57 protein-coding genes are annotated in these 56,532 nt (G+C 60.3%); 26 read left to right on the forward strand and 31 right to left on the reverse strand.

Annotation, left to right across the window (positions count from 1 at the left end):
- Positions 1–231 precede the first annotated feature (231 nt).
- The 14 genes from GV827_RS19205 to GV827_RS19270 all read right to left on the reverse strand — a co-directional run bounded on the left by GV827_RS19205 (position 232) and on the right by GV827_RS19270 (position 12,082).
- Complete coding sequence (locus tag GV827_RS19205; protein ID WP_164355436.1) at positions 232–936, reverse strand: ABC transporter ATP-binding protein; 705 nt, start codon at positions 934–936, stop codon at positions 232–234.
- Positions 936–1,664, reverse strand: coding sequence for an ABC transporter ATP-binding protein (locus GV827_RS19210; RefSeq protein WP_164355437.1), 729 nt, complete (start codon positions 1,662–1,664; stop codon positions 936–938). Before GV827_RS19210 ends, GV827_RS19205 begins: the two co-directional genes overlap by 1 nt.
- Positions 1,661–2,605: a branched-chain amino acid ABC transporter permease gene (locus GV827_RS19215; protein WP_164355438.1), complete on the reverse strand. Its 945-nt coding sequence runs from the start codon at positions 2,603–2,605 to the stop codon at positions 1,661–1,663. Before GV827_RS19215 ends, GV827_RS19210 begins: the two co-directional genes overlap by 4 nt.
- A 61-nt stretch (positions 2,606–2,666) precedes the next feature.
- Positions 2,667–3,518 carry a branched-chain amino acid ABC transporter permease gene (locus GV827_RS19220; RefSeq protein WP_164355439.1) on the reverse strand — a complete coding sequence of 284 codons (852 nt, stop codon included), beginning with the start codon at positions 3,516–3,518 and terminating at the stop codon, positions 2,667–2,669.
- Positions 3,519–3,575: 57 nt separating this feature from the next.
- On the reverse strand, positions 3,576–4,856 hold the full coding sequence (locus GV827_RS19225; protein ID WP_164355440.1) for an ABC transporter substrate-binding protein: 1,281 nt from the start codon (positions 4,854–4,856) through the stop codon (positions 3,576–3,578).
- 128 nt (positions 4,857–4,984) lie between these two features.
- Positions 4,985–5,347, reverse strand: a complete 363-nt coding sequence (locus GV827_RS19230) for a hypothetical protein (RefSeq protein WP_164355441.1) — start codon at positions 5,345–5,347, stop codon at positions 4,985–4,987.
- A 44-nt stretch (positions 5,348–5,391) separates the two neighbouring features.
- Entirely contained in the window at positions 5,392–5,802 is a 411-nt protein-coding gene (locus tag GV827_RS19235; protein WP_164355442.1) for a Rid family hydrolase, read from the reverse strand.
- A complete protein-coding gene (locus GV827_RS19240; protein WP_164355443.1) occupies positions 5,799–6,980 on the reverse strand; it encodes a malate dehydrogenase in 1,182 nt (393 codons plus the stop codon). The genes GV827_RS19235 and GV827_RS19240 overlap by 4 nt, the downstream gene beginning before the upstream one ends.
- Positions 6,977–7,600 carry a BMC domain-containing protein gene (locus GV827_RS19245; protein ID WP_164355444.1) on the reverse strand — a complete coding sequence of 208 codons (624 nt, stop codon included), beginning with the start codon at positions 7,598–7,600 and terminating at the stop codon, positions 6,977–6,979. Before GV827_RS19245 ends, GV827_RS19240 begins: the two co-directional genes overlap by 4 nt.
- Positions 7,597–8,976 carry an aldehyde dehydrogenase family protein gene (locus GV827_RS19250; RefSeq protein WP_164355445.1) on the reverse strand — a complete coding sequence of 460 codons (1,380 nt, stop codon included), beginning with the start codon at positions 8,974–8,976 and terminating at the stop codon, positions 7,597–7,599. Before GV827_RS19250 ends, GV827_RS19245 begins: the two co-directional genes overlap by 4 nt.
- The gene (locus GV827_RS19255) at positions 8,976–10,160 is read right to left on the reverse strand and encodes a hypothetical protein (RefSeq protein ID WP_164355446.1); all 1,185 of its coding nucleotides are present in this window, start codon (positions 10,158–10,160) and stop codon (positions 8,976–8,978) included. The genes GV827_RS19250 and GV827_RS19255 overlap by 1 nt, the downstream gene beginning before the upstream one ends.
- Positions 10,161–10,181: 21 nt before the next feature.
- Positions 10,182–10,481, reverse strand: a complete 300-nt coding sequence (locus GV827_RS19260; protein WP_164355447.1) for a BMC domain-containing protein — start codon at positions 10,479–10,481, stop codon at positions 10,182–10,184.
- 41 nt (positions 10,482–10,522) lie between these two features.
- Positions 10,523–10,786 (reverse strand): EutN/CcmL family microcompartment protein, encoded by a 264-nt coding sequence (locus tag GV827_RS19265; RefSeq protein ID WP_164355448.1) that lies wholly within the window; start codon positions 10,784–10,786, stop codon positions 10,523–10,525.
- Positions 10,787–10,789: 3 nt separating this feature from the next.
- Positions 10,790–12,082, reverse strand: coding sequence for a glutamine synthetase family protein (locus tag GV827_RS19270; protein WP_164355449.1), 1,293 nt, complete (start codon positions 12,080–12,082; stop codon positions 10,790–10,792).
- 95 nt (positions 12,083–12,177) lie between these two features.
- Here GV827_RS19270 and GV827_RS19275 point away from each other — a divergent pair, with 95 nt between their 5' ends.
- Positions 12,178–13,320, forward strand: a complete 1,143-nt coding sequence (locus tag GV827_RS19275; protein WP_164355450.1) for an FAD-dependent oxidoreductase — start codon at positions 12,178–12,180, stop codon at positions 13,318–13,320.
- Here the strand turns inward: GV827_RS19275 and GV827_RS19280 are convergent.
- From GV827_RS19280 to GV827_RS19310, 7 genes are all read right to left on the reverse strand, one after another.
- Positions 13,309–13,644, reverse strand: coding sequence for a hypothetical protein (locus tag GV827_RS19280; RefSeq protein ID WP_164355451.1), 336 nt, complete (start codon positions 13,642–13,644; stop codon positions 13,309–13,311). The genes GV827_RS19275 and GV827_RS19280 overlap by 12 nt on opposite strands.
- Positions 13,645–13,723: 79 nt before the next feature.
- Positions 13,724–14,095, reverse strand: coding sequence for a type II toxin-antitoxin system VapC family toxin (locus tag GV827_RS19285; protein WP_164355452.1), 372 nt, complete (start codon positions 14,093–14,095; stop codon positions 13,724–13,726).
- Positions 14,095–14,283: a type II toxin-antitoxin system VapB family antitoxin gene (locus GV827_RS19290; RefSeq protein ID WP_164355453.1), complete on the reverse strand. Its 189-nt coding sequence runs from the start codon at positions 14,281–14,283 to the stop codon at positions 14,095–14,097. The genes GV827_RS19285 and GV827_RS19290 overlap by 1 nt, the downstream gene beginning before the upstream one ends.
- A gap of 51 nt (positions 14,284–14,334) precedes the next feature.
- Entirely contained in the window at positions 14,335–15,033 is a 699-nt protein-coding gene (locus tag GV827_RS19295; RefSeq protein WP_164355454.1) for a type 1 glutamine amidotransferase, read from the reverse strand.
- Positions 15,030–16,511, reverse strand: a complete 1,482-nt coding sequence (locus tag GV827_RS19300) for an FMN-binding glutamate synthase family protein (protein WP_235930452.1) — start codon at positions 16,509–16,511, stop codon at positions 15,030–15,032. The genes GV827_RS19295 and GV827_RS19300 overlap by 4 nt, the downstream gene beginning before the upstream one ends.
- Before the next feature lie 145 nt (positions 16,512–16,656).
- Positions 16,657–17,349 carry a GltB/FmdC/FwdC-like GXGXG domain-containing protein gene (locus GV827_RS19305; protein WP_164355455.1) on the reverse strand — a complete coding sequence of 231 codons (693 nt, stop codon included), beginning with the start codon at positions 17,347–17,349 and terminating at the stop codon, positions 16,657–16,659.
- A complete protein-coding gene (locus tag GV827_RS19310; protein WP_164355456.1) occupies positions 17,346–18,290 on the reverse strand; it encodes a class II glutamine amidotransferase domain-containing protein in 945 nt (314 codons plus the stop codon). Before GV827_RS19310 ends, GV827_RS19305 begins: the two co-directional genes overlap by 4 nt.
- Positions 18,291–18,418: 128 nt before the next feature.
- On the opposite strand from GV827_RS19310, the gene GV827_RS19315 reads away from it, so the two are divergent.
- The 9 genes from GV827_RS19315 (at position 18,419) to GV827_RS19355 (ending at position 26,919) form a co-directional block, all read left to right on the forward strand.
- Positions 18,419–19,084, forward strand: a complete 666-nt coding sequence (locus GV827_RS19315) for a GntR family transcriptional regulator (protein ID WP_164355457.1) — start codon at positions 18,419–18,421, stop codon at positions 19,082–19,084.
- 228 nt (positions 19,085–19,312) lie between these two features.
- Positions 19,313–21,019 (forward strand): class I adenylate-forming enzyme family protein, encoded by a 1,707-nt coding sequence (locus GV827_RS19320; RefSeq protein ID WP_164355458.1) that lies wholly within the window; start codon positions 19,313–19,315, stop codon positions 21,017–21,019.
- Complete coding sequence (locus GV827_RS19325) at positions 21,016–22,308, forward strand: 3-hydroxyacyl-CoA dehydrogenase (protein WP_164355459.1); 1,293 nt, start codon at positions 21,016–21,018, stop codon at positions 22,306–22,308. Before GV827_RS19320 ends, GV827_RS19325 begins: the two co-directional genes overlap by 4 nt.
- Entirely contained in the window at positions 22,305–23,084 is a 780-nt protein-coding gene (locus tag GV827_RS19330; protein ID WP_164355460.1) for an enoyl-CoA hydratase-related protein, read from the forward strand. Before GV827_RS19325 ends, GV827_RS19330 begins: the two co-directional genes overlap by 4 nt.
- Before the next feature lie 42 nt (positions 23,085–23,126).
- Positions 23,127–24,443 carry an acyl-CoA dehydrogenase family protein gene (locus GV827_RS19335; RefSeq protein ID WP_235930453.1) on the forward strand — a complete coding sequence of 439 codons (1,317 nt, stop codon included), beginning with the start codon at positions 23,127–23,129 and terminating at the stop codon, positions 24,441–24,443.
- Positions 24,440–25,210, forward strand: coding sequence for an SDR family NAD(P)-dependent oxidoreductase (locus GV827_RS19340; protein ID WP_164355461.1), 771 nt, complete (start codon positions 24,440–24,442; stop codon positions 25,208–25,210). Before GV827_RS19335 ends, GV827_RS19340 begins: the two co-directional genes overlap by 4 nt.
- 4 nt (positions 25,211–25,214) lie before the next feature.
- Positions 25,215–25,988 carry an SDR family oxidoreductase gene (locus tag GV827_RS19345; protein ID WP_164355462.1) on the forward strand — a complete coding sequence of 258 codons (774 nt, stop codon included), beginning with the start codon at positions 25,215–25,217 and terminating at the stop codon, positions 25,986–25,988.
- An 18-nt stretch (positions 25,989–26,006) separates the two neighbouring features.
- A complete protein-coding gene (locus tag GV827_RS19350; protein ID WP_164355463.1) occupies positions 26,007–26,378 on the forward strand; it encodes a VOC family protein in 372 nt (123 codons plus the stop codon).
- A gap of 4 nt (positions 26,379–26,382) precedes the next feature.
- Positions 26,383–26,919 (forward strand): gamma carbonic anhydrase family protein, encoded by a 537-nt coding sequence (locus GV827_RS19355; RefSeq protein WP_164355464.1) that lies wholly within the window; start codon positions 26,383–26,385, stop codon positions 26,917–26,919.
- A gap of 530 nt (positions 26,920–27,449) precedes the next feature.
- Here the strand turns inward: GV827_RS19355 and GV827_RS19360 are convergent.
- Both GV827_RS19360 and GV827_RS19365 read right to left on the reverse strand, forming a co-directional pair.
- Positions 27,450–28,316 (reverse strand): acyl-CoA thioesterase, encoded by an 867-nt coding sequence (locus GV827_RS19360; RefSeq protein ID WP_164355465.1) that lies wholly within the window; start codon positions 28,314–28,316, stop codon positions 27,450–27,452.
- Between the two features lie 337 nt (positions 28,317–28,653).
- A complete protein-coding gene (locus GV827_RS19365) occupies positions 28,654–30,516 on the reverse strand; it encodes an adenylate/guanylate cyclase domain-containing protein (RefSeq protein WP_164355466.1) in 1,863 nt (620 codons plus the stop codon).
- A 484-nt stretch (positions 30,517–31,000) separates the two neighbouring features.
- Between GV827_RS19365 and GV827_RS19370 the strand changes: the two genes are divergently transcribed.
- Together GV827_RS19370 and GV827_RS19375 are read left to right on the forward strand one after the other, a co-directional pair.
- On the forward strand, positions 31,001–31,843 hold the full coding sequence (locus GV827_RS19370; RefSeq protein WP_164355467.1) for a cytochrome c family protein: 843 nt from the start codon (positions 31,001–31,003) through the stop codon (positions 31,841–31,843).
- Positions 31,844–32,837: 994 nt separating this feature from the next.
- The gene (locus GV827_RS19375; protein WP_235930473.1) at positions 32,838–33,290 is read left to right on the forward strand and encodes a DUF2267 domain-containing protein; all 453 of its coding nucleotides are present in this window, start codon (positions 32,838–32,840) and stop codon (positions 33,288–33,290) included.
- Positions 33,291–33,409: 119 nt separating this feature from the next.
- On the opposite strand, the gene GV827_RS19380 is transcribed toward GV827_RS19375, so the two are convergent.
- The gene (locus GV827_RS19380; RefSeq protein WP_164355469.1) at positions 33,410–34,087 is read right to left on the reverse strand and encodes a nitroreductase; all 678 of its coding nucleotides are present in this window, start codon (positions 34,085–34,087) and stop codon (positions 33,410–33,412) included.
- Between the two features lie 347 nt (positions 34,088–34,434).
- Here GV827_RS19380 and GV827_RS19385 point away from each other — a divergent pair, with 347 nt between their 5' ends.
- On the forward strand, positions 34,435–35,904 hold the full coding sequence (locus GV827_RS19385; protein WP_164355470.1) for a tetratricopeptide repeat-containing sulfotransferase family protein: 1,470 nt from the start codon (positions 34,435–34,437) through the stop codon (positions 35,902–35,904).
- A 55-nt stretch (positions 35,905–35,959) separates the two neighbouring features.
- Here GV827_RS19385 and GV827_RS19390 read toward each other — a convergent pair whose 3' ends face one another.
- Both GV827_RS19390 and GV827_RS19395 read right to left on the reverse strand, forming a co-directional pair.
- Positions 35,960–37,045, reverse strand: a complete 1,086-nt coding sequence (locus tag GV827_RS19390) for a ParB/RepB/Spo0J family partition protein (RefSeq protein WP_164355471.1) — start codon at positions 37,043–37,045, stop codon at positions 35,960–35,962.
- Positions 37,029–38,432, reverse strand: a complete 1,404-nt coding sequence (locus GV827_RS19395; RefSeq protein ID WP_164355472.1) for an AAA family ATPase — start codon at positions 38,430–38,432, stop codon at positions 37,029–37,031. Before GV827_RS19395 ends, GV827_RS19390 begins: the two co-directional genes overlap by 17 nt.
- Before the next feature lie 520 nt (positions 38,433–38,952).
- Here GV827_RS19395 and GV827_RS19400 point away from each other — a divergent pair.
- Positions 38,953–40,146, forward strand: a complete 1,194-nt coding sequence (locus tag GV827_RS19400) for a replication initiation protein (protein ID WP_164355473.1) — start codon at positions 38,953–38,955, stop codon at positions 40,144–40,146.
- Here GV827_RS19400 and GV827_RS19405 read toward each other — a convergent pair.
- Entirely contained in the window at positions 40,143–40,496 is a 354-nt protein-coding gene (locus tag GV827_RS19405) for a YciI family protein (RefSeq protein ID WP_164355474.1), read from the reverse strand. The genes GV827_RS19400 and GV827_RS19405 overlap by 4 nt on opposite strands.
- A 175-nt stretch (positions 40,497–40,671) precedes the next feature.
- Here GV827_RS19405 and GV827_RS19410 point away from each other — a divergent pair, with 175 nt between their 5' ends.
- Positions 40,672–41,715, forward strand: coding sequence for a Hint domain-containing protein (locus tag GV827_RS19410; protein WP_164355475.1), 1,044 nt, complete (start codon positions 40,672–40,674; stop codon positions 41,713–41,715).
- Between the two features lie 91 nt (positions 41,716–41,806).
- Positions 41,807–42,541 (forward strand): glutamine amidotransferase, encoded by a 735-nt coding sequence (locus GV827_RS19415; protein WP_164355476.1) that lies wholly within the window; start codon positions 41,807–41,809, stop codon positions 42,539–42,541.
- Here the strand turns inward: GV827_RS19415 and GV827_RS19420 are convergent, their stop codons facing one another.
- Genes GV827_RS19420 through GV827_RS19430 form a run of 3 tightly spaced genes read right to left on the reverse strand, consistent with a single transcriptional unit; the run spans position 42,542 to position 45,486 of the window.
- Positions 42,542–43,936: an NAD(P)/FAD-dependent oxidoreductase gene (locus tag GV827_RS19420; protein WP_164355477.1), complete on the reverse strand. Its 1,395-nt coding sequence runs from the start codon at positions 43,934–43,936 to the stop codon at positions 42,542–42,544.
- 32 nt (positions 43,937–43,968) lie between these two features.
- Positions 43,969–44,439: a MaoC family dehydratase gene (locus GV827_RS19425; RefSeq protein ID WP_164355478.1), complete on the reverse strand. Its 471-nt coding sequence runs from the start codon at positions 44,437–44,439 to the stop codon at positions 43,969–43,971.
- Between the two features lie 42 nt (positions 44,440–44,481).
- Complete coding sequence (locus tag GV827_RS19430; RefSeq protein WP_164355479.1) at positions 44,482–45,486, reverse strand: NADP-dependent oxidoreductase; 1,005 nt, start codon at positions 45,484–45,486, stop codon at positions 44,482–44,484.
- Between the two features lie 41 nt (positions 45,487–45,527).
- Here GV827_RS19430 and GV827_RS19435 point away from each other — a divergent pair, with 41 nt between their 5' ends.
- The gene (locus GV827_RS19435) at positions 45,528–46,178 is read left to right on the forward strand and encodes a histidine phosphatase family protein (RefSeq protein ID WP_164355480.1); all 651 of its coding nucleotides are present in this window, start codon (positions 45,528–45,530) and stop codon (positions 46,176–46,178) included.
- A gap of 82 nt (positions 46,179–46,260) precedes the next feature.
- Here GV827_RS19435 and GV827_RS19440 read toward each other — a convergent pair whose 3' ends face one another.
- On the reverse strand, positions 46,261–47,259 hold the full coding sequence (locus GV827_RS19440; RefSeq protein WP_164355481.1) for an NADPH:quinone oxidoreductase family protein: 999 nt from the start codon (positions 47,257–47,259) through the stop codon (positions 46,261–46,263).
- Positions 47,260–47,396: 137 nt separating this feature from the next.
- Here GV827_RS19440 and GV827_RS19445 point away from each other — a divergent pair, with 137 nt between their 5' ends.
- From GV827_RS19445 to GV827_RS19485, 9 genes are all read left to right on the forward strand, one after another.
- The gene (locus tag GV827_RS19445) at positions 47,397–48,563 is read left to right on the forward strand and encodes an acyl-CoA dehydrogenase family protein (RefSeq protein ID WP_204325982.1); all 1,167 of its coding nucleotides are present in this window, start codon (positions 47,397–47,399) and stop codon (positions 48,561–48,563) included.
- Between the two features lie 5 nt (positions 48,564–48,568).
- Positions 48,569–49,684 (forward strand): acyl-CoA dehydrogenase family protein, encoded by a 1,116-nt coding sequence (locus tag GV827_RS19450; RefSeq protein ID WP_204325983.1) that lies wholly within the window; start codon positions 48,569–48,571, stop codon positions 49,682–49,684.
- Positions 49,685–50,506, forward strand: coding sequence for an SDR family NAD(P)-dependent oxidoreductase (locus GV827_RS19455; RefSeq protein WP_164355482.1), 822 nt, complete (start codon positions 49,685–49,687; stop codon positions 50,504–50,506).
- Entirely contained in the window at positions 50,506–51,432 is a 927-nt protein-coding gene (locus GV827_RS19460) for an SDR family NAD(P)-dependent oxidoreductase (protein ID WP_164355483.1), read from the forward strand. Before GV827_RS19455 ends, GV827_RS19460 begins: the two co-directional genes overlap by 1 nt.
- Positions 51,433–51,455: 23 nt before the next feature.
- A complete protein-coding gene (locus GV827_RS19465; RefSeq protein ID WP_164355484.1) occupies positions 51,456–52,652 on the forward strand; it encodes an acetyl-CoA C-acyltransferase in 1,197 nt (398 codons plus the stop codon).
- Positions 52,653–52,726: 74 nt separating this feature from the next.
- Entirely contained in the window at positions 52,727–53,719 is a 993-nt protein-coding gene (locus GV827_RS19470) for an NAD(P)H-dependent flavin oxidoreductase (protein WP_164355485.1), read from the forward strand.
- Positions 53,720–54,370, forward strand: coding sequence for a histidine phosphatase family protein (locus GV827_RS19475; protein WP_164355486.1), 651 nt, complete (start codon positions 53,720–53,722; stop codon positions 54,368–54,370).
- 9 nt (positions 54,371–54,379) lie between these two features.
- Positions 54,380–55,411, forward strand: a complete 1,032-nt coding sequence (locus GV827_RS19480; protein ID WP_164355487.1) for a phosphotransferase family protein — start codon at positions 54,380–54,382, stop codon at positions 55,409–55,411.
- Positions 55,412–55,418: 7 nt separating this feature from the next.
- A complete protein-coding gene (locus GV827_RS19485; RefSeq protein ID WP_164355488.1) occupies positions 55,419–56,210 on the forward strand; it encodes an IclR family transcriptional regulator in 792 nt (263 codons plus the stop codon).
- Positions 56,211–56,532: the final 322 nt, after the last annotated feature.

A 56,532-nucleotide genomic window follows, 5' to 3' on the forward strand; every position in this document is an offset into this window, starting at 1 on the left:
CTTTGATGAATTCCCATTCCAGATCGCTCATGTCTGATCGCGCCACTTGCATCCTCCCGCCCGTTGTTTGGGCGAAATGAATCACAAACCTATGCCGCTAAACAAGAATTAATGGGTGTGCTGCCTAGAGATTTCTCAGTCGGATAATATGGGGGAACCACCCCAGTTTTCGTCAGAAGACCCAAATAATAAAATACGGGCAATAATTACATAATCCGTATTACCGCCCCATCACGCCCCGAAATAACTCTTCGCCAGCTGATCGTCCTGCGCCAGTTCTTCCGCCGTGCCCTCCGCAGTCACATGGCCGCCTTCCAGAACGTACAAACGGCTTGCCAGCGACAGGGCAAAATTCGCGTTCTGTTCGGTGACGATCACCGTCAGGCCCAGTTCGGCGGACAGCCGCTTGAGCACTTCGGCGATCTCGGCGCAGACCTTGGGGGCGAGGCCGATGGTGGGTTCGTCCACCAGCAGGACGGAGGGCGAGGTCATCAGGGCGCGGCCCAGGGAGACCATCTGGCGTTCGCCGCCCGATTGGGTCGAGGTTTCCTGCCATTCGCGTTCGGCCAGACGGGGAAAGAGGCGGTGGACGGCGGCCATGTTTTCCTCGATGTCGTCGCGGGCGGTGTAGGCGCCGACAAGCAGGTTGTCGCGGACGGTCATGTGGGGAAAGAGGTTGAAGCGTTCGGGGGCGTAGCCGATGCCGCGTTTGACCATGTCGGCGGGTTTGAGGCCGGTGACGTCCTCGCCGTTCAGGCGGATGGTGCCGGTGGTTTTCACAAGGCCCATGATGCAGTCGAGAAGCGTGGATTTGCCGGCGCCATTGGCACCGACGATGGCGATGGTTTCGCCCGGCTTGACGGTGAGAGAGACGTTACTGAGGGCCTGGGCCTTGCCGTAGAAGGCGCAGAGATTGTCGATTTCGATCACGTGCATCAGGTGTCCCCCAGATACGAGGCGCGGACCTCGGCGTTGGCGAGCACGTCCTTGAAGCTGCCGTCGGCAAGCAGTGTGCCACGTTCGATGGCGATGGCGCGGTCGATCAGTGGTTCCATCGCGGGCAGATCGTGCGAGACCATGAGGAAGGTAAAGCCGCGCTGGCGCAGGTCCTGAATGAGATCAGCGATCATGGCGATTTCGCCGCTGGTGAGGCCTGCGAAAACCTCGTCTAGCAACAGCACCGTGGCGCCGGTCGCAAGGGTGCGGGCGAATTCAAGTTTGCGCAGGTCGCCCATGGCAAGCTCGGAAGCGGGGCGATCAAGGTCGGACAGGGTGAAGCCGACGGATTGCGCGATGTCGGCCTCGCGCTGGTGATCAACGGTGCCAAAGATCATGGCGCGCAAGCTGTCTGGCATCAGGCCCACGCGGATGTTTTCGCGCACGGAAAGGTCCGTAAAGGGGCGCGGCACCTGATAGGTCCGGCTGATGCCACGGGCGATGCGGTCGGGCGTGGAGAGTGAGGAAATTTCCTGCCCCATGAAAGTGATCGTGCCGGAGGTTTGTCTGAGTTCGCCCATGATCTGGCTGAACACCGTCGTTTTGCCCGCGCCGTTGGGGCCGATAAGGCCGAGGCTTTCGCCCTGCGCTAGATCGAAGCTGAGGTCGTTGGTTGCGGTCAGGCCGCCGAAGCGTTTCACGAGGTTGCGGATTTCGAGGGCGTTCATGTGCGTGCCCCCCTCGCCCAAGCGATGCCGCTGTCGATGATCGCCATGATCCCTTTGGGTTGGTACATGTAGATCAGCAGCGCGATGGCGCCGTAGACGAAAAACCGTTCCTGCCCCGGCAGGAAGGGGCGCAGCCATTCCAAGAGGAAGACCATGAAGAAGGCGCCGATGATAGGGCCGAGAATGGTGCCCGCCCCGCCGATCAGCACGGCAACGATGATCTGGAACAGCACGTTGATGTCAAAGAACGCGCGCGGTGTGATGGTGCCAAGGTAATGAGCGTAGAACGCGCAGCCGAGGCCAGCGACGGCTGCCGAGACGAGGAAGGCGAAGCTTTTCAGTCGGGTGGTGGAGAGGCCGGAGCCGCGTACGGATTCCTCGTTCATGCCGATGGCCCAGAGGGCAGTGCCGAGGCGCGTGCGCATCAAAAGCCATGCCATAAGGGCAATGACAAGCATGAGACCCACGGCGAGATAATAGCCGTTTTCGGCCCCGCGCGTGAGGGCTGGCAGGCGCGAGATACCGCGCGTTCCGCCTGTCAGGTCAGGGCGGACGACGGGGACGAGCTGGTACATCAGTTCCATCACGGCGAGGGTGACGAGGGCGAAATAGCTGCCCTTGATGCGGAGGGCTGGCAGGAGGACGATGAGACCGCCCACCATCGTAACGAGGACGGCGATGGGGATCGACGCCTCAACCGGGAAGCCGTAGCGGCGGGTGAGGATGGCGGTGGTGTAGGCACCGATGCCGACAAGGAAGGGGTGGCCGAACGAAATGTAGCCGGTACGGCCCGAGAGGATATCCCAGGAGATGGCGAAGATCGCGAGGTAGCAGGCAAAGATCATCGTGCGCAGGGTCCCGTTGCCGACGAACTGCGGCATAAGGAACATCAGCGCGACAAAGGCGGCCCAGAGGATGAAGTGGTGGAGGCGGAGGTTCATCCCTGCCACCTTTGCTGCGCAGACGCGCCGGTTGCGTTTGAGGGGAACGTTGTGTGCATCACTAGTGCTCCTCCCGTCCGAACAGCCCTTGCGGGCGCATAATCAGAACGGCGATGATCAGCAGCATGGTGAAGACCCCGCGCAGTTCCGGCGCCCAGACGGCGACGACGATGATCTCAAGAAAGCCGATGATATGGGCCACGATCAGCGTGCCGATGATCGACCCGATCCCGCCGACGATGACGATCGCGACGGAGATGATCACGGGGGCGACCCACATCGATGGGGAAAGCTGCGTGTAGCTGGCAAAAAAGACACCACCCGCAGCACCCAACCCCCCGGAAATCGCCCAGGTGATCATGTTGATGCGGTCGGGGTCCACGCCTGAAATGGCAGCACCCTTCTGGTCCATGGATACGGCCTGCATGGCGCGGCCCGTGTGGGTTCCCCGAATGAAGGCGTAAAGCGCGAGGATGATGACCCAGCTCATCACCGTTGCGGCGAGGATGTTGTAGGTCACCTGCGCGCCGGAAATCGTAACAACGCCGGGGATGATCGGCAGCAGGATTTTCGAGGCGTCGCCAAACAGCAGGACGACCGCCGATTGCATGATCACGGCCAAGATAAGGGTTGAGATTTCGACCGCGACCGGATCGCCCTTGAGCGGCTTGACGATCAGGCGGTGTTTCAGCAGGCCCATGACCGCACCAATCCCGACCGCACCAAGGAAACCGACCGCCTTGGGCATGCCCAGCACCTGCGACAGCCAGAAATAGATATAGCCGCCGATCATGATGTAGGCGCCATAGGCGAGGTTCAGGGTCCGACCGATGGAAAAGATCAGCATGAAGCCCATCGCAATCAATGCGTAAAGGCCGCTGAGCAACAGCCCCTGAATGATGATCTGCAACATGTGCTTGCCTGTATGGAGGGGTTTGAGGCGGACGCGATGCGCCCGCCTCAGAGCGTGTTACTTGACCCAGCTGGGGACTTCGAATTCGGTATTGGCATATTCGAAGGGGTAGACCACACCGACGCTGCCGTCCTCTTTCCACTGGATCACCACCATGGAAGGCTGTGCATCCTCGTAGGGGGCGGTCAGATCAAAGCGGGCGTTCTGGGGGTAGGTCCGCTGGGTCACTTCCTCGACCTCATCTGGACCCCAGAAGGCGTAGCGCAGCCACAGCTTGCCGTCCTTCATCAGTTTGAGGTCCTGCTTGAGCATCTCAGCGTTCCACGCCTTGACGTCATTGAAACCGCCCGCTGCTTCGGCCGCTGCCATCGCCTGTTTCACACCGTGGTAGGCGTTGAAGCCGTTGAAGTGAGGCATCTTTGGGCGCGTGTCGTATTTGGCCTGATAGTCCGCGACGAACTGTGCGCTGACCGGATCCAGATCGAAGCCCACGGAGGGGATTGGCGAAAGGGTCGAGATGCCGCCGCCTGCGCCACCGGTGTCTTCCCAATATTCAAGACCAAGGGCCGAGACGTTCACGCCGGTCATCGCCATCGGCACCTGCAATTTCACGTACTGCGATGAAATCACTTGGGAATTCACGGATGAAACCTGATAGATGAAATCCGCGCCAGAGGCCTGTGCCTTGGAGAAGATCGGCGCGAAATCGACCGTGCCGATGTCGTAGGTGATGATCTCTTTGACCTCGATGCCCGCAACGGGGCCTAGGGCGTCTGTCACCAGACCGGTGATCGCCTCGCCGAACGCGGTGTCCTCGGCCAGGATCACGACTGAGTCCCAGCCCATCTTGGCCTTGAGGACGTCCGCGCCGAAGTTGATGTAGAGCGTCGCGAGGGCTTCATCGCTCGCGATGTTCATGAAATAGGGTGCCATGGTGTCGGGGTCTTCGACCACCATGTCGATGATGCCGATGTAGGATGTCCAGGTGTCCAGTGTCGGGATCTGGAATTCCTGCATGCGCGGCAGCCAGCCCAAAGACACATCGTCGATGGAGCCGGAAATGACGAAATCGACCTCTTCGGTCTCTGCCAGGTATTCGTAGGCTTTCACGCCTTCGGTGACGTCTTCACCGGTGTCGGCGGTGACCAGCGTGATCTGTTCGCCCATCACGCCGCCCGCTGCGTTCAGCTCTTCAATCGCCATTTCCGCGCCGCGCAGGGTGGACAGGCCGGTGTCCGAAGAGAGCGAGCCAATGAAGCCCACTTTGATTTCTGCCATGGCGGTTGAGGCCATGAGGGTCGCGGCCAATGAGGCGGCGATGCCGTATTTGAATGTCATGGAAGTCTCCCTTGTTGGTGGCTTGGCCCGTTGGCGGGCTCTAACTGTATTCTGTATACAGTACACAACTTTGCGACTCGATCAACGATTATGACTCGTCCCGGCCCTGCATCGGACCCACCTGCCCGCTATTCGGGCGTCGACAGGTGGTCGATTGAGCGGCAACACTGGACGTCGAGGATGAAGACCTGCTTGGGGTCGAGCATCTGGGGAGCGTTATCGAGATACCAACAGGCGGCATCTGCATTCTGAAGCGACAGAAGGCCAAGGAGGTCACGCGCTTGGGCGGGATAGCCATGTTTTTCGACGATCAGGGGTTTGCCCTGGGCGACCGCCCGCAGGAGCGACAGAATGCTCGTTCCGGAACCTGCTGCACGGGTCTGAACGGAAATCGGCGCGGCCTGCAGCGCCTGGAACCGGACACCGATCCAGGCATCGCGCACCCATTGGGGCGAGGTGCCATCGGGGGCGGAGATGATTTCGAAAAGCATGGGCGAGCCTAGCGCGCCGACCAGTGCGGGCGCAACGGCGGGGTTCAGTTTTCCGGGATTGAACCATCCGGCGTGTGAATGACGGCATCCACGTCGATTTCGACAACAAGGCCCGGTTGCGTCAGTCCGGCTGTGACGGCGGTCAGCACCGGATCGATATCTTTGAATACCTCGCCATGGGCTTTGATAAAGCCCGCCGCATGGGACATGTCAGTCAGGTAGACGCGGACGCGAGCCACGTGGCGCAATTCTGCGCCGACTTCGTTAAGGAACGCTTCTGTGCGGGAGAAGATATATTTCGTCTGCGCGTAGGCATCGTAAGGCGCGTGGATTTTACCCGTTGGCTCGATCGCTGTGGTGCCTGCGGTATAGGCGAAGGGGCCGATCCGCTTGGCCCGGGCATAGCTGCCGATCTCTTCAAACCGGCCGCCTGCCTTGTGGATCTCGACGCTCATAGACCCAGACGGCCGCGAATGGCCTCGGCTGCGGCGTGAAGGGCTGTGTTTTCGGCTTCGGTCAGGCGCAGTTCCTCGACTTTGACGAGACCCCCCTGCCCCAGATGTGCGGGTACGCCGAGCACGACGCCGTCGATGCCGTATTCGCCCTGCAGCATCACAGAGACCGGGACGTGGCCGGTACGCGCGCCGCGCATGTGGTTGATGAGTTCGATGGAAGCGTGCGCTGGCGCGATGGTGGCTGAGCCGGATTTCTTAAGCGCCACGACCTGCCCACCGCCGGTGATGGCGTCCTTGACGCAGGCCTCGATCTGCGCGTCGGAGAGGAAGACCGACAGCGGTCGCCCCTTGATCGTCGCGCGGGAAGAGATCGGGGCCATTTCGTCGCCGTGGGAGCCTAGCGTGATGGCGTCCACATCGGCGGGGCTGACGCCTGCGGCCTGTGCCAGCGCGTTGCGGAACCGGCTGGAATCGAGCGTGCCGGCCATGCCGAGGACACGCTCGCGCGGGAAGCCAGTGGCGCGGAGCATCTCGACGGTCATCTCATCCAGCGGATTGGTAACGACGATGACGACAGCGTTGGGGGCCTCTGACCGGATCGCTTCGGCGGCTTGCCGGATCACGCGGGCGTTGACGTCAATCAGATCGGCGCGGGTCATGCCGGGGCTGCGCGCACGGCCTGCGGTGACAACGACGACCTCGGCCCCTCCGACCATGTCCAGCGTCTCGCCTCCGATGCAGCGCCCGCCTGCCCCAGTGATGCCGGAGGTGTGGTTGAGGTCGAGAGCAGTGGCGGCGGCAACGCCGGGGGCGATGTCGATCAGCGCGATTTCCTCGGCCATGTCTTGCATCGCGGCCAGATGGGCGATGTTGCCGCCGACGCCCCCTGCCCCGATCAGCGCCAGCTTGCCCAGGCGACGGGCCTTGCGGGGCGTGCGGCTGGGGGCCTGCCATTTCGGGGAACGGCGGTAGAGCACGCGACGAAGTGAAGTGATGCCATCGGTGCGGACGGGTGCGGGCATTTCAACGGGGCCATCGACGAGTTTCAGGCCGAGGCGTTCAGCGGTCTCCTTCGCGAGGGCAGTGACGATATCGCCGGGCATCACCTCGACAATCAGCCGCCCGCGCTGGCGCGCGTCTTCGATGGCCTCGGCCCCGATGACGCGCGGATCGCTCATGCTTCCTTGCCGTCCACGGCTTCGATGGCGCGGGTTGCGGCCTCGACGGCGGTTTGGACCGAATTTTCGGTGCCGGAGATGAAGAGACGACCAAAGCGGCCGACCGCGCGGACCTCAACCATGTCGATTTCGGCGGCCTTCTCGGCCTCGTTGGCGGCGATGGAGATATAGGCGGCCGGGGCGCATTCGATGATGCCAAGGGTCTGACCCGGCACCAGAAGCGAGCCTTTGCGCCATTTGTTCAAGAGCTGCGCCTGATAGGGTTCGACGCTGGTGATGATCTGGGTGTTTGTAATCGACGGTTTCAGCCGGTCGGACATGGTCGCGCCGAGTTCCGCCAGCATCGCATCGCGGGCGGCGGACACTTCGGCGTTTGACGGGGACCGCAGGATGAAGAAGCCAAACTCTCGCTCGACCATTTGCGTGGTGGCCTCGACGCTCGACGCCTTCAGCGCCCGGTCGATGAGGGAGAACACGCCATTGCCGGGGGCAAATTCACCGATGAGAACAGTGTCGCCAGAGAGCGGGACGGACCCCTGCACCGTCGCGCCATTGTAGGCGGCGAATTTGGGTTGCAGGTTGTCGATCTGCATCAGCGCCCGGATGGTTATCTCGCTCATGCGCCGTACTCCTTATAGATGTCGCGCCATGGGCGGCTTTGGTAGGCCACGCGCTTGATGTTGATCAGGTGCAACGCGGTCACGTTGTCGCTGGTGATGGAGCCGGACCATGTGCCGGTGCCCAGCATGAAGGACGGCTCAAGGTCCGTGGAATAGCCCATGCCGCCCATGATCGCGGGGGTGTTGACCAGCACGCGGCCAGTGGGCACCGTGGCAAACTTCGCGACGACCTCGGGATCGTCGCAATGGATGACCGACGAATGGCCCCAGCCTTCGAACCGCGCGATTTGTTGGGACAGTTCCAATCCGTGATCGGTGTTCTTGGCCGCGTAGAAGGCCAGCACCGGGTTCAGCTTTTCCGCCGACAGGGGGCGGTCCCAGCCGATCTCGGTTTCCTCTGAGACAAGGCAGCGGGTGCGGGGCGGGATCGAGAACTGCGCGGCATCCGCAAGGGCCTGCGGCGACTGGCCGACGCGTTCGGGGTTCATCGCCTGTTTGCCGGTGAAGATCACCTTTGCCAGACGGTCCGCCTCGGCGGGGGTGCAGAAATAGGCACCCTTGAGCTTCATCTCGTGGCGCAGGTCGCGGGCAACCTCGGCGTCCGCGATGACCGCCTGTTCGCTCACGCAGGCGGTGCCGTAGTCAAAGCACTTCGAGGTGACAATCATCTCGGCCACTTCGGCCAGATCCTGTTTCTTGGATTTGTGCACGTAGCAGGGCACGTTGCCTGCGCCGACGGCCAGCGTGGGCTTGCCGGAGGAATAGGCGGCCTTGACCATCGCAGGGCCGCCCGTCGCCATCACGACGGAGGTCCGGCGGTGGCGCATCAACTCGGCGGTACCTTGGATCGTGACCTGATCCATGCACTGGATTAGCCCCTTGGGCGCGCCCATCTGTTCGGCGACGCGGGCCATGATGGCAACGGTTTCCATGCCGCATTTCACGCCCCGAGGATGAGGTGCACAGACGATGGCGTTGCCGGCTTTGACTGCTGACAGGACCTTGAAGATGATGGTCGAGGTCGGGTTCGTCACCGGGATCAGAGCAGCAACGACGCCCATCGGTTCACCGAAAGCGGCGATCTTGGTCGCGTCGTCGCGCCAGAGCATGCCCAGCGTTGTCACATCCCGCAGGTAGTCTGCGACGGACAGCGAATTGAAGAGGTTCTTGACGCGTTTATCGGGGACGTTGCCATAGCCGGTTTCATCGACGGCCAGTTGACCCAGACGTTCGGCTTCGGGCTCTATCGCGCGGGCCATGGCGTCAACGATGGCGTCCACATGGGACGGATCGGTGCCGAGGAACTGGCGGTAGGCGTCAAAGGCGCTTTCGGCCATGCGGCGGGCTGCGGCGATGGATTTGAGATCTGCGTCCATCAGCGGCCTCCGGGCGTGAGCGCGTCAAAGGTGCGGCGCGCGTCGTCAATGGTGTCTGCGGTGATGTCCATCGTCTCAAGGCGTCGACCGCTGGCAGCGATGTCGGCATCAAGGATGGCACCGGTTAGCGCGATCATGGCGTCGGTTTGCGGCACGGAGATGCCTGCAAGGGCGGCAGCAGAGCAGAGAGGAACGAGCGAGCCAATGACGCCGTCGCGCAGCATGTGCCGCGCGGTGTCGCGGTCGGGAACGGGGCGGGTGCCCTCGCCTTTTGCGGCTCCAGTATGTTGGGCGATCCAGTCAGCCGTATCAGGCAGGCCCCGGATGCCGAAGGCACGGGCGACGGTCTTGCGCTCTTCGGCCAACACTTCGATCAGGCGCATCTGGTCGGGACCGATGAGGTTGGCGAAGGTCTCGTTTTCGGGCAGTGGCACGCCGCCCATGGGGATTTTCACGCCACCAGAAACCAGCCCTGCCCCACCCATGATCAGCGCCGGGATGTCCACGGCGGCGGAAAGATCGGCAAAGCCGCTGGCCAGCACGGATTCAACTTCCTGAAGGTTGGGCAGGATGTGGTTCAGCCCGGTGATGGCCTCGCTGCGGCCCCGTGGCAGTGTACTTGCGGCAACTGGCGCGCGGTCCGACAGATGAAGCGTCGCCCCTTCGGTGCGGAACCAGTAGGGCAATCCTTGCGTCTCGATCAGCGTGACATCGGCTGTGCACCCGCCAAGGCGGAGCATCCAAGCGGACTCGACAGCACCAAGGGAACGACCGGGGGCCAGAACCAGCACCTGACCGTCGCTCAGATGATCGGCCAGCACCATGGCATAGGTGCGCTGTTTGTGGATCGGGCCGGTGAGGAAAATCGCCTCTGCCCCATCCACTGCCGCGTCAAGTTCCGCTGTCAGCTTTACCGACGCCGTGCCGCTGTCCACCTGATAGCTGCCGATGGGCCCCGCCCCGCGCAGGGCAATGCCGGAGGACGCGCGCATCAATTCCAGCTCTTTGCCGTAAGCGGAAAAGAGCGTGACGTCGCAATTTTCGGCCAAGGCCAGCGCTGCGATCAGCCGCGCATCCGGGCCACCGCCCAGCACCGCGATGCGGGTGAGGCGCGGCGCGTCTGGCGGCGCGGAAGAGCGGCTGCGCGAGGCAGCGCGCGCGAAATCCTCGAAATCGGCAGGCATGGGCGGACCTCTGGCTTTTGCTTAGCTGCTGAGACCGTCGAGGATCGCTTCAAGCTCGTCATGCGGGCGCGCGATGACGTGGACCGAGACAACCTCGCCCACTTTATTCGCGGCGGTGGCTCCGGCGTCGGTCGCGGCTTTGACGGCACCGACTTCGCCGCGCACGAGGGTGGTGATCAAACCGCCGCCCGCCTTGGATTGGCCGACGAGGGTGACGCTCGCGGCCTTGACCATTGCGTCGGCGGCTTCAATCGCGCCGACAAGGCCGCGGGTTTCGATCATGCCAAGGGCCATCTGGCCCGGTGTTGGTGATTTCGCCATGGGAGTTTCCTTTGGTTTTGATGTTCAGAATATTATTGTAATCAGGTGCTTATGCGGTCCACGACCGCGATGATGGCAAGGTCCACGGGGGCCGACGACAGCCCCTGCGCCATCCTGGCGGCAGAACCGTGTGTCAAAAGAACCGTATCGCCCACGCCGGCGCCGACGGTATCGGGCGCAACGGTGCTGGCGATCAGCACCTTGCCGTCCGCGTTCACCACATCGACGATAAGCAGTTTCTGCCCCGTCAGGCGCTCTGCCTTGGCGGTTGCGGTGACGGTACCTGTGACCTTGCCGATCTGCATGGCTCAGAGCGTCCTCAGATAACGGTCGGTTTCGACCGGGGTGACCTGTTCGGCAAAGAAGCCCAGTTCGCGTTCGGCCATCTGCAGGTAAAGCTCCCACATGGTCTCGCCCAGTACATCCTTCATCCAGTCGGAGCTGCGCGCGCGTTCGATCGCGGTGCCCAGATCCGTTGGAATTGGTTCCCCGTGGAATTCTTCGTAGGCGTTGCCCATGGTGGGTTCAGTCGGCTCCATCCCTTGCTCAATCCCGTCAAGACCGGCGGCAAGGTCTGTCGCCATCAGAAGGTACGGGTTTGCATCCGCCCCTGCGTCACGCTTTTCAACGCGCACGGCGCTGTCTGTGCCTTCGATGATACGTAGACCTACGGTGCGGTTGTCATAACCCCAGGAGGTGTTGATCGGGCAGAAGGTGTAAGGCTGGCGGCGGCGGAAGCCGTTGGGCGTGGGTGAACCGCAGACCGCTGTTTCAGCCATGCGTTTCTGAAGACCGGCTGTGAAATTCTTGCCCAGTGCGTTCAGCTTGCCGCCGTCGGCAAAGGCGTTCTTGCCGTCTTTCCACAGGGAATAGTGGATGTGGAAACCGTTGCCCGATTGATCAAAGAACGGCTTTGGCATGAACGTGGCAAGGTAGTTGTGGGCGATGCCCAACTGGCGCACCAGCGATTTGAACAGCACCACGCGGTCAGCCGACAACAGCGCGTCGTCATAGCGGATATTCACTTCGACCTGACCGGCGGCGTATTCGGGGTTGGATTGTTCAATCGGGATGCCGCATTCGTTGATCTGCTGGCGGATCGGGCCGACAATATGTTCCATCCGCGCCGCACGGCCCAAGCCGTAGACCTGAATGCCCTGATCGCGGGGCTGGCCTGTTTCGGGATCCAGCAGGTAGAACTCCAGCTCTGCCCCGGTCGAGACATCGAAACCCATGTCACGCGCGCGTTCGACCTGTCTGATCAGTGCCTGACGCGGGTCAATGGGGACCGGCTTGTGGTCCATGCCTTCGGCGCGGGCAAAGGACACTGCCACGCCTTCCTCCCATGGGACGGGAACGGGCTTGGTCAGCGGGAACATGTGCATGTCGGGATAGCCGTTGTCGAAATTGACGTAAGGCGTGTCCCAGACATCGCAGTTTGAATCGATGGCGAACATGGCAATCGACAGGGCGTTGCCCTGTTTGCAGATCGTTTCCCAATGCGATGCAGGAATGCGTTTGCCGCGCATGATCCCGTTCAGATCACCCAGGCCCAATATGACCGTATGCGTGCCTTCAGGCAGGCTGAAATCCGTACTCATCTCGTCCGTCTCCCTGTCGAGAATCTGATTGTTTTTATATGTATTCTGTATACAGTATTCATGAATGCAGTGACCTGACAAGGAAAATAAGGCCGATGAGACGAAATTCCTGCGTGGTGGTGGGGGCCGGAATTGCCGGTGTGATGACTGCCCTGCACCTGCAACGGCGCGGCGAACAGGTCACTCTGATTGACCGTTGGGAGCCGGGACACGCGCGGGCGGCCTCGACCGACTACAACCGGGTCATTCGTGCGATTTCCGGGCGGGATGAGTTCTATACCCGCTGGGCCCGGGAAAGCCGGGCGATGTGGCTGGAGATGCAGGCCGAGAGCGGTCAGAACCTGATGTACGAATGCGGTGCGCTGATCCTTGCCACCGAAGGGCATTGCGATTGGGAGGATTCCACCGCCGAGACCTTTGATAAGGTCGGTGTACCCTACTACAAATTCACCCCCGACGAGGTGCGCGCGCGGTTCCCGCAGTTCAAGGTGGATGAGATCAAATATGCGCTGTTCGAGCCGGAGGCGGGTTTGCTGATGGCACACCGCTGCGTGATCACAGCGCTGAAGATGTTCAAGGACGCAGGCGGCGTGGTAAAGCGTGGCACAGTCACGACAGACACGCAGGAACGCCCCTTGCTGGATGGCCAGCCCATCCGCGCCGATCTGATCGTGATCGCGACGGGCGCATGGATGTCCGAGATGTTCCCAAAGACGATCAAGACGATCAGCGCGATCATGGGGATCAACGTGCTTTATACATCAACCCCCGACGGGTCCGACGCCTTTGACATGGAAAACATGCCCTGCTGGATCGACCATGGGCAGGGCAGTTTCGGTATTCCTTCATCGGAAGGGTCCGGGGTCAAGGCGGCGGTGGTCATCCCCAACACGCCCATCGACATCAACAATGACGAACGACTGATCGAGAAGGCGTCACTGGCGAAAACGCGAACCTATATCCGGCACCGGCTGCCGGGGTTGATCGGGCAGCGCGTGGTCGACAGCAAATTCAATCAGGTGATCCTGACGCCCGACACGCATTTCATCGTGGACTGGCATCCGGTGCATGAGAACGTGTTGTTCGCGGGCGGCTGTTCCGGGCATCTGTTCAAGCATGGCCCGGTCTTTGGGAATTTTGTCGCTGGGGTGGCGACGCGGGATTATGGCACGGCGGACCGCTTCAAGATTGCGAACCGCCGCAAGCTGTCGCCCAAGGAGAGCCCCTCAGGCCGGTGACATATCGGCGTAAACGCCCGCATTGGGGCAAAGCGCCGTGTCAAAATCCACACCCAGATCAATCGCGTTCTGACAGGCATTGGCATTCTGGCAATGCCCGCAGGTCTGCGCCAATTCCATCGCAAGTCCGAAATCTGCGTCGATCATGGCGGGCGTGACACCAAAGCGCGCGGCAAGCACCTCCATCCGGGCGCGGGTGCCGTCCTTGCTGGTGATCAGGCGGGTATAGTCTGCGCGTGACATGCCCAGGTCAGCAAGCTCCAGATCGGTGGGCGCGCGCTCGCGGTCCTGAAAGAAGTCTTTGAGCAGGGTAATGATGGACATGGTTTTCCTCCCGAAACGGTATGCGCAAGATAATGCGCTGCGAATCGGGCGGGCGTCCTTGATCTGGATCAGATCGGGGTCAGTGGAGCGGTTGGTAGGCGATGCCGAGGCCGTTCGCGCAAGCCGAGAGGCGTCTGTCGTAAGTCCACAATCGAGCGCGCCTGTCGAGCAGACAGGAGGCCAGCAGCACTGCGTCGATCAATCCGATCCCTCGCGAGAACAGCTGCTCGCTTTCGATCAATACCCGCGTTTCCGAAAGCCTGGCGCTCGGCACTGTTTTCAGCCTGTCCAACCTCTTGAGGAATTCCGTGCGATTCCTGAGTGAACCCATCGCGAGTTCGCCGACGATAAGCGGATGACAATATACATTCTCGGCATTCAAGAGCGAAGCAAGCTCGGCGTTTCCCTCTCGCAGATGGTCAATCCAGATCGGTGAATCGACAAGGATCATCAAAGACGCCGCCGGGGTGGGGCTTCCGCGTCAGGATCACTGCCGCCCATGGCTGCTAGTCTGCGGGATGCCTCACGATGCACCAAATCCTGAAGTGCTTTGCGGATAAGGGCCGACCGCTCTTTGATTCCGGTGAGTTCTTCGGCGTCTTTCAACAACTCGTCGTCCAGTGTTACTGTGGTGCGCATGGTCTTTCTCCTGATGCCAAATGCATCAAATAGTGCATCATTTGATGCGGATCAAGATGCAGTGATCTCCAGATACGCGCGAAAGAAGTCGCCAGCCTGCTGTGCAAACAGATCGGCGGAGACGGTGCTGGCGTCGAATTGTGCGACGGCCGCGTCGGTTTCTTCCTCTGACAGCACCTCGCCCCGGCTGCGGCGCAGAAAGGTGGCGACGTAGTCACCGGAGTATTCCGGGTGAAACTGTACGGACATGGCAGGGAAGTCATAGGCAAGTGCGGCGATTGGGCAATAATCGGCCTTGCCGATGATCGTGGCACCGGGTGGCAGTTTCGTCACCTGATCCTGATGCCAGACATGGCCGTTCACGGTTTGGCCGCCGATCTCGAACGCACGCACGCCAACTTCGGCGGGGCCAACCTTTTCCGCCTTGCCCCCAAAGACGTCTGCCATGATCTGATGCCCGAAACAGACACCGAACATCGGTTTGCCGAGGTTTCGCGCTGCAACCAGCCAGTCGCGCAGAGGCTGCATCCAGGGGGCGTCATCGTAGACGCCTTTCTCAGACCCTGAAATAATGTAGCCGTCGAAATCCTGCGGTGCCGGGAACGGTTCGCCTTCGCCGATATCCATGATCGTGAGATCCGCGTCCGGAATGCCCCGAGACGCCCAAGCCGCCAGCAAAGCGCCAAAACGGGCCTGATCGCTTTGGTATTCCGGCAACCAGACGCAGAAGTCGAGGACAGCGATCCTCACCAGTCGTAGGCGCGGTCGATCCCCGCCATTTTGACGCCGGTAAAGGCGGAAGCCTCAAAGCTGAGCGCGCGCAGGTCTTCCACTTCGAGGTTGTGGACTGAGGACTTGCCGCAGGCTTTGGCGAGGGCTGTGATTTCCATGGTCATCGCCGTCAGATAGCGCGCGATGCGTTCTGCGCCAGCTGTCGGGTCCATGCGCTTTTCCAGTTCCGGGTCCTGCGTGGCGATGCCCACCGGACAGCGGCCCGTGTGGCAATGGTGGCAGGCACCGGGCGAGGTGCCCAAAGCGGTGTAATCATCAATGTATCGCGGCGTGTTGCAGCCCAGGGCGATCATGGAAGCATTGCCGATCATCACGGCATCCGCACCAAGGGCCAGACACTTGGCGGCGTCCACGCCGGAGCGGATACCGCCCGCCGCGACAAGAGAGACCTTGCCCGTCATGCCGCATTCATCAAGCGCCTCGCGCGCCGCGCGGATGGCGCTCATCGTCGGGATGCCGGTGTGGTTCAGCAACAGTTCAGGCGATGCCCCGGTGCCGCCTTCGGCGCCATCGACCACCACAACATCCGCGCCCGCCTTGGCCGCGACAGCCACGTCGAAGCGGGGGCGGGTGGCGCCCATCTTGATGAAGATCGGCACTTGATAATTGGTGGCTATGCGAAGTTCCTCGATCTTCACCGCCAGATCGTCGGCGCCAAGGAAATCCGGGTGGCGGATGGTTGAGCGTTGATCAACGCCTTCGGGCAGTGTGCGCATTTTCGACACGCGGGGGCTGACTTTCATCCCCAGCAGCAGGCCGCCCGTGCCGGGCTTGGCCCCCTGCCCCACGACCAGTTCCAGCGCATCAGCGCGGCGCAGGTGGTCAAGGTCAACGCCATATCGGGCTGGCGACATCTGGTAGAGCAGCCGGGACGATGCCGCGCGCTCTTCTTCCAGCATCCCGCCTTCGCCGGTGCAGGTCATCGTGCCGACCTTGGAAGCCCCATGGCCCAACGATGCCTTGGCCGAGGCCGAAAGCGCGCCGAAGGACATCGAAGCGATGTAGATCGGGATATCAAGCTCAAGCGGCTTTTCAACCAAACCACGGCCACCGCCCAGCACGGTTTTCGTGTCACATTTCTCGCGATACCCTTCCAGTGGCAGGCGAGTCATGGTGGCGGGGACGAACGTCAGATCGTCGAAGGTCGGCAGTTGCTTGTTGAACGTGTTGTAGCCACGCACCTGATAGCGGCCCAACTGCGCCAGCGCATGCACTTCCGAAATCGCTTCGGGCGTCCAGCGGGTTGATCCTCCTTCGTCGTAGGATGACGGCACCCCGGCGGGCCGCCCCTCGACCGCGCCGGCATCGCGAAATCGGATCTCGTCCTCGGAAGCCATCTCGAACGGATATTCATAAGGGGCGTCGATCTTGGCGTGATCCATGTCACCACCGTTTACAACGCCAGCCTGTCCGCCTTCCGCGTTCTTGTCTGCCATGTCACTCTCTCCTGTCGAAACCGGACCGGGTCAGAGCCCGTCCGGCTGCGGTTCCCCTCGCGGTGCGCGATGAATGCGCGCCGTACTTGTTGCCTGACCCATCGGGTGCGCATTCATCGCGCACCTTTCCGGGTGCATCATCCCGTCAAATCATCAGCCACGCGCTGGCGTCGCGGCTCTCGAAATACCAAAGGCGCTGGCCCGAGATCATCTTGCGCCAGTCGCGCGAGCTGTCGACAAGGCCCAGCGGTTCAAGAATCGCGTCCACTTCAGCGACTTCCTCTGCCGTGGGTTCCACGACGTTGACATCCACACCCAGACTTTCGACCGGCCCCGCGACCCAGACCTCGCCCTCCCACAGCGCGTCAGCACAGGATTCCCCCGCGCCACCCAGCGCGATGATCTTGCCCGCGTGCGCCATGAAGCCCGACTGGTAGCCGATCGTGCCCTCGACCACGATGTTGCCGCCCTTCATGGCGACCCCACAGCGCGGTCCGGCGTCGCCTTTTACATGTATGGTCCCGCCGATCATTGCCGCGCCGCAGGACATGCCCGCACGGCCGCCAACCTCGATATGCCCCTTGGCCATCCCCTCGCCCGTGGCCCAGCCGCTGTTGCGTTCGATCTTGATATTTGCGCCGGTGTTCAGTCCGCCGCAGTAATATCCCACCGACCCCTCAAAGGTGATGTCCACGTTATCGGGCAGACCGACACCAAGGTTATGGCGGCTTAGCGTGTTCACCACTCGGATGGGCTGGCCCGTCTTGCAAGCTTCCTGAATTTCCTCGTTGATCTCGCGGATATGGCGCTTGCCGACTTCGATGACGATTTCGCTCATGCCGCCATGCTCCGGTTGCCCACACCCCAGATGCCATAAAGGCTGGGACCATCGTGGTTGATCACGTCGCATTCATCGGCAAAGACGGTGCGTACCGCTTGTTCTTCGGTCGCTGCAGCCAGTTCACCGTTCTGTTCGATCACCACGAGCGGCTTCATTGCGAACCGGTCCTTCGCGTAGCCGATGCCATCCGGCGTGGCGATCATGAAGGTAAAGACACCGTCGATGGAGGTGATGGATTTCTTCAGCGCCTGTTCCATTGTCAGGCCCTGTTTCATCTGGTCAGAGACCCAGACGGCAATCAACTCAGAGTCGTTTTCTGTTAGAAAGCGGTAGCCCTGCCGCCGCAGCCTGTCGCGCCATGTATAGTAGTCAGTGATCTGCCCGTTATGCACGATCGCGACGTCTGAAAAGGGGCGCGCCCAGAACGGGTGGCTTGCGTTGGGCAGCACGCTGGATTCCGTCGCCAGCCGCGCATGACCCAGGCCGTGGGTCCCGATCATATCGTGCACTTTATGCTTTTCGCTGACCTGTTCGGCCCCGCCGATGTCCTTGACGATCTCAAGGGACCGCCCGCAGGACTGCACCTCGATCCGGCCCGACAATTCGTCGGCGTCGCTGGTCCAGGCGGCAATGTTGCGCGGGTCGCTGATTTCCATCCGAAAGCAGTAGTGCTTGTTTTCATCGGTTACGATGGTGGGTTCGCTCAGAAAGTCGCTGTCGTGGTCTTTCAGCGTGGCGCAAAAAAGCTCCAGATCAGCGTCCATTTGCGACTTGTCAAAGCCCATGCCGCGCAGCACGTAACCACTGTCCATCGGGGCGCCGTAGACCGCGAAACCTGTGCTGTCCGCGCCGCGGTGTTCCTGTGCGGCCATCAGCGCTACAAGATCTTTCCCGACCGTTCCGGGAGCGTTCAGAATCCGCCCTGCAATGCCACACATGCGTTTTCTCCCCTATGTTGGAATCTCTCTCGTGGATACTGTATACAGTATTCAGCCTGTGACAAGGGGGGCGTTGCGGGTTCTGTATTTCTGTATACAGTGTTCAAAATACACGCATCGAGGCAGTCATGGCGCTCCACAGCATTACCACACAACGCCGCCGTCTGGCGGACGAAGTTTATGATCAGCTGGTCCAGGCGATCATGGATCGCGAGATCGGCCCGGACGACCGTCTGGTGCAGGAAAAGCTGGCCGCAGAGCTGGACATCAGCCGCACGCCGGTGCGCGAGGCGCTGTTGCGGCTGGAAAAGGAAGGCGTACTGCATCTGGCGAACTCCGGCGGGTTCCGCCTTGCAAAGATCAGCGAAGAGGAAACCCTTGAACTGTATCAGGCACGTGCGGCCATCGAAGGACAGGCGGCGCGCATCCTGACCGCCCGCAATGACCCTGAGGAACTGGAGCGTCTGCGCGTCCTGATCCGCCAGACCGAAGACCTCAAGGACCCTACCACGCGCGACTATTTCATCGCCAACCGCACGATTCACCGCGCCTTCATGGAGGCGGCGGGAAATCGCTTCTTGCTCGAGATGTTCGACATGATCTGGGGCCGGGCGATGGCGTTTCACCTGTTTGCAGCCATAGAAAACGCAGATATCTCCAAGTCGCTGGGCAATCACATCGAGCTGGTGGATGTCATCGCCACAGGGGACCGGGGTGCCGCGCTTGAGGCCTTTACCGACCATATTCAGGAAGGGTTTGAACTGCATCTGACGGGCATCCGTCGCAGCGCCTGACCCCTGTCTGAACAGACCACGCAGTCTGTCATTGGCTGCCATAGGCCCGCTCCACCGTCATCTGATCCGCACCAAGACGAATTTAGCGGAATGACGTTCCGTTCTGCGGGATTGTAGCCTGCGATTTTCAAGCCTAGTCTGTCCGCAAAAGAGTCGGACGTCTGACGGAGGACGGACACCGGCGCTCTGCCTTGGGAGGGGACAGATGCCAGCACATGAGGGGCCGCGATGACGGCCATGACACCCGAAGACGCTGTGCGCCATGTGGTCAGCACCGATCCAACCTTTGCCGTTGAAGAGGTTGAAGTGCGCGGGGTTGCCGTCAAGGCGTTCAAGAACATTCCCGCCAGCGTCCCCGCTTTGCTGGCTGCGGGCTGGGAACGGCACGGCGATGGCGCGCTTGAATATCTGGCCTATGAGGACGAAACTTACACTTATGCCGAATTCACTGCGTCGGTCTACCGGATGGCCCGTGCCATGCAGGACGAATTGGGCCTGCGCCAGTGCGACCGCGTGGCGATCGCCATGCGGAACTATCCCGAATTGCTGATGCTGGTACTTGCGATCTCTTCCTTTGGCGGCGTGGTGGTTTTCGTTAACGCATGGTGGACCACCGAAGAGCTAGACTATGCGCTGCGCGACAGTGAGGCCAAGGTGGTTTTCGCAGACGGCCCACGCATGAAACGGCTGATGCCGTTGCGCGAGACGCTGGGCCTGACCCTGGTCGGCGTGCGCGACGGTGAAGGGCAGACGGCACTGGATTTCTCAACCCTGCGCGGCGCGGCCAAGTCCGATCAGGCCCCCGAAGTCAGCATCGACACGGATGATGATTTCGCGGTCATGTATTCCTCTGGCACCACGGGCCATCCCAAGGGCGTCGTGCAGACCCATCGCGGTGCGGTGAACGCGGTCTTCTCGTGGCTCATGCAATCGGTGGTGGCCCCGCTGGTTGACCCGCCCGAGCCGGACGCGCCAGAGCCGCCGCGCCCCTCGGCGCTGGCGGTCACGCCCCTGTTCCATGTTACGGCAACCCATCCTGTGTTCCTGCTCAGCCTGCCCGCCGGGGCCAAGATCACGCTGATGCACAAATGGGACGCCGAAGAAGCCGTGCGCCTGATCCGCGACAACAGCATCACCCGGCTGCTGGGGGTTCCGACACAATCGGCGGACTTGATGGAAGCGGCCAAGCGGATGGGAGAGACCCTCCCCTCGCTGGATTACATCGGTGCGGGTGGCGCGAAACGCCCTGCCGCGCAGGTCGCGCAACTGGCCAAGACGTTTCCGAACGCGGGAGTCGCCACCGGCTGGGGCATGACCGAGACCAACGCGCTTGGCATCGGGATGATCGGCGACGATTACAAGGCGCGACCCGATGCGGCAGGCAAACTGCATCCACCTCTTCAGGAACTCTCTATTCTGGATGACGAGGGTAACCCGGTCCCTAATGGCACGATCGGCGAAATTGCGGTCAAGGGACCGCAGATCATGCGCTGCTATCTCAACAAGCCCGAGGCGACGGCGGAAACCGTCGTGGATGGCTGGATGCGCACCGGTGATCTGGGCACGCTGGATGACGAGGGATACGTCACCATCCTTGACCGCAAGAAAAACATCATCATCCGGGGCGGCGAAAACATCGCCTGTCTGGATGTCGAAGGTGCGCTGCACCGGCATCCCGATGTGCTTGAGGCAGCGGCTTTTTCCGTCCCCGATGAACGGCTGGGGGAAACCGTGGGTGCCGCCGTACAACTGCGCGAGGGCACAACGCTCACCCTTGCAGACATGGCCGCCTTCCTTGACGGCCACCTCGCGAAATTCAAGATCCCCGCGCACCTCTGGGTTCAGCATGACGTGCTGATCCGGGGTGCCACTGACAAGATTGACCGCCGTGCGATCCGCGCGGCCTGTCTGGCAAAGCAAGAGGCTAAAGTATGAAGACCCTGACGACAGAAGAAACCGGCGCTTATATCGCCGAAGCTGGCAAACTGGCCTGGGAAGTTCCCGGCCTGCCCGAAGGGACGCCGCAGCGCGAGATCAAGACCGTTGGCATCATCGGTGCGGGCACCATGGGTGGCGGCATCGCGATGAATTTTGCGACTGCTGGCATCCCGGTCAAGATCGTAGAGACCACCCAAGAAGCGTTGGACCGGGGCCTGAGTGTGGTGCGTGGCAACTACCAGAGGTCTGCCGACAAGGGCCGCTTTCCGCAGGAGGAGGTCGAGGCGCGCATGGGCCGCTTTGACGGACGGCTTGCCATCGCGGACCTTGCCGACTGCGACCTGATCATCGAGGCCGTGTTCGAGAACATGGACCTCAAGCGCAAGATCTTTACCGAGCTGGACGCAGTGATGAAGCCCGGCGCAATCCTTGCCACCAATACCTCCGCGCTCGACATCAATGAAATTGCAGGCATGACCAAGCGGCCCGAGGACGTCATCGGGCTGCACTTCTTTTCGCCCGCCAACGTGATGAAGCTGCTTGAGATCGTGCGCGCCAAGCACACCGCCGATGACGTGGTCGCCACCTGCATGGACCTTGCCAAGAAGATCAACAAGATCGCCACGCTGGTCGGCGTCTGCCCCGGTTTCGTGGGCAACCGCATCCTCTTTGCCCGCCAGAAACAGGCGAACAAGCTGGTCTACAAGGGCGTGATGCCATGGGATGTGGACGCGGCCTTTAACGCCTTCGGGCACAAGATGGGACCGTTCCAGATGATGGACCTTGCGGGCCTCGACATCGGCTGGTCCAAGGGGGCCAAGACCGAAAACCCCATTCGCGACGCCCTGTGCGAGATGGACCGCCGCGGCCAGAAGACCAAGGCGGGCTACTATGATTATGACGAGAACCGCACGCCGATCCCGTCCAACGTGACGGCAGGCGTGATCCGCGACATCACCAATGCCCGCCCGATGAACATGGCCGAGGAAGAGATCATCGAGATCTGCATCTACCCGATGATCAACGAGGCGGTGAAAATCCTTGAAGACAGCAAGGCGCAGCGCCCCTCGGACATCGATGTGGTCTGGCTCAATGGCTACGGTTGGCCTGCGGACAAGGGCGGGCCGATGTATTACGGCGACATGGTCGGCGCGCAGGCGGTGCTGGACCGCATGGAAAAGCTGGGGGCAGAAGACGCTGAATTCGCACCTGCTGAAACACTGCGCAAACTCGCCAAGGACGGCGGCAAATTCATTGAGATCGACACCGGAGGGCTGAAAGTATGAGCTACGAATTCATCAAGACGGAAAAGCAGGGGAACGTCCTGCTCGTAACCATGAACCGGCCCGAGGTCTACAACGCCGTTCATGCCGAGATGCATCAGGAGATGTCGGATTGCTGGGATGCCTTTGCAGAGGATCAGGACCTGTGGGTCGCTGTTCTGACCGGCGCGGGGGACAAGGCGTTTACCGCCGGCAATGACCTGAAGGCCACAGCCAAGGGCGGCCTCAAGAAAGGCCTGCCCGCTTCCGGCTTTGCCGGTCTGTCCTCGCGCTTCGATCTGGAAAAGCCGATCATCGCCGCCGTAAACGGCTTTGCCATGGGCGGCGGGTTTGAAACGGCACTGTCCTGCGACATCATCATCGCTTCGGATAATGCCAAATTCGCCCTGCCCGAAGTCAAGGTGGGCTTTTTCGCCTCCGCCTCCGGCGTGCAGCGCCTGTCGCGCTACATCGGGCGGCTGGCCGCACAGGAACTGATGCTCTCGGGCCGGACCATCGACGCAACAGAGGCGCTCAAGCTTGGCTGCGTGAATGAGGTCGTCTCACCAGACGCACTGATGGACCGCGCCATGGTAAAGGCGCAGGAACTGGCAAGCGTCTCGCCGTCCTCGATCAAGGCAACCAAGCGGGTGCTGAACGATCTGGCCAAGCGCGAGAACCTGCCCGACAGCCTGATGTATTCACGCGAGGTGCAGGCCGCCCTCGCCCAAACGCAAGATTTCAAGGAAGGCGTCCAAGCCTTCGTCGAGAAACGCGCGCCCAAGTGGGTCAATAAATAACGCCCTGCGGAGCAACGGAAACCGCCAATAGGAGGCACATTAATGTCCGATACAAATTCACCGCTCAGCCTGAACAACCTGGAAATGTCCGATGGGGCCAAGCCGCTGCTGAACGCAGTGGTCAAGCACATCCGCGAAAACGTCGATCCGATCTCGGACGAATTTTTCGCGATCAACGATACAAAGGAAAACCGCTGGTCTCATACCGAACGGCAGATGGAATTGCTGGAGGGTGCCAAGCAGAAGGCGCGCGAGAGCGGGCTTTGGAACTTTTTCCTGCCAAATGCCGAGACGGGTGAGGGTCTCTCAAACCTCGATTACGCCTATATCGCCGCCGAGCTGGGCAAGAACCCGTTGGCGTCCGAAACGCTGAACTGCTCCGCGCCCGACACCGGCAACATGGAAGTACTGGAGCGGATCGGCACCGAGGAGCAAAAGGAAAAATGGCTCAAGCCCCTGCTGGCCGGTGAAATCCGCTCGGCCTTTGCCATGACAGAGCCTGACGTTGCCTCTTCCGACGCCAAGAACATCTCGACCTCCGCCGTGTTGGAAAACGGCGAATGGGTCATCAACGGCGAGAAATATTATATCTCCGGCGCTGGTGATCCGCGCTGCAAGATCATGATCGTCATGGTCAAGACCTCCCCGGATGCCGAACCCTTCCGCCAGCAGTCGCAAATCCTCGTGCCGATGGACACGCCGGGTGTCGAAATCCTCGGCCCCATGCACGTCTTTGGTCACGACGACGCGCCGCACGGGCACATGCACATCAAGTTCACCAATGTCCGTGTCCCAGAAAGCAACATGCTCTGGGGCGAGGGCCGTGGATTTGAAATCTCACAAGTCCGCCTTGGACCGGGCCGCATCCACCACTGTATGCGCTCCATTGGTCAGGCGGAAAAGGCGCTGGACCTTATGATCGAACGCGGTCTGTCCCGTGTGGCCTTTGGCAAAAAGATCGTTGATCTGGGCAAGAACATGGAAACCATCAGCCGCGCCAAGATCGAGATTGAATCCATGCGCCTCTTGGTCCTCAAGGCCGCCAAGGCAATGGACGTGCTGGGCAACAAGGAAGCCCGCATCTGGGTGTCGATGATCAAGGCCAAGGTGCCGGAGCAGGTCTGCGACATCATCGATCAGGCGATGCAGGTGCATGGTGCAACGGGTATCTCCCAATGGTCGCCGCTCTCGGGCATGTACGCACAGCAGCGTACCCTGCGTTATGCGGACGGCCCCGATGAAGTGCACCACCACGTCATCGCCCGCAACGAGGTGAAGACCTATCAGGAAAGCAATGCGCGTCAGGCCATCGCCAAGTCGCACCAGCCAGAGCGTGGGTCTTCGGGGTTCATGGGATGAGCGATCTGTTTGACCTCACCGGAAAAGTCGCGCTGCTGACGGGCGCGTCCAAGGGTATGGGGCTGGCAATGGCAACCGCCCTGGCAGATCACGGCGCGACCGTCGTGATCTCTGCCCGCAAGCAGGACCAACTGGATGCCGCAGCCGAGCAGATCAACGCACGTGGCAAGGGCAAGGCCTATGGCGTGTCCTGCAACGTGGGCTACAAGGATCAGCTTAAGGCGCTGGTGGACAAAACCCACGAGCTGGCAGGCCCCATCGACGTTGTGATCGGAAACGCGGGGGTAAATCCGTACTACGGCAAAACCTCGGAAATCCCAGACGGCGCTTACGAGAAAACAATGGCGGCAAACGTACAGTCGAACCTCTGGCTGTCTCAGATGGTGGTGCCCGACATGATCGAGAAAGGCTCCGGCTCGCTCGCCTTCACCTCCTCCATCGGCGCCTTCAAGCCGTCGGTCATGCTGGGCACCTATGGCATGTCCAAGCTGGCGCTGATCGGCCTTTGCCGGAACCTTGCCGCTGAATTCGGCCCAAAGGGCATTCGGTTCAACGCGATCTGCCCCGGTCTGGTGAAAACCGAATTCGCGCGCGAACTGTGGGACAACCCGGAAGTCGAAAAGCGGATCAAGGAAGACATCCCCCTGCGCCGACTGGGCGAGCCGGAGGATTTCGCAGGCCTTGCCGTCTTCCTTGCCTCTGACGCCAGCAAATACATGACCGGACAGGCGCTGACCGTCTGTGGCGGCTCCAACATGTGGACCTGAGACAATGGATATCCAAGACAAGATTTGTGTCGTAACCGGTGCCGCCAGCGGCATCGGCAAGGCGCTGTGCATGGCCTTTGCCAATGCCGGTGCGAGGGAAGTTGTCTGTGTGGACCGCAACGCCGAAGGCGTGGCAGAAACCGCCGAAGCAGTGGGCGGTGCTGCCTATACCGTGGACGTATCCAGCGAAGTCCAGATGAAGGATATGATCGACAGCGTAGAGCGGGACATCGGCCCGATTGACCTCTTTTGGTCAAACGCCGGCATCGCGGTGGGCGGTGGCATGGACACCCCCAACGACGAATGGCAGCGCGTCTGGGAGATCAACGTAATGGCCCACGTCTGGGCATCCCGGCACCTGATCCCGCTGATGAAGGAACGCGGCGGCGGCTATCTGCTGAACACCGCCTCTGCCGCTGGTCTGCTCAATCAGGTCGGATCGGCTTCCTACGGGGTCACGAAACACGCGGCCGTCGGTCTTGCAGAATGGATCGCAATGACCCACGGCGATGACGGCATCAAGGTATCCGTCCTCTGCCCTCAAGCGGTACGGACCGAGATGACACGCGGCCACGAGGACCACGTCGCCGCCATCGACGGGATGATGGAACCCGAACCGGTGGCAGAGATCTGCCTTGAGGCGATCAAGGAAGAAACCTTCCTGATCCTGCCGCATCCCGAAGTACGCGAATACATGAAGAACAAGGTCGAAAACTACGACCGCTGGATTGGCGGGATGCGCAAGCTGAACCGCAAATTCGGCCACCTCGACACCTGAACAACAAAGGATATTGATATGATCGGCTATGTAACCCTCGGCGTGAACGACATGGAACGCGCCAAGAAATTCTACGCAGACCTTTTCGCTGAAAAGGGCGGCAAGGTCGTCATCGACCAGGGGCGCATCGCCTTTATCTCCGTGGCCCGCGGGGAGCCCATGGTCGCCGTCTGCGAACCCTACGATAAGGGCGACCCGACACCGGGCAACGGCACGATGGTCGCCTTCACCGCTGAGAGCAAAGCGGAAGTGGACAAGATGCACGCCCGCGCGCTTGAACTGGGTGCGACCGACGATGGCGAACCCGGCCAGCGCATCCCCGACCGTTTCTATGGTGCCTATGCCCGTGATCCGGACGGCAACAAGATCTGCTTCTTCGTCTTTGGCTGATCCCATGCCCCACATCGGCCCTCATGTCACGCTGAACGATCCCGCGTTCATCCACGACACCGCGCAGCTTTTCGGCAGGCTGACCGTGCACGAGGGCGCGTCGATCTGGCCCTATGTAGTCACCCGCGCCGAGATGCACGAGATCGTCATCGGCGCGCGCACCAACATCCAGGACCACGTGATGATCCACGTGGCCTATGGCGGGCCGACCATCGTGGGCGAGGATTGCTCGATCACGCACCGGGTCGTCCTGCACGGCTGCGAGATCGGGGACAGGGTGTTGATCGGCATCGGGGCCACCATCATGGACGGGGCGAAGATCGGCAGCAATTCCATCGTGGCCGGCCATTCCATCGTAACCGAAGGCAGTGTCTTTCCGGAAAACGCGATCATCGCGGGCAGCCCCGCCAAGCTGATCAAGACGCGCGATAATTCTGCCGCCAACCTGATGAATGCGAAATTCTACCACATGAACGCGCTCAATTACGCCAAGGGTGTCGAGCGACTGAGCAAAGAGCAACTCAAGACGCTGCAGGGCTAAGAAAAGGATAGAAAAAGGCGTCAGGAGCTTGGACCGAAGCCCGCGCACGCGGCCGAAACCGCAATCCTGACGCCTTCCTAAACAAACGTACCCGAAGGTACATGTGTCTAAATGCTCCAGCCCTCTCAGGCCTTTGCAAGCGGGATCACACCTTGCGATGCGTCCCCCCTACCGGTGCCAGTCCTAGAAACTTTCCCGGCCCCGCGATGGCTTTTGCGCCGCCTTCCCGAAAGGCTCTGAAAGACCCCCTCGTTTCGACCTGCGTCCCGTTTCCCTCAACACGGTTTCAGTCCGGTTTGACCCGTTCCTCCGCCGCTCCAGATCCAAGAGACCTTCGCGTCCCGCTTGGGGTCTGCAACCCTTCGCGTTAACTAAAGCCTGCGTCCTTAGAGGTGAGTCGCGCAACGAAAATCTCTGCGCCCGAATGATTTTTCTGGGGACAGAACCGCTGAATATCCTGGGGATTTCCTGTGGGAAGAGCGCTTTATTTTCGCACTCTCAACAGGTTGCCACGCTGGGGATAAACCGCATCATTCTTTCGGTTTCAACGGTCGCATCAGCCCTTCTTGCACCGTGCTGGCCACCAATCGGCCATCCTGCGCATAGATCAGGCCTCTGTTGAACCCGCGCGCGCCCCCTGTCCATGGCGCATCAAGATCATAAAGATGCCAGTCGGCAAATTCGATCGGCGCATGAAACCACATCGCGTGATCCAGGCTGGCCGTCATCACCTTGCCCTGAAACCACGTCAGCCCATGCGGACGTAATGACGACCCCAGCAGGTTCATGTCCGAAGCATAGGCCAGCAGGCAATGCTGCATCTGTGGCCCCTGCCCCTTGGCGGCCTCCATCCGGAACCACAGCTGGTTGCGATCATCCGCCGCCTCAGGATTAAAGAAATCCCGCGGCGCCACCTCGCGCAGTTCAATGGGTCGCTCGCGCAGGAAATCGGCGCGGTGGCGTTCGGGGATCTTGTCGACCACGGTACTGCGCAACTCGTCCCGGTTCGGCCAATCCTCCGGGTGGCCCACATCCTTCATCGGATGCTGGTATTCCCAGCCCTCTTCCTCGATGTGAAACGACGCCGACATATTGAAGATCTGCTTGCCGTGCTGGATCGCCACCACCCGCCGGGTGGTAAAGCTGCCCCCGTCCCGTGCCCGGTCCACCTGATAGATCACCGGGATCGCGGGATCGCCGGGGCGGATGAAATAGGCATGCAAAGAATGGCACAGACGGTCCTCGACCGTGCGATACGCGGCCATCAGCGCCTGCGCAATCACATGCCCGCCAAAGATGCGTGTCGTCGTCTCTCCCCCGCCGCCGATCCCGCGAAACAGGTCGACCTCAAGCTGTTCGATGTCCAGCAGGTGCAGCAGTTCTTCGGCGGGGGTCATGTGATACCTCTGTCAATTTCCGGGCCGTCAGCGTCCTCGACTTGATCCCGGACCTCACCAACAAATGCAAGAGCCGAGTCTTCGTGATCCGGACTTAATGCGTGGAAACGGGTTCGCAGGTGCGGTTCGCTGCGATCTGCGAAAAGTCTGCTTGGCGGAGAGGCTGTGTGAAAACTATTTGCGCGGCGGCAAAACGACAAGAACAGCAAGATTTGCAACCTCTCTCGTTGAGCTGAGCCACAAAAACCTCGCTTCGGGAAAATGAGCGGCACCAAAGGGCGCGAATTTCGAGTTTTCACACACCCTCCGGACATAGCAGTCATAGAGCATAGTAGCGCTACAAGGGCATCCCGGAAGCTTTCATGGCTTCGAGCCATCGGTCGAGAACGCCCGGAGCAATCCACAAGCCCGCGTTAACATCGCGTTCTCGGGAAACGGTCCAACTTGGGTTCTCAGCGACATAGACAGCCATTACCTGAGCTGCCTTGTCTGCATTGCCTAGACAGTGATGAATTGCTGCCAGCATCTTATTGGCAGCGATCGGTATTGAAGGCGACGACTGAAACGTCTCCAGCGACTCGTCACACTCCCCCATCTGCCATTGGATTCGGGCCTTCTCCCAGTGAATGTCATGCCCATAAAACGGGTCCACAAGTTCGGCCTCGGTGATGACCTCCAAAGCCTCTTCCGTTTCTCCGATGTAGCCCAGCGTTTGCGCCAAAGACGTTCGTGCAAACGACGATGACGGGTTCAGTTCGATCGCGCGGCGGAAAGCGTTTGCCGCGGCTTCGGGATTGTTGTTCATCGTCAAGGCCCGTCCCAACGCCTGATAGGCCATGAAGTTATTGGGATCCAGTTCCACGCCCCGGCGCGCCAGATCATACATCCGTTTGCGGATTTCCTCTTCGTCGCCTTCAATCCAGCCGTAACGCAGGCCAATCCGCAGCGAGAGGGCCTGTCCAAGATACCCCCAGGCAGAATCCGGGTAATCTCTCAAGGATCGTTCCTGTTCTTCGATGTTCTTCAACAGGCTCTCGCGGCTAAAGTCCCGCATGATCCGGCTTTGCGCGGCATTCGCAATCATCAACGCGCTGACATCGTCTTTTGTCATACGCGCCACCTCTGTCTCGATGACCTTGTTTCCAACGGATTCGGCAACATTCAAGCTGATCGCGTTGTTCGATCTGAGCAAGTCTTCCAAAGGGACATCTACTTCGTCGGCCCAGATATGAGCCTCCGTCTCCCCGTCAATCAATTGCGCGGTGATCTGTAGTCTTTTCCCATCATACTGTTGGGTTCCTTCGAGAATGAAATCGGCCCCCAGTTGATCGGCTATTTCAGAGGTGCGAAGGTCGGAATCCCGGAATTTGAAGCTGGATCGCCGTGAAATCACTTTCATCTGCGGAAAGCGCGCCAAAGACGTGATGATGCCTCCGCTCACGGCGTCGCTTAGTGAGCCTTTGTATTCGGCGCTACTGAAGTCTTCGAAGGGAAGTACCGCGATCACAGGCGGCTCTGAGGCCTCCGGTCGCAAGAAATACATCGCACTTGAGAGCGCAATAACCACAATTGCTGCGGCCAGCACCCAACGCCTTGCCTTGCTGCGCGGCACTTCGATTTGTGGTTCTGTGATCTGAGGTGGCGTTTTCATGGCAAGCGCTTGCGAACGCGCATCGAGCTCTACCTTGTAGACCTCCACAGGAGCAGACAAATTCTTGAGCTTTTGCGGCCCCATTTCTGCAAAGGTGAGATCGAGCTTGTTGTTTACCTGATCAAAGACGGCTCGGGATATGCAAATGCCGCCGGGCTCAGCCAGCCCTTCGATCCTAGCAGCGACATTCACACCGTCACCGTAAATGTCTTCGCGGTCCACAATGACGTCACCCACGTTGATTCCAATGCGGAACCGAATGCGTTGATCATCTGGCATGGCGCTTTGAGCCTTTGCGATGGCGTGCTGTACATCCACAGCAAACAGAACCGCATCGACTACGCTGGAAAACTCAATAAGGCTTCCGTCTCCCATCAGTTTAACGGTGCGGCCGTTGTGCCGTGCGATACGGGGGTCAATATCAATACGTCGGAGTTTTTGCAGCGCCGCCAGAGTGCCGCTTTCATCGCTACTCATCAGGCTTGAATAGCCCACGACATCAGCCGAAAGGATCGTGATGAGCTTGCGTGTCTGTCGGTTTTTGTCCAAGGCTTTGATCTCCGCTAAGCCGAGCCTATCGCAAACGGGATCAACGCGTCGAGTAGACTGTGATTGGCTCTACGACATCAGCTTCGACATTCACGATTAGCGGCAACTTTGGGCTCACTCCCGACCTTCGCGGCAAGATGCGCTAGTGTCGGCAGTGCGGAGAGGCTGTGTGAAAACTATTTGCGCGGCGGCAAAACGACAAAAACAGCAAGATTTGCAGCCTCTCTCGTTGAGCTGAGCCACAAACACCTCGCTTCGGGAAAATGAGCGGCACCAAAAGGGCGCGAATTTCGAGTTTTCACACACCCTCCGGACGAAGCTGCCGTTTGGGGCAGACGAACGTCACCGAGACTGCTTTTCGTTCCATCAACCGAAGCTGTCCAAATGTCGGGTCCCTCTGCGCTACATACGGGCACGAAGGTTTTCTCTATGCCGACTCGGCGATTTGGAACATTATTCTCCTCAAGACGGGAGGAGAGATTAAATGAAGTTTCGAACTTGTTCGATAATCGCGTTGTTTGCGGGAACCGCTGTGCTGGCCGAACCGACTCTGGAGAGAGGTGAATACCTTGTTGAAGGTCCAGCAGGCTGCGGTAACTGCCACACGCCGATGGGGCCGCAAGGACCAATCATGGACATGAACCTGTCCGGTCGCTTGGTGGACGAGACGCCGGCCTTCAAGGCGGTAGCTCCGAACATTACACCCGGTGGCCGGGTCGCGGCATGGACGGATGATGAATTCGCCAAGGCAATTCGCGAAGGGATAACTCCAGGCGGCACGCGGGCGATCGGACCGCCAATGCCTATTGCTCTTTATCGTCGGCTGTCCGACGATGATGTTATGTCGATGGTAATGTATCTTCGCAGTGTACCGGCCGTGGACAACGATCCGGGCGAGAGCGTCTACAACATCCCACTCCCGCCAGCATACGGCCCCCCTGTAGACTACGTCGCCCATCCCGAAGAGGGCGTCACAGTTGCCTACGGTGAATATCTCGCGGGGCCGGTGGCTCACTGCATCGAGTGCCACAGCCCGATGGGACCAATGGGGCCGGATTGGATGAACCAGCTCGGTGCCGGCGGTTTCGAATTTCACGGTCCTTGGGGGACTTCGGTTTCGGCGAACCTAACACCTCATCCCGAAGATGGCATCGCGGAATGGTCCGACGAAGAACTGTCTCAAATGATCACGGCCGGCCTGGCTCCGGACGGGACACCGATGATGCCGCCAATGGGCTATGGGTACTATAGTCGCATGACAGAAGAAGACGTTGCCGCTGTCATACTCTATCTACGCCAGATACCGCCGCTACCAGACCCGATGTGAACATAGAGGCCTCTGACCAAGGGACCTTGCTCTCATGGGCGAAACGGCAATGCAGTGCGAACAAGTATGACCGCTTCGGGCTCGGAGCCGACCTCCGGCGATTGACGGCGTAGCAACCAAAATCTGTGAAAGCTCGCGGAGCTTGAGCCAAAAACAAAGGTTTTCGCCTGTGACACAAACGGTTGAGTTTTGGCACATCCTGCGGTGCGGAGAAGGTCGGAACAGAGCCGATTGTGTTGAAAAACTCCTATTTTGGCAAAAACTGCCAAAAAAGTGGCCCATAGAAAGCCTGCCGGAAAATTCCACGAGGGGGGCGGTCGAAACGCTGACTTTGCAATGTGAGAGGTCCTCACGGCTTACACTGACCGTTCCGCGCGGACTTGGGTGATTCAATGGATTTTGGCGGAAGAATTTGGCGGTCGAATTTTCGAGTTTTTCAACAAAATCAGCCCAAACTTCCGGACGCTGCACTTTGCACGATTAGCCGCGAAGCACCGAAAGCCGTATGCGTCCGGTCTGACCGCCCTGCCGACGGCAGAGCGCCGGGGATAGTGTCCATCATGGGATAGTGGACACCATTGATGCAGCTGATGACGATACGGCGGAAGTGTCAACGCCGGAGAGATAGTGCACCAGTCGCCGGAGCAATAGTGCACCATTTTGCAGGATCTGGTCGGAGTAAAAGTGCGCCACTTTTCGGTATACATGTTTATCCATAGACCCGCACGGCGGAGTGCCCCCACAGAGCAACGAAGCTGTACGGGGCTGTGGTCAAACCGGGGCGAGGCGTTTTTTGGGGCGCAAGCGCGTCGCCCCCTCCTATTTCCTTTGGTCGCAGTCCGCTTTTGCCACGGCGGGCGTGATGACTGGCCTAACCCCCCCCCAATCGCCTGCCCTGTCGGCATATCCCCTATCCACTGCCTCGACTTTCTGCGTTTCAACTTGTTAGGTTTTCGGCCAACGGAATCCTTTTCGGACGATATTGCCAATGCCAATGCCCTGGACATACCGGCACGCCACCAAGGAATGGCACGCTTTTCTCAGTGATGTGAAAGAGCGTCTGTGCCTCGATTCCGACAATATGGCCTACACCGCGGTAGATGCGGTGTTTCAGGTGTTTCGGCGTCGCTTAACAGCGCAGCAGGGCCTTGATTTCGCAAGTGTTCTGCCCAGCGTTCTGCGCGCTATTTTCGTGAATGGTTGGGACGTGACCAAGCCTCCGGTCCCGTTTTCCGAGCGAAGCGCGCTGATCAAGGAGGTTCAACAGGTCCGGGTGAACCACAACCTGACACCAGGCAACGCGATCGAGGCAACCGCCTGGGCCATCCGGCGCTGCACCAACAAACAAGACTTTGAGCGCGTGCTGGCGCGAATGCCCACTGAAGCGAGGGCCTTTTGGCACATCGACGTGGACGACCCGAAGGAACTGGAGCAACGGATCATCTAGCCGGGACACATCTTATGTCGCCGCGAATCCCGCAACGACCACTAGCCAAATTACAGCCACGCAATAAGGACCGACCTGAAACATAAACCTTTCATATCATGTGCTTATGAGGGTGCTACTCACTCATCAAACCCCACGAACCGCGCAACCTCATCCACCGAACGCCGCTTTGACACCACCGAATTCGCCGCGAATTCCTCGTTCGGCCACCCCAGCGCCACGCAGGTCATGATCACCTCGTCGTCAGGTATCTGCGCATGTTCGCGCACCACCGGCGACTGCATGATCCCCTGCCCGTTGATCACCGCGCCCAGCCCCCGCGACCACGCTGCCAGCACCAGACCGTAAGTCACCGCGCCCAGATCGAAATGCGCGATCGTCCCGCCTTCCAGCGACTTGTCGAAAGTCACAACAATGGACACCGGCGCATCAAACTGCCGGAACCCGCGCATCACCCAATCCTGCCGCATGTCCTTGTCTTCCCGCGCGATCCCCATCGCCGCGAAAAGCTGTTTGGCAATCTCCACCTGCCGCTCCCGGTGCGGCCCTTCATAGGCCCCGTGATCCACGATCTCGCGCACCGGCGGCACCCCCGACAGCATCCGCGTCGAATTGCCCTCGCGCACCTTCTCCAGCGGCTCCCCGGTCAGCACATGCAAATGCCACGGCTGCGTGTTCATCGAACTGGGCGCACGGTTCGCCAGCGCGATGATCTCCTCCAACAGCTCCCTCGGGACCGGTTTGTCCTGAAACCCCCGGATCGAACGCCGCTCGCGCATGGCCTGGTCTAATTGCATCTCTCTGCCTCCCAATAATTTGCACAAAGGCTACCCGGCCACCGGGTCAAGGGCCACCCTGCCCGTCCCGACTGACGTACCGTCAGTTGATCCAAAAGCGGACCCAAAAATCACAGGCCGCGCAAAAGAATAATCAATATTTTGTTCTTTACCCCTCTTCTTCTATAACCCTCATAATATGATTTAATTCTTGCACCCAAAGGATACCCGATGCCTGCCACCCCTTCTGTCAAAAACTCTTTGGTTCAGCGAACAGAGCGGTGCGCGACCAGAACTGGCCCTCGGCATATGATGCCTATGCCACTGTTTTAAAAAGGTTTCCTGCCAATAACCGCGCAAAACGCGCCTTGCAGGACCTCAAGCCCAAGGCGCTCCCGGAGATCCTGACCTCAGCTCAGAAATTCCAGGGGGCCGGGGAATGGGTGCAGGCGGAACGCCACCTGCGCATTGCCGTTGACCTCGCACCCGAGATCACAGAGGTTCAGCTTGCCCTCGCGGCCTGTCAGCTTGAACTCGGACGCGCCCCCGCCGCCCTGCGCACCGCCGACCGCATCCTGCAGCTCCACCCCCAGAACAGGCTGGCGTTCATCTACAAGGGCCGCGCAGAACGGGAAATGGGGTTGAACAGCGCAGCGGAACGCAGCTTCCTCGCCGCCCTGCACGCCGGGCAACCCGACGCGAACACCCTCAACAACCTTGGCATCACGGCACGGGCGCGCGGCGACACGACCGCAGCGATTGAATATTACCAACAGGCCCTCGCCCTCGACCCGGACAATGTGGAACTGCACCAGAACCTTGCGCAGGCAAAATCCTACACCGCTGATGATCCCCATCTGGCGGAGATGCGCAGCCTGGCAACGCGCCTCGTCGCCACGCGCAAACCTGCTGCCCCCCTTCACTTTGCGCTTTTCAAGGCGCTCGACGATGCAGGCCAACCCGATGATGCCTTTCGCTTTCTCCAAAGCGCAAACCGCATGGCCAACGAACAGGCACCCTACGACTTTCAGGCAGATGCAATCGCCTATGCGGTCAGCAAATCCATCCTCAAAACGCCCATACTGGCGGAGCCCACCGATGCCACCACACCCCGGCCTATCTTTGTGACCAGCCTCCCACGGTCCGGCACCACCCTTGTCGAACGGATTCTCACCATGGACCCGGAGGTACAGGCAGGCGGCGAAATGACGGTCACCCAACTGGCAGTCGGCACGATGCTCAAGACGGTCATGGGCCGCGACGACAAACGGCTCGTAACCGCCGATCTGAACGAATTACGCGCTGAAGTCTCTGCCGGGCTGGCGGAGTACACAGACGGACGGCCCGTTATCATCGACAAAACACCGCTCAATTTCCGCTGGATTGGATACATCTGCGCAGCCCTGCCAGAGGCACGCATCGTCCATGTCACCCGTGATCCCGCGTCGGTGGCGTGGTCGCTTTATCGGCTGTCATTCAATGGGGGCGGCAACGGCTTCATCTACGACTTCAGCGATATCGCGAAATTCATGGTCCTGCACCGCAATTTCATGGCGCACTGGCAGGCTATCTATCCAAACCGCATCTTTGATCTCGGCTACGAAGCGCTGATCGCCAATCCCGAAAGTGAGACGCGCGCGCTGGCAGCGGCGACCGGGCTGAACTGGACCGAGGAATGGCTACACCCGGAAAAGGCAACAAATCAGGTGCTGACAGCCAGTTCCGATCAGGTGCGAAAGCCGATGTATCAGGGCAGCAATGCCCAATGGCAGCGCTACGAAAACCACCTGAAACCGATGATCAGGCAGCTACAGGATGCTGACCTGCTAGACGGCTGACCTGGGCCAAAGACGCAGACTGTAGCAACAAGGGGGGTTGCCGCGGGCAGGCCCCCTACCCTTTTTCCAGCTTCTCTTTGATGTCCAGCATCAGCATTTCCATCAACTCCGCTGAAACGCCTTTACCGCTGAACCGCAGGACATAGCCATTGGAATCGGATTCGCGCCGCATCGTCACCCCGGTCGAGGTGCGCAGCACATCGTTTCCGGCCCAGCCGGCCTTGGGCACGCTGACCTTCGGCCGCCCCCCGCGCTTGGGGTCGCGCCCGTCGTCGCCCTGCTCGCTCAGCACCGCCTCGATCAGCGCCCATTCCGATTTCGCGTCGACACCCTGCCCCGTGCCCAGAACCTCGCGCAGCCGCGCCTCCGCCCCGCCACGCAGCGCCTGTGCCAGCCGCAAACCGTCCTTCTCGCGCATCCCTTCGGGAAAGCGCAGCATGTCGCCCAGTTCCTCGAATATCATGGCGAAAGACCTGATCTTGCTCCGCTTGGCCTTGGACGCCGCGCCGAACATCTCTGAGACAGCAGCTTCGGTATTGGCAAAGGCCCCCTGCTGGGCGGCAATCGCCGCAATGCGCCCGCGCTCGTAATGGCTCAGATCCTGACGTATCTCGTTCTCCTCCACCATCGCGACAAAGGCACCGCCCATCTGTTCGGGATCGCGGACAACCGCCTTGATCTGCGCAAGGTTATCCGCGCCCGTCCGCTGGTACAGGTTCTGCTGCGCGATCAGGCGGCGATAGCCGGAAATCAGACCAAAGCGTTTGCTTTGCGCGGGGTCCTTGATCTCATAAACCTCAATTGGCAGGCGCACCCCGTGCAGACCGATGGAATACTCCAACTCCTCCAGGGATTCTTTATCCAGCACCGTCCGGTCACGCGGAATCGAAACGGGTTCCACCTCATCCAGCCCGATCAGCTTGATCACCCTGCCCTGCTCTTCTGCATCCCGGAACGCCGCTGCCTGCGCCTCGTCCCGCCGCTGCTCAGGCGTGCCCGGTTGATAGGCCTCCGCCGCCTCGGACGCTACGGTTGCGATCGGTGCGGTAGGGTTTCGGTAAGGGGTTTCGCGGCGAAACTCCTCCTCGATTCGCCCCAGATCCTCCGCCGACGGGGCCTCCAGCTTACGCCTCTTCGCCATCACCGCTCTCCTCTTGCTTCAACTCCTGAAGGTCCCGCCACCAGGTCCCCAGCAGCACTTCTTTGACCTCGGCCCAGGTCCGGTCAAACGTCTCGCGGCCGCGCACGTATGTCTCCCGGTTAAACTCTCGGTAATCCGCTTCGTATATGCCGTTCACCTGCTCGCCCGCCTGCCCGACCATCGCCGTGACTTCCTGTCGATAGGTGGTCATAAAATCCCCGAAATAGGCCTGAATGACGTTCGCCAGATCGGTTTGCTGCCCCGCATCAAACCGCGTGATCAGCGCCCGGACCGCATCCCATTCGAACTTCATCTCTGGCAAACCGTCCTGCCGCCGGATCCGGTTCTCGCCCTCTTCGATGCTCGCAAACGTCGAATACAGCATGTCGAAAAAGCGGCCCGTGGAATCGAACTCAAGAAAAGAAGCGCCCAACGGCACCAGCAGGATATCAGCGGCGGCCAGCGCGTTAATGGTCAGATACCCAAGGGCAGGGGGCGTATCGAGCAGGATGATGTCGTAGTCATCCAGAATGCCCTCGCTCTCCAGCGCGTTGGTCAGCGCATCCCACAGCGGCCAGGACCGCACCTGCATCCGCCAGACGGGGACCTGAAATTCGGCCCAGTAGAGGTTCAGTTGCGCGCCGATCAGGTCGATGTTGGGCCAGTGGGTTTCCTGGATCAGGTTTCGCGGCGAAACCTCAAGGCTTTCGGTTAAGGTTTCGTCAAAGGGCAGTTCAGCAGCACCGCGCGCACGCCTAACGGAATTTTCACTTTGAAGGTGACGGGCAAAATCCTTGGCCAGAAGGGGGAATGCCGTGGACCATTCGTCCGGCACATTCCCACCCATGATTGAGGTCAGCGAGCCCTGGCTGTCGAGGTCAATTACCAGCACGCGGTAGCCATCCAGCGCGGCGGACATGGCCAGATGCGCGCAGGTCGAGGTCTTGCCTACACCACCCTTGAAATTTGCGACCGAGATGATCTTGGCGGGCAGGCCTTCGGGGCGCCAGGATTTGTACTGCTTGTTCGAGGCCCCTTCAGTGGCGAAATGTTCGCGCAGGCGCAGGACTTCTTCGAGGGTGAACCACTTGCTGCCAGCCTCACCGGTGCCTTGAGGCAGGTCGGGATGCGCCTTGAGGACCCGGCGCAGGTGGGCCGGGGCCACGTCGATCAGATAGCGGCAGATTTCCCAGGTCGAGAAACGGCGCAGGCGTTTTTTGCCATCTGGGGCATAGCCGCGGCGGGCGAGATCGTCGCGGCCCTTGGTGGCGAAAGCGGCGGCTTTTGCGAATCGGGCGGTGTCGATAGGCTCCGATAGGCGTGCAGCGGCCTTTTCAGGATCGATGTTGAAATAGGGGGGTGGGGGTGCTTTTGGTGGGGAAGCCATGAAACCTCAGATATGTTCGCGCATTTCGCGTGTGTTCGCAAATTTATCGCACATCCCAAGGGACTTGTGAATCTTTTAGGTGGATCGGCCACTCTTCCTTTCACTCATCGTAGATAATACGACACATAGTGTAGAATCTTTCAGTTCTTTAATGATGTTTAGGTGAGAAGTTCTTTTATATCCTAATAGGTTAGGCCTGTTTTGGTGCCTGTCTGCGGGAAGACGAGCACCTGAATGCAGGACAAAGGGTGCCAGAATACAGGATCAGGCGTCCCGATTCGCGGGAAAATGGGGACCCGAATCCGGGAAGCGCTATGTTAGGGTCTGTTTTACCGGTTTTAGGCTCTGATCGCATCTGACGCGTATACCATGCGTCCCGTAAATTGGTACCTTTCAAGCCCCTGCGCCAACGCCGAGGATAGGCACCCAAGGAGTTCTTGCCTGTGGGTCCCTTTTCGCCCATGATCGCCAGAATAGACCGGAGAAAACTTCGGCACGGGCAGTGACATGGAACATTGGCATGGACAGACAGGCGGCGCGCAGCGTTGAGGATATTCCGAAAAACCAGCTGACAGGCGCGTTGCGCCGGGGGTCGGTCAAAAAACATGTCGCGGCGATCCATGTGTCGGGCAAGCTGACGCTGTTGCAGCGCAAGCTGAGCAATGTGTTGCTTCTGAACGCCTATGACACGCTGATCACCAACCAGGTGCATATGATTGATGCGCGGACGCTGTGCCTGATGATCGGGTATAATTCAAACGACATGGATACGCTAAAGGCATCCTTGCGCGGTTTGGCAGAGACCGTTGCGGAATGGGATATGCTGGACGATCAAGGCCAGCAGGAATGGGGCGTGTCGAGCCTGCTGAGCTATGCCAAGCTGAAGGGCGGGGTGTGTGAATACGCCTATTCCCCGGCGCTGGCGACCAAGCTGAACGATCCCAAGGTCTTTGCGCTGATCAATCTGAACATCCAGCGCAAGTTCACCAGTGGTCATGCGCTGGCGCTGTACGAAAACTGCTACCGGTTTGTGCGGACGGGCAGCACGGGCTGGTGGCCGCTGGATCTGTTCCGGCGACTGATGGGGGTGGACGGGTCAGATTACTATGCCGTTTACAAGCATCTCAATGCCAAGATCATCAAACCGGCGGTGAAGGAGGTGAACAAGACCTCTAACATCATGGTGGAGCCGGAGATCAGGAAGCGGGGCAGGGCGGTGACCGACATTCGTTTCAAGATCACGGAGAATCCGCAGCTGGCCATTCTGGACCTTGATGACGGCGCAGGGGTGCGGCGGTCAGACGTCTATGAGAAGCTGCAAGGATTGGGCGTCAGCGACCGGTTGGCGCGGCAGTGGATCGCGGAACATGGCGAAGATCATGTTGCAGCCAAGATAGCCTATGTCGGGGCACAGCGGGGGGTGAAGAACCCTGTGGGCTATCTGTCAGCGGCGCTGCGGGAAGATTACGCGGCAGAGAACGCGGTGGTGCCCGTGTCGTCCGAGCGGGCCAAGGTGCTGGCGGTGGTCCGGGACCTTGTGGCGGCACGGACGCCGACCCAGCGGGATGCTGACAGACGGCTCTTTATGTCAATGATCGAGGATCCGGGGGCGCGGGCGGATTTTGAGCGGCACGGCTGGATGTCAGCGCTGAATACAGGCTCTATCAAGGCGTTTTGGGCCGAATTGGAGCCGGAAGCCTTTGAAGGGGTTTAGGCCGTTTCAGCACCCTTGCGCCACGGCGGGGTGATAAGTTTGCCGTCTACGCGTACCTCGTCACCCTCGTTGTCGAGCACTACGGGATTGTCAAAGATTGTCAGGGTGGGGCGAACGCCGAAGCGGGATTTCATCCAGTCGGACCAGTCGTCGTTGAACCACGCCTCTGCGTCCTCGCGGGTGGCGAATTCGTAGATGCCGCCGCCGCCCGCCTCGCTGTTGAGGAAATACTTGCGTTTGAGCCCTTTTACCTCATGGAAGATCTTGGTGGCCTCCACCGATTGCGCTGTCACCAGCGCGTGGTCGCGCTTGGGGCCATCTAGCGGGATTTGAACGAGAGCGATGATCATTTGACAGATCCTTTCTGGGGTAATTCCAACCGGATCGGACCGGCGCACGAGAGGCAGGCGGTACAAGGCCGGGGCCGTGAAGGTTATCGAGCGTCAAAATCCAACCATAATATAGCCCGCGTTTAACCCCCTTGGCATCATTGTTTTGTTAGAGTTTGCTTTATGCGTCTGAGATATGGCAACGTTTAACTACTCAGGATACGATGACGATCAGATCACCTGGCCGGGTGGTACCGTGTCCAATGGGGATACGATTACGTTTACCCAACCCACAGACCATACCATTTCCATAACTGACAATGATTCGACTCTGGTCGATGGAACCGATGACCGGGATGATGAGGACACCAGCCAAACGGCCATCGTTTATGACGAATTCGGCGCAGTAGAAACGTCGGGTCAGATTCAGCCACGGAACGAGATCACACTGAACGATGGCACGAATACCTATTACATGACCGAGGTCTATATCGCGGCGACCAATTCGTATTACTACATTTTTCAGGATCCCGCACCGTCGTTGAACGTCGAATACACGGTCACAAACGTCAGCAGCCCGAACAGCACCACTTACGCAGAGCTTTCGGAACCGGGGATTGTGTGTTTCACCAGCGGAACGTTGATCGCAACGCCCCAGGGGGATTGCCGCGTCGAGGATTTGCAGCCCGGTGATATGGTGATGACCCTTGACCGGGGCGCACAGTCGATCCTGTGGATCGGGCAGCGCCGGGTCAGCTGGCATGAGATGAAGCAACGCAAGGGCATGCGCCCCTTTTTGGTGCGTGCGCATACTTTTGGCCCGGCATATCTGGCCAGGGATACGCTTTTTCCCCGTCAGCATCGCATCCTGATCACAGAAGGGATGGTTCATCATCAGGCTGTCAGCAGTGCTGGCGTCTTGGCGCCGGTTCACACCCTGACAAACGTGCCGGGTATCGAAGAGCAATGCCCGCCCGGTGGCGTCACTTATTTCCACATTCTGACCCGAAATCACAACCTGCTTTGGTCGAACGGCGTGGCGACGGAGAGCTTTCTTGTGACGGAATACAGTTCGACGTTGGCAAAGGGGGCAGCCAACGCGATTGTTCATTGCCCATCGGAGATTGGTTTGGCGAAAATGGATCCTGCGCGGCCCATCCTGCAAAACCGGCTTGCGCGCGAGGTTGCGCTGACGGTTCAAGCGCCGGACGGTTTTGAAGAGGCGGCAACGGGGACCTGAGAGGGTGTGTCTGGCGCTTGCCGTGTATCTGACAGTCGCTGGGGTGAGGCTGAAACTTGCCTTGAGGTTCGTTCGGCGCTAGCCCGTTGCCATGAAACCTTTCCTGATCCTGCAACTGCGCCCCGAGACCGATGCATCGGACGATGAATATCGTGCGATCCTCGATAAATGCGGGCTGACCCCCGATCAAACGCGGCGCATCCGGGTGGACCGGGAGGATATCCCCGCTGATCTGGATGTGACGGATTTTGCTGGCGTGATCGTGGGTGGCGGGCCGGGGTGCGTGAGTGACGTGCCCGAGGAAAAGAGTGCGCAGGAGGCGCGGATTGAAGCGCAGATACTGGCGCTCATGCCGCAGATCACCAGGCAGGATCATCCGTTCATGGGGTGCTGTTATGGCTTGGGGATACTGGCGCATCATCTGGGCGGTGAGGTGAGCAAGGCGCAATACGGTGAGCCGGTCGGGCCGACGGTTTGTGCGACGATGCCGGAGGCGGGGGAGGACCCACTGCTGGCCGGGCTTGATGATGCCTTCGAGGTGTTCGTGGGCCACAAGGAGGCGGTGCAGCGGGTGCCGGAGGGGACCGTGCATTTGCTGCGCTCTGAGGCATGTCCGGTGCAGATGATCCGCTACGGGCAGAACGTTTATGCCACGCAATTTCACCCGGAGGCGGATGCGCATGATTTCGAGCGGCGGATCAGGGTTTACCGCAACCACGGGTATTTCCCGCCGGAGGATGCGGACCGGCTGATTGATTTGTGCCACGCGGCAGATGTGACGGTGCCGGGCGAGATCCTGCGGCGGTTCGTGGCGCGGTACAGCTGATCAGCTGGCGGCGAGAATTTTCGGTATGTTCTGGACAGCGGCCTTGCTGGCGGGGCCGAACTGGCTGAGCAGGGCCATTTTTTCCTCGTCCGCCGGATCGAAACCGGCCATCAGGTGGGTGATTGCCTGCAGGCGCGTCCGGTCCATCCATTCCTTGACGGGCGGCACCCTGGACCATGCGCCCTGGTTCATCATTGCGGGCAGCATTTCTGCGATGTATTGCGCGGGCGTATCGTGGAAATTGACGGTGTGGGTGCAGGCGGCGCGGACCGTGTCATCGGGGACTTTCGCCTCAAGAAGGGCGATCAGGGCGGCGCTGAAGAGGGGCTGAAAGGGGCGGATCAGGTTGATGTTGATCGTGTCTCCGTCGAAAATGGGCGGCATGTTGTCGGGCATGACCACGCCAGCGGATGCTGTGCAGTCGATGTAGAGACTGTTCTTGGGGATCTCCGCAGTGCCGTCTTGGAGGATTAGCTTGCCGTTTTCGATGTCGGTGACATGGCCCTTGCGGATGACGTTGGTGATACTGGCGAGCATGGCAACTTCACGCGGGGAGCAGACGGCGGCGTGGAACTTGGTCGGCGTAATAGCCGGGTCAATGCGATGCCAGACGCCGATTTCTTCCATCCGTGCGCAATATTCGTCCACGTTAGAGACTGTTGCGAGGGTTTGAAGCTCTTTCAGGAAAGTGCCGATGGTGGTGGTGAAGCGGGAAGGGTGGTTGATGATGTTCTCGCGGTTGAACAGCCAGTAGTCGTTTGGACGCACCCAAGAGATCGCGTCGGGCGAGACACCCTGTTCAAGCAGCCAGATGGCGGCGTCCATGCCGGTCTTGCCTGCGCCGATGACGGTGAAATGATCATGGTCCCTGGCGCGGCGGGGCAGGTCGTTGATGGGGACGCAGGTGACGTCCCTGGCAATGTCGAATCTAGGTGTGTGGGTGGCCGGGATGCTGCCCATGTTGCCCCATATGCCCGCGTTCACGATCTTTTTTTTCACGTCGATCTGCGTTTCCTGTCCAGTATTCAGGTGTCGCACGCGGCCACCGCCCAGATGTTCCGAATTGCGCAGATAGGTAACGCGGCCGGTGGGCAGATAGGTGTTTTTCATCAGGTCGTGGAAGTAGTGCAGGATTTCTGACTTGGTGGAGAGTTCGAATTTCGGATCGAGGCAGTCCTGACCGGGGCTGCGCCGTGCTCCGAGGTGTTTGGAATTCACGCCGTAAAAGCTGGCCGACTGGTGCAAGCGGACGAAAGGGTAGGCGTCATTCCAGTGGCCACCGGGGGCATCGCGGCGGTCAACAATCACAACGGTCGCGTCTGTTTCTGCCAGCAGCACATCGAGAAAGGACAGGGCGGTCGCCCCCGCGCCGGAAATCAGATAATCGGTTTGCATGGGGGCGTCCTTTTGCTTGGGTCAGTGCGATCCTAGTCCTTGAAGATCGCGAGGCCCAGCCATTCGGCGATGAGGGCGGGTGTTTCTTCGCCTTCGATCTCGATCGTCAGGGCGTTGGTGCGCAGCATGCTGGTGGCATCGCGCGCCTTGACGTCTTGCAGGGTAAAGCGGCCCCGCAGGCGGCTGCCGGCCTTGACCGGCATCAGGAAGCGCAGCTTGTTCATGCCGTAGTTGATGCCCATGACCTGTCCCGGCATCATTGCAAAGCAGTCATAGGCAAAGCGGCTGGCCAGCGAAAGTGTGAGGAAGCCGTGCGCGATGGCGCCGCCGAAGGGGGTCTCTTTGGCTGCGCGTTCGGGGTCGACGTGAATCCACTGTTCGTCATGTGTGGTCTTGGCGAAATCGTCGATCATTTTCTGATCGACGGTGATCCAGTTGGATACGCCGACCTCTGTGCCGATGAGCGCCTTTGAGGTTTCGAGGGCGTCTGCGAGAGATGACATTCTGGTCTCCTTTCTTGGGGTCTGCGGCGGTGCGCAGGTGAGTTATTTCGGGTCGGCAGCGACACGCACCAGCCGCTTGCCCTTGTTGTCGCCTGCCAGCAGGCCGATGAGCGCGTGGGGGGCGTTTTCCAGACCTTCGACGATATCTTCGAATACCTTGATCTGGCCAGTGCGGACCCAATGCTGCATGGCGCGCACACATTTGTCGTCGTTGTGGGCAAAATCCATGACGATGAAGCCTTCCATCTTGAGGCGTTTGACGACGATCACGCCGGGCAGGTTGCGGGGCCCTATGACATTGTCGGTGTCATACTGGCTGATCGCGCCACAGCAGACGACGCGGCCCTTTTCGTTCATGAAGTTGAGCGAGGATTCGAGGATCTTGCCGCCGACGTTGTCGAAATAGATGTCGACGCCATTGGGGCAGGCGGCTGCCAGTTTCTTGCTGAGGCCCGCCTCGCGGTAATCGACGCAGGCGTCAAAGCCCAGCTCGTCTTCGACCCATTTGCATTTTTCGGGGCCTCCGGCGATGCCGACGACGCGGCAGCCGAGGGCCTTGGCGATCTGGCCGACATAGCCGCCAACAGAACCAGCGGCGGCAGAGACAAGGACGGTTTCGCCGGGCAGGGGGTTGCCGATGGACATCAGGCCGTGAAAGGCTGTTTTGCCCGCGATGCCGTAGACGGACATAAGGCGGGAAAGCGGCTCTACCTTGGGGAGTTTCTGAACCTGATGGGCCTTGGCGGTGATGTAGTCGGACCACGTGGCTTCGGCGGCGACAATGTCACCGAGGGAAAGTTTGGGGCTGTTGGATTGCGTCACCTCGCAGATGGCATAGGTAGGCATGGGGTCGCCTGCGTTGACGGCAGCGCGGTAGGTCGCGCCCTTCATCCAGGAGCGGTTGGCGGCGTCGATCGACATCAGGATGACGCGCAACAGCACTTCGCCTTCGCCGGGGGTGGGCATTTCTGCCTCGACCAGTTTGAAGTGGTCCGGGGTCAGTTCGGCGGTGGGCAGTTCCGCGATGGTGATCTGGCGGTTTTGCATGGGATATGTCCTATTGCGGCAAAAAACGAGAGGGTTTGTTTATGAAAGAGGCACGACAGCACCGGTTTACCCCACCACCCGGCGCGGCGGATCTGCTGCTGATCCGGCATGGCGAGACACAGGCGGCGGTGCGCGGGCAGGATTTTCCGATGGTGGAAGGGCAGGGCGATCCTGCCTTGCACCCGGAGGGGGAACGTCAGGCGCATCTGGTAGGTGAGCGGCTGAAAACAGAGCCTATTTCGGCGATTTATGTCACGACGATGCAGCGCACGCATCAGACGGCGGCCCCGCTGGCGCGGCATCTGGGGTTGGAGCCCCGGGTGGAGCGGGATCTGCGTGAGGTGTTTCTGGGCGAGTGGGACGGGGGCGAGTTTCGGTTTCGTGCGGCTGAGAACGATCCGGCGATTGTCCGGGCGCGCGAGCGGCATGAGTGGGGCGAGTTGCCGGGAGCGGAGAGCACGGCGGAATTGCAGGCGCGGGTGCGGCGCGGGTTGTTGCGGATTGCGCAGGCCCATGCGGATGAACTGGTGGCCGTGGTGGTGCATGGCGGGGTTGTCGGTGCCGCCTTGGCGCTGGCTACCGGTGCCAAGGGGTTTGCGTTCAGCGGGGCGGCGAACGGGTCGATTTCGCGGCTGGTCGTGCACGGGGAACAGATGATCGTGCGCGGGTTCAATGATGTATCGCATTTGTAGACCGCAGGGTGCGTAGTCATTACGCACCCTTTTTCCGGTTGAGGGGGCAGTTGGTGCGCAATGACTGCGCACCCTACGGACCTTAATCAACCGTCACTACCACCTTGCCCAGCACTTTTCGGTCCTGCAGCAGTTGCAGGGCCTCGCCCGCCCTTTCGAGCGGGTAGCTGGCTGAGACGCGGGGTTTGATCTTGCCCTCGCCGTACATGCGGAAGAGATCGCCCATGTTTTCGGCGTGGTTTTTCGGCTCGCGCATCGTGTGCGCCCCCCAGAAGACGCCAACGATCTGACAGCCCTTGAGCAGTGTCAGGTTGAGCGGGATTTTCGGGATGCCTGCGGGGAAGCCGACCACAAGGAAGCGCCCCTTCCATGCCAGCGCGCGCACGGCGGGTTCGGCGTAATCGCCGCCGACGGCGTCATAGACCACATCGACACCTTCGCCGCCGGAGAGTTTCTTGATCTCGTTCGAGAATTCCTTTTGCACCGCGCGGTCGGACATGTCGCGGGAATAGATGATGGTTTCATCGGCACCGAGGTCGCGGCAGAACTGAGCTTTTTCTTTGGAGGATACGGCGGCGATGACGCGGGCGCCTGCGGCCTTACCCAATTCGATGGCGGCGACACCGACACCCCCGGCAGCGCCGAGGATCAGGAGCGATTCGCCGGGCTGGATCGCGGCGCGGTCCTTGAGCGCGTGATGCGAGGTGCCATAGGTGAGGACGAAACAGGCGGCCTCATCAAAGGGCATTTTATCGGGGATTTTGACGACCTTCACGGCGTCCAACACGACATGGGTGGCGAAACCGCCAAAGCCGGACATGCCCAGGACACGGTCACCTTCTGCAAGGCCTTCGACGCCTTCGCCGATGGCGTCGACAACGCCTGCGATTTCACCGCCCGGGGCAAAGGGACGCGGGGGTTTCATCTGGTACATGTCACGGATGATAAGTGTGTCGGGAAAGTTTACGCCCGCCGCGTGGACGCGGATCCGGACCTGTTTCTTGCCGGGCTGCGGATCGGGCAGTTCCTCCAGCACCAAAGTCTCTGGTCCGCCGACCTCTTTGCTGAGCATTGCTTTCATGGTGTCCTCCCCAAAAATTTTGTTCCGCGAAAGTGAGACGTGGCGTCGCGTCTTGTCAATCGCAATTCGGATCGGCATTCTGCACAGCGGAATGGATGTCCGCAAACTGACGTGACGTCCCAAGGGAGGAAGATCTGATGAGTGATGCGAGCCTTGACGGGTTCCGCGCCGAGCTGCGCGCGTGGTTGGAGGAAAACTGTCCGCAAGAAATGCGCGATGGGAAGATGACCGAGGACGGCATTTGCTGGGGCGGCAAGAACTGGGTCTTTACCTCGGACGCGCAGAAGGTCTGGTTGGAGCGCTGTGCGGCCAAGGGGTACACGGTGCCGACATGGCCCAAGGAATACGGCGGTGCCGGGCTGACGCGGGATCAGGAAAAGGTTTTCTACGAGGAAATGGGGCGCATCAACGCGCGGTCGCCTTTGCAGTCGTTTGGTATCTGGATGCTGGGACCTGCGTTGCTGCATTTTGGGAGCCATGAACAGAAGCTGCAGTATCTGCCGCCGATTGCGCGGGGCGAGATCCGCTGGTGTCAGGGGTATTCGGAGCCCGGTGCGGGATCCGATCTGGCGAATGTGCAGACCAAGGGCGAGGACAAGGGCGATCACTGGCTGGTGAACGGTCAGAAGATCTGGACCTCTTACGCGGACAAGGCGGACTGGATTTTCGCGCTGGTGCGGACGGACCGTGAGGCACCCAAGCACAAGGGGATATCCTTCCTGCTGTGCGACATGGAGCAGCCAGGGGTCGAGACGCGGCCGATCAAGATGATTTCGGGCATTTCCCCATTCTGCGAGACGTTCTTTACCGATGCGGTGATCCCGAAGGATCAGATCGTGGGCGAGGAGAACAAGGGCTGGGATGTGGCCAAGTATCTGCTGACCCACGAGCGCGAGATGATTTCGGGCGGGGCCGGTGGTCTGACCGGAACGGGTCGTGCCTTGGGTGCCGTGCTGTCAGAGACGATGGAAGAGATGGACGCCACGCTGCGCGCAGACGCGATGCGGTGCGAGATCGACACGCTGTCGATTGGTCTGACGCTGGAGCGGTACAAGGACCAGGCCGAGGCAGGGCAGGGGGCAGGCGATGCCAGCGCCATGCTGAAGTACATGGGCACCGAGCTGAACAAGCAGCGGCATGAGCTGATGATGTCGGCAGGCGGGTCGGACGCCCTGGAGTGGGACGGGCCGCTGGGGAACCGCGCGGGCGACTGGCTGCGCACCAAGGCGAATTCAATTGAAGGCGGGACGTCGGAGGTGATGCTGAGCATTGTCTCGCGGCGTGTGCTTGGGCTGCCGGGGTAAGAGACATGGCAAAACTGGTAAAGACAGAAGAAGAAAACATGCTCGCCGATATGGCGCGGGGGTTTCTGGATGGGGCGGCACCCGTGTCGAAGCTGCGGCAGATGCGGGATGACGGGGTGACCCATGATCCCGCGCTGTGGAAAGAGATGGCCGAGATGGGCTGGGCCGGGGTGCTGGTGCCTGAGGACGCTGGCGGGTCCGACATGGGGTTCGCCGCGGCCAACGTGATTGCCGAGGAGATGGGCAAGACGCTGGCGGTGTCGCCCTTTATCTCGACGGCGGTGATAGCGGCAACGGCGTTGCGGCAAGTGTCGGGTGCGCGGGCGCGTGAAGCATTGGGGCGGATCGCCTCAGGTGAGGCGACCTATGCGCTGGCGGTGGATGAGGGGATCAAGTTTGATCCTGATGCCACGCAGATGGAGGCAAAGGCAGATGGCAACGGGTTCCGGTTGAACGGGCGCAAGCAGTTTGTCGTCGATGGTGCCTTGGCGGATCGGTTGCTGGTGCTGGCACGGACCGAGGATGGTTTGACGCTGTTCGATATTCCCAGCGATCGGGCCGGGGTGGAGCGCACAAAGTCAAACATGATTGATGCGCGGGATTCGGCGCGGATTGAGTTCACGGATGTTGAAGCGACGGGCGACGATGTGCTGGGGCAGGTCGATCAGGCGATGACGGTTCTGAAACCTGCGATCGAAGCGGGGCAGGCGGCGCTTGCGGCGGAATTGACCGGGCTGGCGGCCGGGGCGTTTGATATGACGGTCGGGTATCTGAAGGAGCGCAAGCAGTTCGGGGTCGAGATCGGGCGCTTTCAGGCGCTGCAGCATCGCGCCGCGCATCTGTGGTGTGAGACGGAAGTCACGGCGAGCGCGATCCTGCACGCGGGGCGCAAGCTGGATGAGGACCCCGAGAACGCGGGGTTGGCGGTATCGCTGGCCAAGGCGCGGGCAACGGCGACAGCTAAGCTGGCGGTGATCGAAGGGGTGCAGATGCACGGGGGCATCGGGATGACCGATGCCTATGACATGGGTTTTTACATGAAACGCGCACGGGTCGGGGCAGAGTGGCTGGGGGATTATTCCTATCACGCTGAACGGGTCGCGGCAGCGAGGGGGTTCTAAATGGATATTCAGACGTTGTTCGGACTTGAGGGCAAGACGGCCCTTGTGACCGGGGGTGCCACGGGCATCGGGCGCATGGCAGCCGAAGCGCTGGTGCGGGCGGGAGCCACGGTTTTGATGGCGAGCCGCAAGCAGGGGGCCTGTGCGGCGGTGGCCGAAGAGCTGAATGCGCTGGGGGCGTCTGGCAAGGCGATTGGCTTTGAAGGTGACGTGGGCAGCGAAGAAGGGATCGAGGCGCTGGTCGCTGCGGTGAAAGAGCGGACAGACAGCCTTGACATCCTCATGAACAACGCGGGTATCAGCTGGGGTGCGCCGCTGGGGCAGTTTCCCTATCATGCCTGGGAAAAGGTGATGAGCATCAATGTGACGGGGCTGTTCCATCTGACACAGGCGCTGTTGCCGATGCTCAAGGCGAGCGGATCGGTGGATGATCCGGCGCGGGTGATCAACGTGGGTTCGGTCATGGGCGAGCGCGAGATGGGCGATGGGGCCTATAGCTATTCCGCGTCCAAGGCGGCGGTGCATCATCTGACGCGCATTCTGGGCAAGGAGTTGTCCGGTCATGCGGTGACGGTGAACGCGCTTGCACCGGGGCCTTTCGTGTCGCGCATGACGGCCTTTGCGACTGCGGATGAGAACACGCGCGAGAAGGTTGGCAAGGACGTGCCGATGAAACGTGTTGGCCGCGATGAGGATATCGCGGGTTGCATGTTGTTCCTCTGCGGCAAGGGGGGGGCTTACGTGACCGGGGCGATCATCCCGGTAAGCGGGGGCATCAACGTGATGTCTGGCGGCAATATCTTTGAACAGGCGATGCACTGATGGTTGACATTCGATTTGACGGGCGCGTGGCGATTGTCACTGGCGCGGGCACCGGATTGGGGCGGAGCCACGCCCTTGGGTTGGCGAAGCGTGGTGCGAAGGTTGTGGTGAACGATCTGGGCGTGGGACGCGATGGGTCGGGGTCTTCGTCCGAAGCGGCGCAAGCCGTTGTGGCCGAGATCGAGGCCATGGGCGGCGAAGCCTTGGCGCATGGTTGTGATGTGGCGGATGAGGATGGTGTCATTGATATGGTCACGCAGGCGATTGCCGTCTGGGGCCGTGTCGATATCGTGGTGAACAATGCGGGTATTCTGCGTGACAAGACCTTTGCCAAGATGGACATGGCCGATTTCCGCAAGGTGGTCGACGTCCATTTGATTGGGTCGGCCAATGTCGCACACGCCTGCTGGCCGATCATGCGCGAACAGAAGTACGGGCGGATCGTTTTCACATCGTCAGCATCGGGTCTGTACGGAAATTTCGGGCAGTCGAACTATGGGGCGGCCAAGGCGTCGATGATGGGGCTGATGAACGTGCTGCATCTGGAAGGGGCGCGGGACAATATCCGGGTGAACACGCTGGCCCCCACGGCGGCGACGCGGATGACGGAAGAACTGCTGCCTGCCGAGGCGGCGGAACTGCTGGCGCCCGAGACGATCACGCCTGGGTTGTTGTATCTGGTCAGTGAAGATGCGCCATCGCGCACGATCCTTGGGGCAGGGGCGGGCAGCTTTGCGCTGACCAAGGTTTACGAGACACCCGGCATCACCTTGATGGACGATGAGAACACGCCCGAGACAGTGGCTGCGAAATTCGCGGAGATCGCGGCGGCGGAGGGTCAGGAGGAACTGACCGACGCCTTTAGCCAGACCAAGAAATACGCCCTCAATGCAGCCAAGGCCCGTGGCCTGAAGCTGGATTGGTAACCAGATCATTTAGGAGAGAACACATGCGTGACGCAGTAATCGTATCGACGGCCAGAACGCCGATTGGCAAGGCTTACCGGGGGGCGTTCAACAACACCACGCCGCAGGCATTGGCGGGACACGCCATTGAACAGGCGGTCAAGCGGGCGGGAATTGATCCGGCGTCCGTGCAGGACGTGGTGCTGGGGGCCGCGTTGCAGCAGGGCCATTCGGCGGGCAATATCGCCCGTCAGGCGGCGGTGCGTGCGGGGTTGCCGGTGACGGTGGCGGGCATGTCGCTGGACCGTCAGTGTGCATCGGGCATGATGGCGATTGCCACGGCGGCGAAGCAGGTAGTGATGGATGGCATGGACGTTGTCGTGGGTGGCGGTGTCGAGAGCATTTCGATGGTGCAGACGCCCGAGATGCGGGTGAAAGCCGATCCGTGGCTGACGGAGCATAAGCCCGCGATCTATATGTCGATGCTGGAAACAGCCGAAACGGTCGCGGCGCGTTATAACGTCAGCCGTGAGGTTCAGGATGAATATGCCGCGCAGTCGCAGGAGCGGACACATCTGGCGCAGGAAGCGGGCAAGTTCGACGATGAGATCGTGGCGATGACCTCGACCATGATGATGCAGGACCGGGAAACCAAGGAGATCAGCCATCACGAGGTCACGCTGGAGAAGGACGAGGGCAACCGCCCCGGCACAACAGCCGAGAGCCTGGGTGGTTTGCAGCCGGTGTTCAAGGACGGCATGACGATCAAGGAAGGCAAATACATTACCGCGGGCAATGCATCGCAACTGAGCGATGGCGCGTCAGCGTCCGTGGTGATGGAAGCGAAGGCGGCGGAGAAGGCGGGGCTGGAACCGCTGGGCCGCTACGTGGGCGTGATGGCCGCAGGCTGTGAGCCCGATGAGATGGGCATTGGTCCGATCTATGCCGTGCCACCGCTGCTGAAGGCGCATGGGTTGACCATGGACGACATTGGCCTGTGGGAGCTGAACGAGGCGTTCGCAGTGCAGGTGCTGTATTCCCGCGATCAGCTGGGCATTCCGAATGACATTCTGAACGTGAACGGCGGCGCGATTTCCATCGGCCACCCGTATGGTATGTCCGGGGCGCGCATGGTTGGCCATGCGCTGATCGAGGGCAAGCGGCGCGGGGCCAAATACGTTGTCTGCACCATGTGTGTGGGTGGCGGCATGGGTGCAGCCGGGCTGTTCGAGGTTCTGTAAGTTTGCGATTTGCCAACAAGAGGGGCGGTTTCACCCGCCCCCTTACCGTCAACATGAATGCATTTGGAGGCTCTATGGCCCGTGACGACTCCCATCTTCCATCCGCGCTGCAAGGTCTGCGCATCCCCCTGATTGCTTCACCATTGTTCATCATCTCGGTGCCGAAACTGGTGATCGCACAGTGCAAGGCGGGGATTGTCGGATCATTCCCGGCGCTGAACGCACGGGAAGGGGAGGGAGAGCATCCGCTGCTTGATACCTGGCTGACCGAGATCAAGGAAGAACTGGACCGCCACAATCAGGCGAACCCGGACCGGCCTGCGGCCCCTTATGCGGTAAACCAGATCGTGCATCGGTCGAACGGGCGGCTGGATCGTGATCTTGAGATTTGTGTCAAGCACGAGGTGCCGATCTGGATCACCTCCTTGGGTGCGCGGGTTGAAGTGAACGAGGCGGCGCATAGCTGTGGCGGCATCGTGCTGCACGACATTATCAACAACAAATTTGCCAAAAAGGCGATCGAGAAAGGCGCTGATGGTCTGGTCGCCGTGGCGGCGGGTGCAGGGGGGCATGCGGGCCAGCAATCGCCCTTTGCGCTGGTGCGTGAGATCAGGGAATGGTTTGACGGGCCGATTGCGCTGTCGGGGTCGATTGCGACGGGCGAGGCGCTGCTGGCCGCAAGGGCCTTGGGCGCTGATCTGGGGTACACCGGATCGCCGTTTATCGCGACCGATGAGGCGAATGCGGATCAGGCGTATAAGGATATGATCGTGGACAGCGGGGCGGAGGACATTGTTTATTCCTCGCTCTTTACCGGTGTCTGGGGGAATTACCTGAAGGGGTCGGTCGAGGCGGCGGGGATGGACCCCGATAACCTGCCCACTGCCGATGCGTCCTCGATGAACTTTGGGCAGGACCGGGAAAAGCCCAAGGCGTGGAAAACGATCTGGGGGTCCGGTCAGGGCATCGGTGCCGTGAAATCGGTGGGGCCGGCGGCCAAGATCGTGGACCGGATGGAAGCCGAGTACATGGCGGCGGGCAAGAAGCTGGCGGCGGAGTTTTCGTAAGTGGCGGAGTTGCTGGTCATCAGGCATGGGCAGGCATCCTTTGGGCAGGACAACTATGATGTATTGTCTGATCTGGGGCACAGGCAGTCCGAGTCCGTGGGTGCATTGCTGCGCGAGTTGGATTGGCAGCCGGATCGTTTGGTGACGGGGACGCTGAAGCGGCAGAAAGATACGCTGTCATCCATGGGATTTGATACGGCACCCGAAGAACACGCCGGGTTCAATGAATACAATTTTGACGATCTGTTGAATGCGCGGTTCAAGGGGAATGTGCCGGACATGGTCATCGGCGACCGGCGGACGCATTTCCGGGCGCTGCGGGAAACGGTGTTCGAATGGCAGGACGCAGCGTTTGACGGGGCATCGGAAACCTATGCAGAGTTTGCGGCAAGAGTCGAGGCGGCGCGGGCCTTTGCCACCGACACAGAGGCCAAGCGGGTTCTGGTCGTGTCTTCAGGCGGCGTGATCGGTCAGTTGACGGCGACGGCATTGGGCGCGGACAAGCGGCATATGATGGAACTGAATTTGCAGGTAAAGAATACGGCGATGACGCGTTTCATGTTCAAGGGCGCCCGCTGTTCGCTGCATGAGTTCAACGCAACGCCACATTTTATGTCGCCGGGTGGGGCGGCATTGCTAAGCTATAGCTGAGGGAAAAGAATGAGCGCGGATACACAGACACTCGATGAGGCGGCGGTTTCAGCCTATCTGGAAAAGAACCTGCCGGGGTTCGAGGGGCCGCTGGAAGTCTCGAAGTTCCAGACCGGGCAGTCGAACCCGACATTCCTGCTGAAAACGCCTGCGCATAACTACGTGCTGCGGCGCAAACCACCGGGGGTGTTGCTGAAATCGGCGCATGCGGTGGACCGGGAATTCCGGGTGCAAAAGGCGCTTGCGGATACGGATGTGCCTGTCGCCAAGATGCATTTGCTGTGTGAAGACGATGATGTGATCGGGTCCATGTTCTATATCATGGACCATGTGCCGGGGCGGAATTTCAATGAGCCTGCGATGCCGGATGTGTCGCCTGCGGACCGCGGGGCGATTATTGATGAGATGGGCCGGGTGCTGGCGGCGTTGCATGACGTGGATATCGACGCGGTGGGGCTGAGCGATTACGGACCGCCCGGCAACTATTTCGAGCGGCAGGTGGGACGTTGGACCAAGCAGTACAAGGCGTCTGAGACCCAGAACATTCCGGCAATGAACGAGCTGATGGAGCGGCTGGTGGCGGAGCGGCCCGAGGATGATGGGCAGCGCACGCTGGTGCATGGGGATTACCGGCTGGACAATATGATCTTTGACGCCAAGACCACGGATTGCCGTGCGGTGCTGGATTGGGAGTTGTCGACCATCGGGCATCCGTTTGCGGACCTTGCCGCCGTGATCATGCAGTGGCAGTTGCCTGCAGGCACCGAGGGACGCGGCATGGGTGGACTGGACCGGGCCGCCCTGGGATTGCCCACGGATGAGGCATTCGTTGCGCAGTATTGCGAACGGCGGGGGCTGCCGGGGATTGATAATTTCGGCTATTACCTTGGGTTTTGTTTTTTCCGCATGGCGGGGATTATCCAGGGCGTGCTGAAGCGGGGCCTTGATGGCAACGCGTCAAACCCCGAGCGGGCGATGAAGCTTGGTGAATTCGTGCCGGTTTTCGCGCAACACGGTCTTGATGCGTTGAACCGGGGTTGATTGCGGGATGGAGGATTTCGGCCCAGACGAACAGGACGGCAAGGACCGTAACTTTGTCACTGCGTTGGCGCGGGGGCTGGAGATATTGCGGTGCTTCGGTGAGAACGATCTGACCCTGACCAACAGTGAGATCGCGGACCGGACAGGCTTGCCCAAGGCGACAATTTCGCGGCTGACCCATACGCTGTGCGAACTGGACTATCTGGCGGCAGACAACCGTGCTGGGACGTACCGGTTGAGTGCGGGGGTTCTGCAACTTGGCTTTTCGATGCTGGCGGGCATGGATATCGGGGATCGTGCAAAGCAGGAAATGCAGGCGTTGCGGGACGGGCCGAATTCCTACATCACGGTGGCCTTGGCGGAACAGCATCAGCTGGATGCGGTATATCTGGCGACCTCGAATTCGCGCGAGGGGGTGACGCTGGCCATTCGCGTGGGGTCACGCTTGCCGATTTTTCATTCCGCGATTGGTCGGGCGATTCTGGTCGGCATGACCGAGGATGACCGCGAGCGGGTCTACGAGATTGCACGTAAGGAAAGTGCGGAGACCGAAGCCGACGGTCGCGCGCAGGTTGCCGAGGCGCTGGCGGAGTTTCAGGCCAAGGGATTTTGCAGCGGCTATGGCACGTGGCGCAGTGACGTGAACGGGATCGCGGTGCCGGTCTATTCCCTAGGTGGTGGATTGGTTTACGGGTTGAACGTTGGCGGGCCGTCGTTCCGGGTGAAGAAAAAGCAGCTTGAGACGGTATATGGTCCGCTGCTGATCAAGGCGGCGGAGACGCTGAGCGCGAAGTCGTAGTGTTCGGGTTTGGAAGCGTGACGGATGAATGTTCCGCATAGCGGAACAAAAACACAATTTATTTTTGTGTGTCATTGAAAATCTTTACGAATATTTCGTGCCTAAATGATGTGCGATCACTGGCTGTTCGAGGGAAAAGAGGCTGTTTACATGGCTGCCTGCTGTGCCTTGAAAGTGAATTAAAGTTATTAATAACAATATTTTATTTGAATTTCCAACCAGCTTTGAGCAGCGGTTTAGAGAGTTTTGTCGCGTCATTTGTGCCTTAATGGTGGGCTAAACTGACGCTAGGGCATAACTGCCTTGAAGCCTTGACTTTAGA

Origin of the sequence: Sulfitobacter sediminilitoris, assembly GCF_010667575.1 — a bacterium.
GTDB classification, from domain to species: Bacteria; Pseudomonadota; Alphaproteobacteria; order Rhodobacterales; family Rhodobacteraceae; genus Sulfitobacter; species Sulfitobacter sediminilitoris.

Coding starts and splice junctions, on each gene's coding strand:
- GV827_RS19210 (WP_164355437.1), bottom strand. CDS start 1,664: ATGAACGCCCTCGAAATCCGCAACCTCGTGAAACGCTTCGGCGGCCTG.
- GV827_RS19470 (WP_164355485.1), top strand. CDS start 52,727: ATGGCCCGTGACGACTCCCATCTTCCATCCGCGCTGCAAGGTCTGCGC.
- GV827_RS19235 (WP_164355442.1), bottom strand. CDS start 5,802: ATGAGCGTCGAGATCCACAAGGCAGGCGGCCGGTTTGAAGAGATCGGC.
- GV827_RS19270 (WP_164355449.1), bottom strand. CDS start 12,082: ATGAGTACGGATTTCAGCCTGCCTGAAGGCACGCATACGGTCATATTG.
- GV827_RS19380 (WP_164355469.1), bottom strand. CDS start 34,087: ATGCAATTAGACCAGGCCATGCGCGAGCGGCGTTCGATCCGGGGGTTT.
- GV827_RS19350 (WP_164355463.1), top strand. CDS start 26,007: ATGATCGGCTATGTAACCCTCGGCGTGAACGACATGGAACGCGCCAAG.
- GV827_RS19205 (WP_164355436.1), bottom strand. CDS start 936: ATGCACGTGATCGAAATCGACAATCTCTGCGCCTTCTACGGCAAGGCC.
- GV827_RS19330 (WP_164355460.1), top strand. CDS start 22,305: ATGAGCTACGAATTCATCAAGACGGAAAAGCAGGGGAACGTCCTGCTC.
- GV827_RS19320 (WP_164355458.1), top strand. CDS start 19,313: ATGACGGCCATGACACCCGAAGACGCTGTGCGCCATGTGGTCAGCACC.
- GV827_RS19240 (WP_164355443.1), bottom strand. CDS start 6,980: ATGAGCGATCCGCGCGTCATCGGGGCCGAGGCCATCGAAGACGCGCGC.
- GV827_RS19300 (WP_235930452.1), bottom strand. CDS start 16,511: ATGGCAGACAAGAACGCGGAAGGCGGACAGGCTGGCGTTGTAAACGGT.
- GV827_RS19280 (WP_164355451.1), bottom strand. CDS start 13,644: ATGTCCATCATTACCCTGCTCAAAGACTTCTTTCAGGACCGCGAGCGC.
- GV827_RS19360 (WP_164355465.1), bottom strand. CDS start 28,316: ATGACCCCCGCCGAAGAACTGCTGCACCTGCTGGACATCGAACAGCTT.
- GV827_RS19485 (WP_164355488.1), top strand. CDS start 55,419: ATGGAGGATTTCGGCCCAGACGAACAGGACGGCAAGGACCGTAACTTT.
- GV827_RS19290 (WP_164355453.1), bottom strand. CDS start 14,283: ATGCGCACCACAGTAACACTGGACGACGAGTTGTTGAAAGACGCCGAA.
- GV827_RS19355 (WP_164355464.1), top strand. CDS start 26,383: ATGCCCCACATCGGCCCTCATGTCACGCTGAACGATCCCGCGTTCATC.
- GV827_RS19415 (WP_164355476.1), top strand. CDS start 41,807: ATGAAACCTTTCCTGATCCTGCAACTGCGCCCCGAGACCGATGCATCG.
- GV827_RS19230 (WP_164355441.1), bottom strand. CDS start 5,347: ATGCTTTTCGAAATCATCTCCGCCCCCGATGGCACCTCGCCCCAATGG.
- GV827_RS19305 (WP_164355455.1), bottom strand. CDS start 17,349: ATGAGCGAAATCGTCATCGAAGTCGGCAAGCGCCATATCCGCGAGATC.
- GV827_RS19425 (WP_164355478.1), bottom strand. CDS start 44,439: ATGTCATCTCTCGCAGACGCCCTCGAAACCTCAAAGGCGCTCATCGGC.
- GV827_RS19315 (WP_164355457.1), top strand. CDS start 18,419: ATGGCGCTCCACAGCATTACCACACAACGCCGCCGTCTGGCGGACGAA.
- GV827_RS19405 (WP_164355474.1), bottom strand. CDS start 40,496: ATGATCATCGCTCTCGTTCAAATCCCGCTAGATGGCCCCAAGCGCGAC.
- GV827_RS19465 (WP_164355484.1), top strand. CDS start 51,456: ATGCGTGACGCAGTAATCGTATCGACGGCCAGAACGCCGATTGGCAAG.
- GV827_RS19435 (WP_164355480.1), top strand. CDS start 45,528: ATGAAAGAGGCACGACAGCACCGGTTTACCCCACCACCCGGCGCGGCG.
- GV827_RS19325 (WP_164355459.1), top strand. CDS start 21,016: ATGAAGACCCTGACGACAGAAGAAACCGGCGCTTATATCGCCGAAGCT.
- GV827_RS19460 (WP_164355483.1), top strand. CDS start 50,506: ATGGTTGACATTCGATTTGACGGGCGCGTGGCGATTGTCACTGGCGCG.
- GV827_RS19450 (WP_204325983.1), top strand. CDS start 48,569: ATGGCAAAACTGGTAAAGACAGAAGAAGAAAACATGCTCGCCGATATG.
- GV827_RS19445 (WP_204325982.1), top strand. CDS start 47,397: ATGAGTGATGCGAGCCTTGACGGGTTCCGCGCCGAGCTGCGCGCGTGG.
- GV827_RS19390 (WP_164355471.1), bottom strand. CDS start 37,045: ATGGCGAAGAGGCGTAAGCTGGAGGCCCCGTCGGCGGAGGATCTGGGG.
- GV827_RS19245 (WP_164355444.1), bottom strand. CDS start 7,600: ATGAGCGAGATAACCATCCGGGCGCTGATGCAGATCGACAACCTGCAA.
- GV827_RS19430 (WP_164355479.1), bottom strand. CDS start 45,486: ATGCAAAACCGCCAGATCACCATCGCGGAACTGCCCACCGCCGAACTG.
- GV827_RS19310 (WP_164355456.1), bottom strand. CDS start 18,290: ATGTGTGGCATTGCAGGGCGGATTCTGAACGCTCCCGGAACGGTCGGG.
- GV827_RS19340 (WP_164355461.1), top strand. CDS start 24,440: ATGAGCGATCTGTTTGACCTCACCGGAAAAGTCGCGCTGCTGACGGGC.
- GV827_RS19400 (WP_164355473.1), top strand. CDS start 38,953: ATGGACAGACAGGCGGCGCGCAGCGTTGAGGATATTCCGAAAAACCAG.
- GV827_RS19375 (WP_235930473.1), top strand. CDS start 32,838: ATGCCCTGGACATACCGGCACGCCACCAAGGAATGGCACGCTTTTCTC.
- GV827_RS19395 (WP_164355472.1), bottom strand. CDS start 38,432: ATGGCTTCCCCACCAAAAGCACCCCCACCCCCCTATTTCAACATCGAT.
- GV827_RS19220 (WP_164355439.1), bottom strand. CDS start 3,518: ATGTTGCAGATCATCATTCAGGGGCTGTTGCTCAGCGGCCTTTACGCA.
- GV827_RS19250 (WP_164355445.1), bottom strand. CDS start 8,976: ATGGACGCAGATCTCAAATCCATCGCCGCAGCCCGCCGCATGGCCGAA.
- GV827_RS19410 (WP_164355475.1), top strand. CDS start 40,672: ATGGCAACGTTTAACTACTCAGGATACGATGACGATCAGATCACCTGG.
- GV827_RS19265 (WP_164355448.1), bottom strand. CDS start 10,786: ATGCAGATCGGCAAGGTCACAGGTACCGTCACCGCAACCGCCAAGGCA.
- GV827_RS19440 (WP_164355481.1), bottom strand. CDS start 47,259: ATGAAAGCAATGCTCAGCAAAGAGGTCGGCGGACCAGAGACTTTGGTG.
- GV827_RS19370 (WP_164355467.1), top strand. CDS start 31,001: ATGAAGTTTCGAACTTGTTCGATAATCGCGTTGTTTGCGGGAACCGCT.
- GV827_RS19345 (WP_164355462.1), top strand. CDS start 25,215: ATGGATATCCAAGACAAGATTTGTGTCGTAACCGGTGCCGCCAGCGGC.
- GV827_RS19455 (WP_164355482.1), top strand. CDS start 49,685: ATGGATATTCAGACGTTGTTCGGACTTGAGGGCAAGACGGCCCTTGTG.
- GV827_RS19260 (WP_164355447.1), bottom strand. CDS start 10,481: ATGGCGAAATCACCAACACCGGGCCAGATGGCCCTTGGCATGATCGAA.
- GV827_RS19480 (WP_164355487.1), top strand. CDS start 54,380: ATGAGCGCGGATACACAGACACTCGATGAGGCGGCGGTTTCAGCCTAT.
- GV827_RS19335 (WP_235930453.1), top strand. CDS start 23,127: ATGTCCGATACAAATTCACCGCTCAGCCTGAACAACCTGGAAATGTCC.
- GV827_RS19225 (WP_164355440.1), bottom strand. CDS start 4,856: ATGACATTCAAATACGGCATCGCCGCCTCATTGGCCGCGACCCTCATG.
- GV827_RS19420 (WP_164355477.1), bottom strand. CDS start 43,936: ATGCAAACCGATTATCTGATTTCCGGCGCGGGGGCGACCGCCCTGTCC.
- GV827_RS19255 (WP_164355446.1), bottom strand. CDS start 10,160: ATGCCTGCCGATTTCGAGGATTTCGCGCGCGCTGCCTCGCGCAGCCGC.
- GV827_RS19285 (WP_164355452.1), bottom strand. CDS start 14,095: ATGATCCTTGTCGATTCACCGATCTGGATTGACCATCTGCGAGAGGGA.
- GV827_RS19215 (WP_164355438.1), bottom strand. CDS start 2,605: ATGAACCTCCGCCTCCACCACTTCATCCTCTGGGCCGCCTTTGTCGCG.
- GV827_RS19275 (WP_164355450.1), top strand. CDS start 12,178: ATGAGACGAAATTCCTGCGTGGTGGTGGGGGCCGGAATTGCCGGTGTG.